The organism is Calorimonas adulescens (assembly GCF_008274215.1).
GTDB lineage: Bacteria > Bacillota > Thermoanaerobacteria > Thermoanaerobacterales > UBA4877 > Calorimonas > Calorimonas adulescens.
In genome coordinates, this window is the sequence record NZ_VTPS01000020.1 from 1 (window position 1) to 45,916 (window position 45,916).

Consider the following 45,916-nt stretch of genomic DNA (forward strand, 5'->3'; position numbering starts at 1 on the left):
ACACGATTTGCGGGTCCTTCGGGACCCGCAAATCGTATTTTAAGGTGAAAAAGGGCTGTGCAAAATTGAACTGGTTAGTTCATTTTGCAACAGCCCCTTATTTTGGTCTATTTGGGCCAGAAAAATTTTTTAAAATAGTTATTGACATATGCTAATAATGGTGGTATTCTATTTATAGAATTAATGGCATATGCCAATTATAAAAAGGAGGTGTGAACATGCCGAGAGGAGATGGAACAGGTCCTATGGGTCTTGGCCCAATGACAGGCAGGCGTATGGGTTTTTGCGCAGGGTATAACAGGCCTGGCTATATGGGATTTGGAAGATATCCCATGCGGTTCTGGAGAAATCCATATCATCCCTATTATGCACCCTGGTGGTATGATGAGGAGATAGAGAAAAATTATCTGCAGGCGGAAGCAAAATATTTAGAGAAAGAGCTTGAAGAGATTAAGAAAAGATTGGACCAGTTAAATAAAGGCGAATAAATTATTTTATTGAATCAGGGTATGGTGGTTTTAAACCATCATATCCTGATTTGTTTAATGCATCTGCTCGTCATTCATCATATTAGGTGTTAAATCCTTGTGATAAGCATATGTCAATATCATATTACATACGCCATCTATGATAATATGAATTGTAAACTCTTTATTTACAAATTCCTCATAAAATCATCACACATACATTACAGTTTCATCAAATGCCTCTGTTATCCTATAATTGAAAACAAAGATAAAAGCAGAAAGGGGTTATAAAAATGAAAAGTGTAAGTTTTAAAAGGTTAGTAGCATCATTGTTGGTTGGAGGTACATTAATAACAGGAGGGATAGCATTGGCTGCAAGCAATGACAGTATAACTGTCACAGACAATGCCACAACAACAGTGACAAGGCAATACCTGGGTTTGGGTTATCAGGCTATGAGAGATGGCGAAAGGCCTGGCCTTAGAATCGGTGGTGCTAAAGGTATGAATCAAGAGGTTGCAGACTTCCTCGGAGTTTCTATTGAAGACCTGATAGCAAAAAGACAGTCAGGAATGTCTCTGGCAGACATAGCAAAGGAAAAGGGAATCACAGAGGAGCAGCTTATAAACTTTATATCGGAGAATCGAAATGAAGCCTTGAAAAAGCTGGTAGATGAAGGCAAAATAACACAGGCGCAGTTAGAGCAGCATCAGACCTATATGGAACAAAGGATAAAGCAAAACATTGAAAGCACTTCAACTGGTCCAAAGGGCCTTGGAAATGGAATGGCACAGGGAAGAAGAGCCGGTAGATAATTTTTAACACTTATTAATTAGGGGGCAGCTAAGGCTGCCCCTAATTGTATTTTTTTTCATCAATGTTTATTCTTGTCCCCTCCTATGCCTCTTTCTTTTACAGCAGACATCGCCACAAAATTTGTCTTGAAAAACGCATTCTAAATCATGCCCTCCACAATTTGGGCATATGAGTCCCTCTTTTTTTATCCTTTCTAAATCCTCAAAGGTTTCATTCCACATAGCACCACATTCTTTGCACATTACCCTGCATACATTCCTTACATAGTTTCCACCTTTTACTCTGATGGCTTTACCATTGACCAGGCTATCTGCCACCTTTTTTCTTGCAGAGCTTAATATGTTCTGGAATGTAGCCCTGGATACATTCATAAGCTTTGCACATTCTTCCTGGTCTAACCCTATAAGGTCTTTTAGCCTGATAGCTTCCAGTTCCTCAACTGCAAGGATATTTTCATCATAAACCCCTTCTGGGACATTGTATGGTATATATTGACTTACTGAAGGCAAAGCTGATATTCTTCTTTGTTTTACAGGTCTTGGCACAAAAATACCTCCATAACTTTTCTTTTAACTACTACCTATATAATATCCCTAATTTGGCCAAATATCAATGCCATATGTTAGCTATACTTTTTCCAATTCAACTGTCGACTATTAGGGTGTGTATTCTCTTTGTTAAAAATATAAATGTGTAACATACTTCCTTTTATTTGTATCTTTGTAGATCGAATATATTGCTGATTCTTAATAACCACATTATCATCATTATTGTCAACATAGGCAATGATGATTTTTAAAGGGACTCTTATGATATAATACTGTACAGAAGGAGGGATATATGTAATGGATGAATTAATAAATGAAGCATTGAGCAAAAAGGTATGGGCGGTTGTTGGAGCAACGCAGAGAAAGGAGAAGTTTGGTTATAAGATCTATAAAGCATTAAAAGACCATGGATATGAAGTGTACCCTGTAAACTCACGCTATGATGAAATAGATGGCGAAAAATGCTATCCTGACCTTTCTTCATTGCCAAAGATACCTGAGGTAGTAGATCTTGTGATATCTCCAGGCAAATCTGAGGAATCTATAAGAAAAGCAGCTAAACTCGGTTGTGAATATGTTTGGTTCCAACCTGGGGCTGAAAGTGATGAGATGATAAATCTATCTAAGGATTTAGGCTTTAAGGTTATAAGTGGTGTCTGTGCAATGTTTGAAGCCGGACGAGTATAACAACAAAATTTCAAGGGCGGTAGATAAAATACTTATTTACCGTCCTTATTTCATAATTAAAAAGACGATGCCTGAACTGTTTGAGTTACTTATAGGAGCAGTTTAGTTGCCTCGTGGTTAATACACGTAATGCATAGAAATATTATTGACATATGTCAATAATAAAGCTAAAATATATTTAGCATATGCTAAATATAAGGAGGTGGAGAAGATGAGAGTTGCTATTTCATCTACAGGGACTGACATTGATTCAATAGTAGATGAAAGGTTTGGAAGGGCGAGGTATTTTATCATTGTAGACACTGAAACCGGTGAGCATGAAACTATAGATAACGAAGCATACCAATTGTCAGGCGGGGCAGGGGCCAAGACGGCTCAAATGATTATAGAAAAAGGGTCAGAAGCTGTCATATCAAGTAATATTGGACCGAATGCCATGGACGTAATGGAGAAAGCAGGGATAAAGGCATACCGTGCTTATAATATGTCAGTTAAAGAAGCAGTAGATTTATTTAATAAAGGGCTGCTTCAAGAGATATTGCAGCCAACATCAAAGGGGCACCATGGGGGAATTTGATAATTATGGCTAAAATTTCTATTTTGAGTGGTAAGGGCGGTACAGGTAAGACCTTTGTTGCGACAAATCTGGTTAGGGTATTGCCAAATGTCACCTATATAGATTGTGATATTGAAGAGCCTAACGGGAGGATTTTTTTAAACCCAATTATTACAGATATAAATGATGTATACACAAAAGTTCCTCTGATAGATGATAACAGGTGTGAGAGGTGCGGTATTTGCAGTAAAGCGTGTAGATTTGGCGCACTGATTAATCTTGGAAGGGAAATACTTATACTGGATCACTTATGCCATTCTTGTGAAGCATGTTATGAAATGTGCCCGATGAATGCAATAACTATGGCAAATAGAAAAATTGGCGAGATAAGTATCGGGGTATCCAGAGGTATAGATTTTATTGAAGGGAGATTGAATCCAGGTAAACCATCTGGAGTACCTGTTATAAAACAGATAAATATACTAATAAAAAGCATTGACATTGCCATTGTAGACAGTCCGCCCGGTACATCCTGCAGTGTAGTAAATACTATAGAAGATAGTGATCTATGTATACTTGTTACTGAGCCAACGCCATTTGGACTGCACGACCTCAAACTGGCAGTAGAGCTTGTAAAGGAAATGGATATACCAATGGCAGTGATAATAAATAAGTCAGGCAGTGATAATCAAATTATATATAATTACTGCATGAAAAATGACATTAAGGTATTAATGGAGATCCCCTATGACAAAAAAATAGCCGAGCTATATTCAAGAGGGACTTTAATAGCTGAGGTGGATTTGACATATGAAAAAATGTTTGTGGATCTGGCGGAAAAAATATTGGAGTTGATTGAAAATGAAGCAGCTGGCAATAGTGAGTGGTAAAGGTGGAACGGGTAAAACGACCATAGCAACGGCAATCTCTTCTATCCTGAATAATAAGGTCATGGCAGATTGTGATGTGGAGGCTGCAAACCTCAATATTCTATTAAAAGGGAAAAAGATAAAGGCTTCAAACTTTAAAGGGAAAGAGATTGCAGCAATTGATTATAGTGAATGCAACTATTGTGGCATATGTGAGGATGTATGCAGGTTTGATGCCATAAAAAACATCAAGGTTAATCCATATAAGTGTGAGGGATGTGGCCTATGCACATTAAAATGTCCTTTAGACGCTATAAAAATGAAGTGGGTGGAGACGGGAGAAATTGTTGTATCGGAGATTGAAAATGGACAATTATGCGAAGCCCAGTTGAGACCTGGTGCAGATGGTTCAGGAAAGCTTGTAACAGAGGTCCGTAAGATGGCAATATCAATAGGTGAGAAACCTGAGTGGGTAATAATAGACGGCCCTCCAGGCATAGGGTGTCCGGTGATAGCCTCAATTACAGGTGTTGATGCTGTCCTTGTGGTAGTTGAACCAACATTATCAGGGTTTGAGGACATGCAGAGGGTTATAGATGTCATAAGGGATATTGGTTGTAAAACTTTTGTCTGTATAAATAAGTGGAATATAAATTTCAGGGTATCACAAAACATCATGTCATTTTGTGAAAGTAGAGGTATTCCAGTTGCAGGTAAAATATATTATGATGAACAGGTGATAAATGCCTTAAAAGAAACAAAAGGTATATCAGAATTCAATGATAGCGAGACATATAAGGAAATAGCAAGAATGTGGGAATATATAGAAAAACATATATGAACAAATTTCAAAAATGGTTACACTGTAAAAACCCTTATGAAGAATGATATGCAACATCAAATGCAACCTTAAAGCGAGTCTATGATACTCTTGATAAGTGGCAAGTGTAGCCGGGGCATCTGGCATGGACGCCAGATGAGCCGACTTTGAGGCAAGGACGCCGAATGGAGGCGTACCCGGCGAAATGCAGCCACGAATTATTAGAGTATCAAGACGAACGATCAGGTGCATAGATGTTGCTATCATTCGTGGAATACTGTTTTGTACACTAAAATCAAAAATGGTTGCACTGTTTATATCAAACCAGGGAGGGATAGTAATTGTCAGAGTGTCAAAATTGTACGGTTGAGAAAACTTCAAAGAAAACAGGATTTGTAGATTGTAATCAGTACAGCTCAATAAAAAATGTTATAGGTGTGATGAGTGGTAAGGGCGGGGTTGGTAAATCTACAGTATCTGTTATGATAGCAAATAGGCTGAGCGAAATGGGCAATAAGGTTGGCATTTTGGATGCTGATATGACTGGCCCCAGTATTCCGAGGCTGTTAAAGGTTAACAATAGAAAAGCAGAGGGGAGTGAGTTGGGAATATTACCAGCAGTTTCAGATAATGGTATAAAGGTCATGTCGCTAAATCTGCTTTTGGAGGATGAAGAACAACCTGTAATATGGAGGGGCCCTTTGATTGCTGGTGCAGTAAAGCAGTTCTGGACCGACGTATTCTGGGGCGATCTTGATTATCTGATAATCGACATGCCACCGGGTACAGGGGATGTAGCACTCACTGTAATGCAATCTATCCCATTGGACGGAATAGTTGTGGTGTCAGTTCCACAGGACCTTGTCTCTATGATAGTGGCAAAAGCAGTTAATATGGCTAAATCTTTAAACATTGAAGTTATTGGACTTGTAGAAAACATGAGTTATTTAATCTGTCCCCATTGCAACGAAAAGATAAATATATTTGACTATGATGAGAGAGAAAGTTTTCTTAATTCTATGGAGATACCTCTGCTTGGGGAGTTACCCATGAGTAAAGGTATAGCGGATATTACTAAAGGGACTGCTCAGTTTGACGAAGAAATAAAAAAGGATATAGATGAAATAACCAATAAGTTGGTAAACTTTATTAATAATAAGGGAGGTAATGAGAAATGAAGGTTGCAATAGCAAGTGAAGGAAATTATGTAAGCAGGCATTTTGGACATTGTGAAGGCTATAAAATATATGAAATTGCAGAAAATAATATAATTAGTAGGGAATTTATTGAAAATCCAGGACACAGGCCGGGATATCTGCCATTATTTTTAAAAGAGAGGGGTATTGATGTAATAATTAGTGGTGGGATGGGTGAGAGTGCTAAAACACTGTTTAATGAACAAAATATTGAGGTTGTAACGGGGGCTGAGGGTGAATGCGATGATGTTATATCCGACTATTTAGCAGGACGTCTGATGTCAACAGGTAAAACATGTGAAGAACATCAATACAGGGGACAATGCAATGATGATTGATAAAATAGGGTATGATAAGATCTTATGGATGAGAGAATTCCTTTAATTAAGGATTTACTGAGAAAATCAGGATACAGGCTTACAAAGCAAAAAGAGGTTATCTTAAAAGCTATATTAAATGAAAATAGACATTTAACCGTAGAAGAAATATATGAAAAAATTAAGAGACATGGCATAGGCCTGGCCACTGTATACAGGGCAATTAATATGTTTCAGGATACTGGTATTGTTAAAAGGATAGATATAAATAACAAAAGATATTACGAACTAAAAATTTATAGCAAGAAACCACTGCATATACATTTTAAATGTATGAAATGCGGGAAGGTAATTGACGTGGATAATATGGAAATTATCATAGAATATTTAAAGATTAATAATAAAGCAGAAAAATTTTATGGATTTGAAATAGATGATGCAGATATAATATTAAACGGCATATGCAAAGAATGTAAAGATTGTAATACCAGCTAATACACATATACCTTCAAGGTTATATAAAAAAGGAAGTGACTAAACCACTTCCTTTTTTACTGTATCTACATATCTTGCTGCTGAGAGACCGGCTACCAGGCCTTCACCTACTGCCTTAGCCACCTGATATGGTGCACCGGTGCAGTCACCTGCAGCAAATACTCCGGGTATATTGGTAGACATCATCCTGTCGACCTTAATTGTGCCGCCATCCATTTCTAAACCAGGAATTAATTCCGTTATAGGTGTTACTTTTTTAATCAAAAAAATACCATCAATATCTATGGATTGATTTTTCAATTGCAGGGTTTGTACTTGAATATCATCGCCTGTTATTTTCACTGGTTTATCAGATATTATTTTTACATTGTTATTTAATGAGTATATTGATTTATACAAGGGTATATAATAGACCATTTCGGCAAGTTCTGAGAGGAAATTGGCTTCTTCTTCTCCCTCATTATCCTCACTGATAACTGCCACGGTTTTATTTTTATATAGAGGACCGTCGCATGTTGCGCAATAACTGACACCTTTTCCTAAATACTTTTTTTCACCTGGAATGTATCTATTCCTTGGTATACCGGTAGCTATTATTACTGATAATGCATCAATAAAGTTATTATTTGCGTTTATTACAAAATAGTCAGAGGTTTTGAATATATTAATAACCTTATCAGGATATTCCGGTATTCTCAATTTTAAAGCATGGTCCTTATATTTTTTCAATAATTCCTCTCCTGTTATTGAGGGACATCCAAGATAATTATCCACGCTTGGAGCTTTCAACAAAGGAGAGGTTGGATTTTTACCTGTAAATACAATAACATCTTTATTTCTAATCTTGACGTTTACTGCGGCGGAAAGCCCTGCCGGGCCTCCGCCTATTACAGCAATGTCATACATTGTCTTTGCTCTCCTTGATGTATCTTGACAATTTTTCTTCCAGTTTTTCGATAGGCATATAACCCACAACTCTATCTACCAGTGCACCATTTACAAATACGGCAAGTGTTGGTATGCTCATCACGTTGTATGTGGTGGCTATTAATGGGTTTTCGTCAACGTTTAGCTTGGTTACCTTTATTTTGTCTCCGTGTCTTCTATCAAATTCTTCAAGAACGGGGGCAGTTAATCTGCATGGTGCACACCATGGAGCCCAGAAATCTACAAGGACAGCCTTGTCTTTTATAAAGACCTCAGAAGAAAAGTTAGAATCGCTTACGGTTTTTATCATTAAATATTACCTCCTTAAATACCATCCCTGGGTATATGGGTTTTACAAAATAGATATTAGCATATGTTATTAACTTTGTCAATAGTCTTTTTGTTATGGCCAAGATAGCGCAAAATTTAAGTACGAGCTTGAAGAAGGTATACATGAGATTAAGAAGATTAGTGGAGAACGATATAGACTGAAAAATAAGCTTGTAGTAAGATAAAAAATTTTTAAAAACTTACCTACAAAATCTTGACATGGACTATAAGAGATCTTATATTGCGTTATTATATTGCACGGTGTAAGCTGATATTAACGGGGCAATAGATGTCTTATTATAATGGTAACTGAAAAGGGTGTATTGATCTTTGTTAAAATATAGGTTAAAATATATATGAAAATAAATGTTAAGATTAATGGAGGTGATAAAATGGAGAGGATAGTTGGAATAGACAAAATAAGACCCAAACTGGGCGAATATCTAGAAAAAGCAGAAAAGGGCGAAGTATTAATCATATCCTCCCGTTCAGAACCCAAAGGGGTTATAATTGGTTACTCTATGTACAACGAACTGAAAACCTTGGCCCAGAAGGCTAAACAATTAGAGGTTGCTCAAATCCTTGATAAATTCAGAGACAGAGCTGAGAAAGCCGGCCTTTCTGAAGCAGAAATACAAAAAGAGATAGAGGAAGCACGAAATGCTGGCAGTGATTGATACAAATGTTTTAATCTCCGGGTTTATCAGCAACAAAAGTTTTCCTGCAAAGGTGCTTGACTTCTGGGTTTTAGATAAATTTAAACCTGTAGTAAGCAGTGAAATTATCAAAGAGTATAGTGCCGTTTTAATAAGAAATAAATTTTCGGTTTTGGGTAGCATAGAAGAAAGACTGGATTTACTGGGCAGACTTTTATCTTTTGATCAGGTAATTCTGGTAAATCCACAGCAAAAAATAAATGCAATAAAGGACGACCCAAGAGATAATATTTTTTTGGAATGTGCTGTAGCAGGGGATTGCGAGCTTATTGTATCGGGTGATCAACATTTACTTCAATTAGAAGAATACAATGGCATTAAAATAATAACGGCCAGGGATTTTATAATCAGAGTAGAAATCATAGACCGCTGAAGTTAAAACTCTACGGCTTGTAGCCGCACTATGACCAGCCTGAGTGTCTGACCTGAAGGACAAAGGTATAAAGATGCCACGTTATCGATAAAAAGTCTCTTGTACCTCTCGGATGGTGATGTTTTTAAAAATCCAAAAGTACGTGACGCGATCATAAATATTAAATTTATTGACAACTAATTAACAATATTGTATACTATTTATGGCAGAAATATAAAAGATATTATGTTGATTTGTCAGGAATAAAGGTATCAAGAAGATGCCGAAACAAAGGCCATGAAGGTCTGGCGTAAATCGCCTGTGCTTTCGTGGCCTTTTTTGTGTGAATAATAAAATATATACATCAATTGACTCAGATGGGAGGAATCTAGGATGTATCAAAATCAAGCAGAGTGGGAAAAGGCAGTGGAATTTCACGGGCATGAGTGCCCGGGCCTTGCGATTGGTGTCAGGGCGGTGGAAGCTGCAAAAACAAAAATGGGCATTACTTTTTCTAAGGATGAGGAAATTGTATGCGTTACAGAAAACGATGCATGCGGTGTGGATGCAATCCAGGTGCTGACGGGGTGCAGCCTTGGTAAAGGCAATCTTATATACAGAGGCACCGGCAAACAGGCATTCACCTTTTTCAAGCGGAAGACTGGTGAAGGATTAAGAATAGTGTTAAAACCCTTTCGCATAGAAATGGACAGAGAGCAGCGCCAGGAGTTTATTTTGAATGCCAGCCTGGAAGAAATTTTTGATTTCAAAGCGCCTCATTTTAGTGTGCCGGAAAAAGCAAGGATATTTTCCAGCATAATATGCGAAATTTGCGGCGAAGCAGTTCCTGAACACAAGGCAAGGATTCAGGATGGAAAAAAGGTTTGCCTTGATTGTTTCAAGGAATACAGCAGGGGCTGGTAAGATGGATGTTTTATATTATGATGATTTATGGAGGCCGAAGAAAAGCGGTCAGAACACCAGCCAGCAGTTCTGGGACAGCAGGGCCGACCATTTTTGCACAAATGCCTACTGCAAAAGTGCGGCGGAGCGCGTAAGCAAACTCATAGCGATGCTGACTGAAAAAGGGATGCTCACAAAAAACAGCTCTGTGCTCGATATAGGCTGCGGTCCCGGTACATATGCTGTGGAAATAGCAAAGCGCGCAAAAGAAGTTGTGGGCATTGACATATCTCCCAAAATGCTGGAGTATGCAGAAAAAAACAGAAAAAATGAGAAATTGGAAAACCTGAAATTTATGAAGCTCGATTGGGAACAGGTTTTGCTGGAAGAATGGAATTGGGAGATGCGTTTTGATCTTGCTTTTGCATCCATGTGTCCCGCCATAAACAGCAAAAATGCGCTGGAGAAAATGATTCGTACCAGCAGAGGATATTGTTTCATGAGCACTTTTGCCAGAAGGGAGGAAAGTATCCGGGACAGGCTGGCGGAAGAACTGATACCGAACTGGGACTTAAAAAATCAGGGGAATGGTGTTTACTGCTGTTTTAATATTTTATGGCTCATGGGGTATTATCCCGAAATCACTTATGTGGATTCCTGCTGGGAAAATAAATTCAGTTTCCGAGAAGCGGTTGAATATTATTGTAATGCTTTGCCCATACCGGGTGGCCCCTCGAAAGCTCAAAGAGAATTTATTGAAAATTACTTAAAAACTCTGGACGAAGGTGGGTTAATAACAGAGAAAGTGAAAATGAAATTTGCGTGGATATACTGGAAAGTATAAACGCTTGATTCAGTGAATTATATAAAAAAGTAAAGGAATTGAGGAACGGTGAAACAGGAAGTGTCAGCCATCACAAATTTACGTCAAACAGGCTTATATCAACAATATACGGGCAGAAAGAAGTTTGTTATTTTACTTTTGGCATTGCTGACGGTAGCCCTGTCGGTTATTGCCGTTAATGCCGGTTCCATGGACGTAAGCCCGTACCAGATTTTTATGACACTGCTTGGGCGGGGAAGCGGCATTTCCGATGTGGTTATCTGGAATATCCGATTGCCCAGGGTTCTTGCGGGCATTATCGCAGGCTCTGGCCTTTCGGTAGCAGGATGCGTGATGCAGAACAACCTGAGAAACCCTCTGGCGTCTCCCTCAACTCTGGGCATATCCAACGCCGCTGCTTTTGGGGCAAATATTGCGATTATTGTATTTGGAGCAGGGAGCATTCAGAGTTCCAACACGGATGCGGTAATTATAAACAACCCTTACGCTGTAACAGCTTCGGCTTTTATGTGGGCTATGGTGGGTACCCTGGTTATTATACTTTTGGCCAGGCTGCGCGGCTTTTCGCCGGAGGCAATGGTGCTGGCAGGGGTTGCGATTGGCTCGCTTTTTTCTGCGGGCACAATACTGATTCAGTATTTTGCCCAGGATGTGCAGGTGGCGGCAATGGTGTTCTGGACCTTTGGAGATTTGGGAAGGGCTTCGTGGAAGGAAGTCGGTATTATGGCTTTCCTGGTGATTGTTTCCATTGTTTACTTTATGTTCAAGAGGTGGGACTACAACGCTCTAGACACCGGTGAAGAAACCGCCAAGGGACTAGGGGTAAATGTGGACAGAGTGCGGCTTGAGGGGATGTTTGTCGCTTCCCTGATAACTGCCGTTACCGTGTCTTTCCTTGGGATCATCGGATTCATAGGGTTGGTGGGGCCGCAAATAATCAGGAGGATAATAGGCGCAGACCATAGATTTCTAATTCCGGGATCCGCACTTATGGGGGCGCTCCTGCTCCTTTGCTCTGACACCCTGGCCAGGACAATTATTGCGCCGGTAGTGCTGCCCGTAGGGGCCATCACTTCCTTTCTGGGAGCGCCGCTGTTTTTGTATCTGCTGGCAAGGGGGTATCGAAAGCGATGATTTTATCGGTGAACGGATTGAAATTCAAATATCCAGGCCGCCGGGTGCTTCAGGATATTGATTTTTCCGTAGAAAAAGGGGATTGCCTTGCGATACTGGGCACCAACGGGGTCGGCAAATCCACCCTTTTAAAATGTATCAACCGAATCTTAAAACCGCAATCGGGGGCGGTATACATTCAGGAAGATGAGATATTTAAGCTCAGCCGCAATGAGCTGGCGCAGAAAGTGGGTTATGTGGCGCAGAAGCACGAAGGTGCAAGACTCACTGTATTCGATGCGGTGCTGCTAGGCAGGAAGCCATATATTAAATGGGATGCCAGCCCGAAAGACATGGAAGTAACCCGCAGGGTCTTGAAATTGATGGAGCTGGAGGATTATTCCCTCAGGTACTTGGATGAATTGAGCGGAGGAGAGCTGCAAAAGGTGGTAATAGCCCGGGCTCTGGCTCAGGAGCCGAATATTCTCCTGCTCGATGAGCCCACCAGCAACCTTGATTTGAAAAATCAGGTTGAAGTCATCGCTATCATAAAGAAAGTGGTGAAAGAGCAGCAGATTGCCGCAATTGTAACCATGCATGACATAAATCTTGCAATCCGCTTTGCGGACAAATTCATTTTCCTTAAAAACGGCACCATATTTGCAGCCGGCGGCGTAGAAATAATTACTCCTAAAAACATCGAGAGCGTATATTCCGTTCCGGTGGCAGTCGAAAAATTCAACAATATACCCGTGGTCTTACCGCTTTAAATTTCGGCTTCGATGTTCGAGGAAGCCTGAAATTCGGCATATGCCCTGTGTAACAATTTGAATTATGGGAGGTCGTGAATTATGCGAAAAAAAAATTTCTTTTTATTACTTGCAGCGTTGCTCATATCTGCCTTTTTATTGAGCGGCTGCGGCTCCGGCAATGTACAGAAGCGGCAGAATGCTTCAGAAAAGATTACTGTTACTGATATGGTGGGGAGAAAAGTTTCTGTAACATTGCCCGTAGAACGGGTAGTGGCTATTGGGCCGGGGGCCCTGAGACTTTACTGTTATGTAAACGGTGCGAGCAAGGTAGCGGGAGTGGAACAGCTTGAAAAGGATAACCCCATAGGCAGGCCGTATATCCTGGCGAATCCTTCGCTGGCAGATTTACCTGTCATCGGCCCAGGTGGCCCCAACAACGCTCCTGATCCGGAGAAAATACTAGCTGTGAAGCCTGACGTTATTTTCAGTATGTACACTTCAGATAAGGCTTCTGTGGATGCTCTGCAGGAAAAAACCGGCATACCGGTGGTGGCCCTCAGCTATGGAAAAGTGTCCACCTTTGATCCGGATGTTTATGCTTCTTTGAAACTGATAGGCAAAATAATGGGGCGAGATGATAGGGCAGAGGAATTAGTAGCCTATATGGAAAAATGCAGGCAAGACCTCAATGGCCGTACCAAAGATATTCCGGAAAATGAAAAGCCATCCGTTTATATAGGTGCCCTGGGCGCAAGAGGAACGCACGAAATCGAAAGTACCCAGGGGAAGTATTCTCTGTTCGAAGCCATAAACGCCAGGAATGTGGTGGATGAGACCGGTAAAACGGGTTCCATCATGATAGATAAGGAGAAATTGATTCAATGGGACCCCGACATAATTTTTATCGATAGAGGCGGATATGCAATGGTACAACAGGATTATCAAAAAAATCCGGAATTTTACGGAGCTTTGTCTGCTGTCAAAAAGGGCAAAGTGTATGCACAGCTGCCTTATAATTATTACCACACAAATATCGATACTGCCATGGCTGACGCATACTATCTGGGAAAAGTGATATATCCAGAGCAGTTTAAGGATGTGGCTCCGGAGGAGAAAGCCGATGAAATATATCAAATCCTTCTGGGAAAACCGCTCTACGCCCAAATGGCAAAGGATTTTGGAGGTTTTGGCAAGCTGACACTGCCGTGAATTCAAAATGGCCAAACAACAATTGACACACAACGGTTATTGATATATAATTCACATAGAAGGAATTTATTGGCCAGAAGGTCAAATATGTTCTTGCACATATAGATTATTATATCATTGTTGAAAAAAGCCATGAAGGTAGCTGTATGTAACAGCAAATTTCATGGCTTTTTATTTTGAATTTTTATTGAGGGAGGTAAAATGATGTACAACAGAGCAACAAGGAATATTGTTTTGAGTGCGTTGTTTATAGCACTTGGTATAATTATACCAATATTATTTCATGCCGTAGGCATGGGGTCCGTGTTTTTGCCAATGCATATTCCTGTAATTTTAGCAGGTTTTTTTCTCGACCCGTTATATTCTATATGCGTGGGGGCACTCACACCAATCCTGAGTTCTCTGATGACAGGAATGCCGCCATTGATTCCTACGCTGCCAATTATGGTATTTGAGTTAAGCACCTATAGTTTATTAGTAAGTATAATTTATAAAAAACTCAAGCAGAACGTTTTTACTTCACTGATCGTCTCTATGCTGGCTGGCAGAGTGGTTGCCGGTCTGGTAGCATGGGTTTTGGTTACTTTCTTCTCGGTGAAGATGCTGCCTCCATTGGTGTATATATATACCAGCATAGTCAATGGTATTCCTGGGATTATTATTCAGCTCATATTGATACCCATAATTGTAATGCTTGTTGAAAGGAGACTGAAGCATGGATAATTTAAAATATTTTGACGATATAGCGCAAAAATGGGATGAGATTGTCAAACATGATTATAGCAAAATTGATTTTGTCCTGGATATGCTTGATATGGCTGAAGGAGATAAGGTGTTAGACGTTGGTACTGGTACAGGAGTTCTTATACCACTTCTTTTGAAAAGGGTGGGAGACAAAGGTAGCATTACTGCTATTGATATATCAAAAGAGATGCTTAAGGTGGCAAAAAAGAAATATAATTATCCAAATGTCAGCTTTATAGAAGCCAATATAGAAAATTTTTCTGCTAAAGATAAGTCATATGATTACATATTTTTTTATTCTGTTTTTCCTCATATAGGGGATAAAGCAAAGGCTGTTGAGAATGCCCGTAGGCTTTTGAAAGATAATGGCTATATTATAATTTTTCACTCAGAAAGCCGTAGGGCTATAAATGAACTTCACAGTCAGATACCTGGTTTATCAGATCATTTTTTGCCACCTATAGATGAAATAATGGACATATTGGATAAGAACCATATGGAGTGTGTTGAAAGTATAGATAATGAGGATATGTTTTTGGTTATTGGGAGAAATAGGCTTGCTTAAAGAACTTTATGTTAGGGGTTTGAAACGGCACTACATTACTATTGAGAAAACTTCCGAGATGAGAGAAGTAAAACACTATTATCAAAAAGGGATTTTAGCCAGGAATAGTATAGACAAATAGATTTTAATGTCAATTCTAATTTAATATATCCCCCCCTTGTACAAGGGGGATATATATTATAAAATCAATTAGAGTGCTTTCTTTTTACGCTCATTTATACCTAATCGTTCCTTTAAAGCCTGCTGCAATAATTGAGAGAAGTTTATTTCAGCTTTCTCAGCCGCATCGTTTAACCATTTAGGCAATGTCAGGGTCTTTTTTACAGCTTTGTTTGCCATCTCGTCCCTAACAGGAGGCATGTAGACCTCAACAGGTACAACAAAAGAGCCTTCCGGAGCGTGTATTTTCTCGGGCGGGGTGGGCTGTGGTATGAAGTTACCATCCTCTTCCATACCATATAGGTGCAGTTCCAGAGCATCCTTGGCCATAGCAAGGGCATCTTCAAGGGTATCACCCTCGGTTATACAGCCAGGTAAGTCAGGGAATGTTATAACATAACCTTTTATATTGCCGGGCTCAAACACAGCGGAGAATATATATTTATCCATAACATTACCTCCTTGATATATTCACAAATTATTCTTACAAACATGATATCATTTTAAACCTGCCTGCTTAAAGATATTATTTAAAGTTTTCGGGTCAAGGTCTTTGTTGTGGTTAGGAATAGTGACCTTACCGGGTTTTATGGGATGGATAAGCTGGATATGTGAACCACGTTGGTTTTTTACAATCCAGCCGTCTTTATACAAAATTTTAAGGACTTCTTTAGGCTTCATTAATTTTTTCCTCCCAACAACAATATTTTAACACGTGTAAATAGCACGTGTCAAGAATACTTTATCTATTATTGCCTCTCAGATGAACAGTACACAATAAAAATATTTTTACTGATATTTATAAGTGCTTTTCATGTTTATATTTGAGAAAAGGAATATACTGGCATGACATTTCGGGGTATCCATTACAGATATCCTGAATGGCTTATCTATACCACTACCTTTACATTTAACACAATATAGCTTATATTTATAATAACATAATAAAAGTCGCACATCTATAGATTTAGTAAGGTGATGTGTTATGAAGAAACTAAATGAGATATACGAAGCGCTATTAGAGCTTGTCAAAGACTATAAAGATGGTGTCTGCGCCTTTGACATAAGTTCCAGGACAGGGATTGATAGGAGCACAGCCAGTAGATATTTAAATGAGCTATGCAAGATGGGAAAGGTTGAAAAGGTTAATGGGCGTCCTGTGCTTTACAAGCCTTGCGATGTAAAAAGTTCTGAGTCCATAGATAAAGCGGGAGAGAAGAATGTTGCGGGTTCGTTAGATATGCTTGTTGGTGCTGACATGAGCCTCAAGACGGCTGTGCAACTGGCAAAGGCTGCGGTACTTTACCCTCCTCATGGTCTCTATACACTTATTTTTGGAGAGACTGGAGTGGGAAAATCCATGTTTGCTGAGGCCATGTACAGGTTTGCTTTAGAGTCTGGTGTATTATCGCTGGATGCACCTTTTATTAGTTTTAACTGTGCAGATTATGCAGACAATCCACAGCTTTTGGTGGCACAGCTTTTTGGCGTAAAGAAGGGTACGTACACCGGGGCAAATACGGACAGGCCTGGCCTTTTTAAAAAGGCTGATGGTGGCATAATTTTTTTGGATGAGATACACCGCCTTCCACCGCAGGGGCAGGAAATACTCTTTACCTATATGGACAAGGGATATTACAGGCCGCTGGGTGAGACAGAAGAAATTGTAAAAGTGAGTGTAAGGATAATTGCTGCTACTACTGAAGAACCTGATTCTTTTTTGTTAAAAACGTTTACAAGAAGGATACCAGTCCTTATAAACCTTCCGCCGCTGCGTGACAGGAGTCTTTCGGAGAGGTTCAGCCTGGTAAGCAACTTTTTAAGAGAAGAAGCGAGAAGGGTAAACAGGGGTATCTATGTGGACAAAAACTCCTTTATATCTTTTCTCCTGTATGACTGCCCGGGAAATGTGGGGCAGTTAAAGAGCGACATTCAGATAGCATGTGCCAGGTCCTTTTTAAATTTTAAGTCGCAAAACAGAGATTATCTTTTTATCTCATCAGATGATGTTCCATCCTATGTGAAACGTGGTACTATGAAGGTCCATGAATACAGAGATGAGATTGATGCTGTTTTACCTGAGGCAGATGATATACTCTATTTTTCATCAGACGGTGATATGGACTATACAACTATTTCTGATGACGGAGATGAGTACTTTTATGATGCAATTGAGAAAAAACTTAATATATTGAAGGAAAGTGGTATCGGTGAAGAGGAGATAAACCAGATATTAAATGGTGAAATTGAGAAGCATTTTAAAAAATATATACAGAAGATGCCTGGTAGATACCGGAAAGACCAGATATCTAAGATTGTCGGTGAAAATGTGATAAATGCAACAGAGACTATACTCAATATGGCAGAGGAAAGGCTGGGAAGGTATATGGATGAGCGGATATTTTTTGGCCTGGCCCTTCACCTGCAAAAAACCATAAACCGCATAAAGTCTGGAAGCCGTATATATAACCCAAGGACAAACTTTATACGGGTAAATTACCCGGATGAGTTTATGACAGCCATGGAGGCAGCAAGGATAATCGACAGGACGTTTAATATTGAAACCCCGTTGGATGAAATAGGCTATCTTGCCATGTTTTTTGTCCAGGATTCCAATACAGCAGAATCAAAAGAAGATGGGAAAGTGGGCATACTGGTGGTAATGCATGGCAATTCAACAGCAAGCAGTATGGCCCAGGTTGCCAATGAACTTGTAGGAGTAGAACACGCAATAGGCCTTGATATGCCGCTGAGTTTAAACCCAGAAAAGATGTATGATATTGTGAAAGAAAACGTGATAAAAGCCGATGAAGGTAAAGGTGTTTTACTGCTTGTTGATATGGGGTCGTTGAAAAACTTTGGGGATATAATATCTGAGGAGACCAGTATAGACGTAAAAACTGTGGACATGGTAACAACAATAATGGTTATAGATGCGTGTCACAAGGCAGTACTTGGTAAGGACTTGAATGATATATACGAATCTGCTCTTAAGATAAACAACAGGAGTTTGCCAATTAAAAAACAGGAAAAGGACAGGATAGAAAATATAATCATAACTGCCTGCTTTACGGGTAAAGGTGCAGCAGAAGAATTAAAGAAAATACTTAAGGACGAGTACCTGAAAGATGTAGATAACATACGTATAATATCAATGGAATTCATTGACAAGATTCATTTCAAAAATTCTGTTGAAAAATATAGAGAAAGTTATAATATTTTAGCTATAGTAGGCACATTGGACTTTTCATTTGCAGGTATTCCATTCATACCGGCCGTAGACCTTCTTACCGGGAAAGCCAGGGATACCATCATGAGGATAAAGGATGAAGCCAATACCTTTGATGATATCAGGTCTTCGCTGAAAGGGTATTTTAATTCCATAGATGGAGAGGAATGTTTTAAGGTTGCCGGACGGACAGTGGATGATATTGAAGGTGCATTAAATATCAAGCTGATGCCCGATGTAAAGATAGGTATAATGCTACACCTGTGTTTTCTTGCGGAAAAACTCTCTTCCGGCGGTACAGAAAATACATTTGAGGGTATAGAGGATTATGTTGAGATACACAATAATCAGATGAAAATAATAAAGGCTAACTTAAAAGAAATTGAGGAATTATGTAGTGTAGATATTGGAATCCATGAGTGTGCATATCTCTGCCGCATGTTTCTTGAAAACGCTATTGAATCGGTATAAAATTTACAGTGTGTAAAGTGTGCATTTATAACTGCACACTTTTTTGATAGATATCCATTGAAGATCTCCCTTATAAACTGGACTTTTAAAGCATTTCAAGCTTATAACTTTCTGGCATGAAAATTGCTACTATAGTAGTGTGTGAAGGAGGTGAGAGTGTGAAAAAAATTATGCTGGTTTGCTCTTCAGGCTCATCAACAAGCCTTCTTGTAAAAAAGATGCAAGAAGCTGCTGCTAAGAAAGGGATAGATGATGTGGAGATTTTTGCTGCCTCTCAGGCTGATGCCAAGGCACACTATGATGACGTGGATGTTTTACTCCTCGGGCCGCAGGTAAGATACCTCTACAATGAACTCAAAAAGAGCCTGGAGGGCAAAAAACTAGCTATAGACGTAATTAATAGTAGAGATTACGGGATGATGAACGGTGAGGTTGTCCTGGATCGGGCCTTAAAACTGATTGAAGGGAAAAACTAATAACTTGAAAGGGGGATTTCAATGGATACATTTATAAATTTTATGGATGAGCATTTTGTACCTGTGGCAGCAAGGATTGGTTCACAGAGACACCTGTTAGCTATTCGTGATGGTTTTGCAGCCGTGATGCCTATTACACTTGCCGGTGCTTTTGCTGTACTTATCAATAACACATTATGTGTGTGGATTCCCGCACTGAAATTTTTGGTACCTATAAACAATGCTGTGTGGGCTGGTACATTTGCTATAATGACCATATTTGTGGTGTTTGCAACGGGGTATAATCTGGCAAAAAGTTACGACGAGGATGCTCTTGCCGCCGGCCTTATATCGTTAGCCTCATTTATTGTTACACTTCCACAGACAGATGGGGGACTAAAAGTAAACTATTTAGATGCCACTGCACTGTTTACAGGCCTGATAGTGGCAATCATATCGACAGAAATATTTGTAAGGCTTACAAAGGCACACATAGTTATCAACATGCCCGGAGACATACCACCTGCTGTTGGCAGGGCGTTTGCAGCTTTAATCCCTGGTTTAGGAAGTATATTTTTGTTTGGCATAGTCGCTGCTATAATCTCTGCATCTGGTGCTGGAAGCCTATATGACATAATATTAAAGACAATACAGACGCCACTCCAGAATATAGGTCAGGGTGTCGGATCTGCAATGCTCGCCACATTCCTTATAACACTCTTCTGGTTCTTTGGGCTTCACGGTGCAAACCTTTTAGACCCCGTGATGAATGTTGTTTATGTCCCTGCACTGCAAGCAAATGCTGCGGCAGTCCAAGCTGGCGCTCACCCTCAGTTCCTTATTACAAGGGTGTTCTTTGACGTATTCTGTCATCTTGGAGGTTCGGGAGCTACCCTGGGACTTCTTGTAGCTATAATACTTGTTGCTAAGAGGAGAAAGGATTTGAAAACGTTAGCAAGGTTGGCTCTACCAGCTGGCATATTTCAGATTAATGAACCAGTAATATTTGGACTACCTATAGTCTTGAACCCAATTTTATTTATACCCTTTATAATAGTTGAGCCTGTGCTTACTTTAATTGCATATATAGCTACAGCCATAGGACTTGTGCCACCGACATATGTGGCTATACCGTGGACATCACCTGTGGGTGTGGGCGCATTTCTTGCGACTGGCGGGAGCTGGACAGCAGCACTTGTAGCTATAATAAACCTGATAGTTGCGACCTTGATTTACATGCCATTTGTCATGCTCTTAGACAGGCAAAAGGTAGAAGAAAAGGAAGAAGCAGTATCAAAGTAACGGACAATGTGTCCGTTACTTTGACTTATTATATAATTTAAAAACTCTGACATTATATTTAAGGAGAGATTATGATGGACCTTGAAAGAGACATACTTAACCTCATAGCTTATAGTGGTGAAGCTCGAAGCCTTGCTATGGAAGCTATAGGATATGCTAAAAATGGAGAATATGAAAGGGCTGAAGAGAGTCTCAATGAAGCTGATGAAAAACTTGCAATGGTACATGATATGCAGACAAAACTTCTGCAGAGGGAGGCATCTGGAGAGAGCTTTTCCATGTCAATCCTTCTTGTACATGCGCAGGATCATCTTATGAATGCCATAACAATACACACACTGGCAAAGGAGTTTTTAGATGTATTTAAGAGGCTAAATGAACTGGAAAGGGAGAAAGAGCGGTGCAAATGAGAGAACTCGGAATATCTGTTTATCCAGAAAAAGCTGATATAGAAGACAACCTTAGGTATATAGATACAGCGTCAAGATATGGTTTTACACGGATATTTACCAATCTTATATCTATAGAAGAAAGTGGAGATATACTGGATAGATTCAAGAAGATATGTGCTTTTGCCAATGAAAAGGGTATGAACGTGATTGCAGATATAAACCCTGGTGTGCTTAAAACGCTAAATATTGGTGTTGGGGATATGAAGCTTTTTCATGATCTGAATCTATACGGTATAAGACTTGATACTGGCTTTAGTGGACTGGAAGAGAGTATGATGACTTTTAATCCATATGGTTTGAAGATAGAAATAAATATGAGTTCTGGGACCAAGTATCTTGAGACGATTATGGAATACAAGCCAAATGTTGAAAATCTGTTAGGATGTCACAACTTCTACCCACTTAAGTATACAGGGATTTCACGAGAACACTTTATGCGTTGTTCTGAGGTCTATAAAAGGTATGGTATAAAGACAGCTGCATTTGTGACATCGCCAAGTTCAACATTTGGGGCCTGGCCAGATAATGACGGGCTTTGCACATTGGAGGAACACAGGGGCCTTCCCATAGACACTCAGGCTAAAGACCTTTTTAATACCGGACTTATAGATACTGTAATTATAGGTGACTGCTTTGCATCTGACGAAGAACTAAAGATCCTCGGAGAGATGGACAAGAATATACTGACATTTAACGTTGAATTAAATGAAGGTATATCTGAAATAGAGAAAAAGATAGTCTTAGATGAACTTCACATCAACCGCGGAGACATATCGGAGTATGTAATAAGGTCTACGCAGAGCAGGGTTAAATACAGTGAATATGAATTTAAACTTTTTAATCCCAAAGAAATTATAAAAAAGGGGGACATACTCATACAAAGCTCCCTGTATCAAAGATATGCTGGTGAGCTGCAGATAGCCTTAAAAGACATGAAAAACAGTGGCAAGACAAATGTGGTTGGCAGAATAGCTAAAGAAGAGATATACCTTCTTGACTACCTCAGACCATGGCAAAAATTTAAATTAAAACTGAGATGACGGAGGCGTGATACGATGAAATACCAATTTCCAGAAGGTTTTTGGTGGGGCAGTGCCTCATCGGCAGCTCAGATGGAAGGAGCATCACAAGAAGGAGGGAAAGGTTCAAATGTATGGGACTACTGGTACACACAAGAACCCAATGTGTTCTATAATGGTGTAGGGCCTCAGACTGTAACAGACTTCTATCACAGATACGAAGAAGACATAAAGCTCATGAAAGAATTTGGCCACAACTCCTTCAGGACATCAATCTCATGGTCAAGACTCATACCTGAGGGGAAAGGTGAAATCAATCAAGAGGCAGTAAAATTCTATAACAACGTAATAGATCAACTCATAGCTAATGAAATAGAACCGTTTATGGCCCTCTTTCACTTTGACATGCCGTGGGAGATGCAGAAGATAGGAGGTTTTGAAAACAGAGATGTAGTAGAAGCATATAAAGACTATGCCGGTGCGTGCTTCAAACTGTTTGGAGACAGGGTAAAGTACTGGTTTACATTCAATGAACCCATAGTGCCGGTAGAGGGAGGCTATCTAAACCAGACCCACTACCCACGCAAGCAGGACTTTAAGGCAGCCGTGCAGGTAACCTACAATACAATGATAGCCCAGGCGAAAGCCATAGAAGAATATAAAAAGCAGCATCAAAGTGGTAAGATAGGTGTTATACTGAACCTGTCTCCAGTATATCCAAGGAGCGATAATCCTTTTGACGAAGAAGCGGCCTACATAGCAGACCTGTTTCACAATAGAAGCTTTTTAGACCCGTCGATAAAAGGGGAATACCCTGAAAAGCTCATAGAAATAATAAAAAGATACAACCTTATGCCTGACATCCAGCCGGGAGACAAAGAGCTTATAAGACAAAACACCATACAGATATTAGGTGTAAACTACTACTCACCGAGGAGAGTAAAGGCAAAAGAAACACTACCCAACCCATACTCCCCTATTACCCCTGAATGGTTCTATGACAACTACGAAATGCCGGGCAGGAAGATGAACCCGTATAGGGGGTGGGAGATATATGAAAAGGGAATATATGACATAATGATAAGGATAAGAGACGAATACGGCGACATAGAAAGATACGTATCAGAAAACGGTATGGGAGTAGAAAATGAAGACAGGTTTATAAAAGATGGAATGGTACAGGATGATTACCGCATAGAATTTGTAAAAGAGCACCTGAAATGGCTGTATAGATCCATTCAAGAGGGGTGTAACGTAAAGGGATATCATATGTGGACATTTATAGATAACTGGTCATGGCTCAATGCCTTTAAAAACAGGTATGGCTTTATATCCCTTGATTTAAAGACGCTTAAGAGAACGCCCAAAAAGAGTGCTTACTGGTTTAAAGAGATGACAAAAAATAACGGTTTTGAAGAATAGGTTTATTGCATAAATATTTTTATTTGAATAACTGCAATAAATTTAATTATACCATTTCTCCATTCATAACTTTTTTGCACCTTAAGTATAACAAAGGAATGTGAGTTAAAATTTCAATATAAGGAGGTATCCAGAATAGGATACCTCCTTATATATATGCAGGCATATTTTATGCTCAGATTACCCGGTATTAGCTGTTTCCGGTTTTGTTAGTTGGGGAATACTTTATTATTTCTACATCCTGGATAACTATCATCAATCCCTCTTGAATCATTTCATCTAGTACATCTATAATTTGCATTATTTTCTCTTCCTTATCTACTATTTCTATGACAATGGGAAGGTCTTCAGATAACCTGAGTATTCTTGAGGTATGTATTCTACTATTAGCACCATAACCCTCTATGCCCCTGATTATAGTGGCACCGGCCATATTGTTTTCCTTTATTTTCTTTAGTATAGCATGATAAAGAGGTTCCCCATGCCAGTGGTCTGATTCCCCTATAAATATTTTTAATAACTTACCCTTGCCCTCAATTTTCAAAATGTTCACCCCCATAAAGACCTATGCCAGTATTTGAGCACAAATCCTTCCAAGCCATACAGCCGTTATACCCAATCCTATGTTCAAGAGTATATTTATAAGTGCCAAAACATTACTACCATCACTGAGCATGATAGCTGTTTCATAACTAAGGGTGGAAAAAGTCGTAAAACCTCCCATAAAGCCAGTGGTCAAAAATATGCGGAGTTCGGCTGATAAAGGGAACACTGCCGTAGCAGCCTCCATAATAAAACCTATAAGGAAACACCCTGACACGTTTACCAGCAAAGTGCCCATTGGTATATTACTGCTAAAATAAGTCTCGGCCCATCCTGAAATTAAATACCTTAGTATGGAGCCAATGAAACCTCCAATACCTACTAAAAGTACTCTGCCCAAATCATATCCCCTTTCGCTTAAAAATAAATAAACTCCTATTATGGCTCTTGCCGTAATAGGAGTTATCATCTGTAAGAACAGCTATAGTGAACTCCATCACTTTTATGCCCATTATAATATAGATATGCCAATTTTTCAAGTTTGTTTTCATGTTATTCATGTCAATATTTTTTAAAATATGCTTGCACGTGCGGGGAGATTATGTTAAAATAATAGTACAAAATATTGTATATTGTATAGGTGATAGCTATGATAGATAAGCAGCTCCTGACCAAAAACGGAATAGCGGTATTGAGACTTGCGAGGGAGTTAATTTCACTGCGGCCTGGCCAGCGCATAGAGACAGTGGGGGACTATGCTGATAAGCTGGACCTGGGTAGGGGTACAATACAGTCAGCCTTAAAATACTTAGAGGATTCGGGAGCAGTGAAGCTGGATGCAAGAGGTCACCTGGGAACGTATATAGAAAGTATAGAATATAAGAAACTGTGGGAGGTGGCAGGTCTAAGGAGCATAACGGGTGTTATGCCGCTGCCCTATTCCAGGAGGTACGAGGGCCTGGCCACAGGCCTATACAAGACATTTGAAAAGGCCGATATCCCCTTTAATATGGCCTACATGAGGGGAGGATATAGAAGGGAAGAGGCATTAGAGCAGGACAAGTATGATTTTGCTGTAATGTCTATGCTTGCAGCAGAACTCAATATAGCCTCAGGGAAGGATATGGAGATAGCTATGGACTTTGGTCGATATTCTTACGTGGGAGGTCATAAGGTTCTTTTCTCAAATCCTAAAAACAATGAAATAATGGACGGTATGAAGGTTGCATTAGACAGTAGCTCTGTAGACCATTTCATACTTACATGTTATGAATGTGAAGGTAAACAGGTTGAGTATGTAGAATTGAGCTACAACCAGATTTTAAAGAGCCTTATGGATGGCAAGATTGATGCAGCAGTGTGGAATATAGATGAGGTGATAGACAGGGGATTGAATATACCGTATTATGACCTTAAAAATCCCAAGATATTTGAACTTAATGAGAAGGATACAGTGGCTGCTATAGTAGTAAAAAAGTCTAACTGGGGTATAGGCGGGATATTAAAGCATGTAATAGATAAGGACTTTGTGATGAATGTTCAGAATAAAGTGTTAGCAGGCGAGATACTTCCGGCATATTAAATATTTTATATAGTAATATACAAAGTTCTGTATATTGAATGGAGGTGCTGAGTTGAACGCTATAGACAGGGTAAACATACTCTATGAAAGTGAGGTTATCTCAGCCGATGTGAAAGACACGGTGCTTAGGGTCATAGAATGGCTTGGTGAGAGGAAGGTTGGCATAGACTCTGACAATGGGCAGATGTTTCTGACACACCTTGCCATGTCACTTGAAAGGGTTTGCAAAGGGGAAGAAGTGGATGCCCTGCCCGATGCAATGATGGATGAGGTCAAGTCCAGCAGGGGGTATATCCTTGCTTTAGAGTTTATTGAATATATGGAGGGTATACTAAACAGGAAGCTTCCGGAGAGTGAAAAAGGATATATACTTTTGCATCTTTCAATACTTCAAGAAAAGGAGGATCAGCATGATTAAGATTGCAGTAGGAGGGGCTATAGACAGACAGAAGGTGGCAGAGGCGATAAAGAAAGCAGGAGGTGATAGGGTAGAGGCAAAGGTTATGGCCGACATTGAGGCGGCCATGGCAGTCAAAAATGGCCAGGCCGAATACTACTTCGGTGCCTGTGCTACAGGTGGCGGCGGTGCCCTTGCTATGGCTATGGCACTTCTTGGGGCACAAAAGTGCGCCACTGTATCCATGCCGGGAAGGCCACCAAAGGAAGAAGAGGTTGTAAAGGTGGTAGAACAGGGCAAGGTAGCCTTTGGTTTTACCAATGACCACATCGATAGGGCAGTACCTATGATTTTAAGTGCCATATTTAAAAAGAAGGGGGAACAGTAAATGAATATTGTGGTAATTGCAGCTATAGGTGCACTGGCAGCTATACTGGCCCAGAAGGGTATAGCAGTGTTTAACGACGGGCTTCGTCCTATAATGCCTGAGTATCTTGAGGGAAGAATGACCAAGGCAGAGCTTGCTGCCACCAGTTTTGCCATGAGCTTTGGACTTGTAATAGGTTTTGGCATACCGGTCTCCATTGGTGCAGCAATACTTTTGGTTCACAGCATACTTCTGGGTACAGACATCATTGGCACATGGTCCCCGGAAGGCAACACAGGAAGCATCATAGCAGGAGTAATAGGGGCAGTATATGGTGTGGGGCTTTTGCTTGGACTTCAATGGATAGTAACCTTATTTAAATCGTTACCAGTAAACATATTTGATGCCATGGGTGCAGTGGGTACACCGGTAGTGCTTGCCTTTGCAGCGTTTCCAGCCCTGGCTGTTGCTCTTCAACATGGCATTTCAAATGGAATAATCACCCTTTCAATATCAGCGCTGGTCAGGATTCTGATTGTCAGATTCAGCCCGTTTGCAATTGGTGGAGCCAATATTTCATTAAATCCTGATGGGATGGCCATGTTAGCAGGTATGATTATGCTTATAATATATGGCGCTCAAGAGAAGGCCACAGATGATACTAACTTGGCTACACTTTTTACTGGCAGGGTGGCAAGAATAAAGAAGAATGTATGGATACTTGCTGTAATGGGAGCACTGGTTGCTGCAGCAACAGCTATGCATCTGCTTGCAGGTGACCCTATTTCATTGAACCTTGTAAAAGAAACAAAGTACTCTGATGCAGCCTTAACCGCCCTGGCGAGGGCCATAGGATTTGTGCCTCTGGTAGGTACAACAGCAATTTCTACAGGTGTATATGGCCCCGTCGGGATGACATTCATATATGCGGCAGCCCTGTTCTCAAATAATCCAATCATAGCTGCTGTGCTGGGATTTGTGATAATCTTTGTAGAGGTGTATCTGCTGGGAGGCATAGCCGGTTTCTTGGATAGATTTCCAGGTATAAGGAAATCGGCAGATAATATAAGGACATCCATGAGTCAGCTATTGGAGATTGCCCTTCTGGTCGGCGGTATTAATGCTGGCAATACTATGATGTCGGGTCTTGGTATGTTCCTTGTAATAGGTATTTACCTTTTAAATGAGATTGCAGGTAGACCAATAGTACGCATGGCTATAGGTCCTGTAGGTGCAATAATAGTTGGTATATTAGTAAATGTGCTGGCAGTAATTGGACTTTATATACCACCGGCTGCATAAGAAAGGTGATTTTATGAACTCAGTTACAGGTAAACTAGAAAAATTAGGTAGAACTCTTATGCATGAACACCTGACTATAGACCTATCGGCAAACAAGAATGAGGATGCAAGTCTCAATGATGAAGAGGCGATAGTAGAAGACCTCAAAGAGATAAGGAACGCAGGCATTGACACCATAGTGGATGTGACCAATAGAGGTATGGGCAGGGATATAAGAAAGATGGCCATATTGTCTAAAGCGTCCAACATCAATGTGATAGCCTCTACCGGCTACTACAAGACCCCTTACCTCCCTGATGAGGTGAGAAGCAAAAACTATAAGGAACTGGCCGGGATCATGATAAGTGAAATAAGAGAAGGTATAGATGGCACAGGTATTAAGGCAGGGTTGATAGGTGAAATAGGTACGAGTAATATCTTTACTGAGGAGGAAGAAAAGGTATTTATGGCTGCCTGCTATGCCCATAATGAGACAGGAACTCCAATATATACCCATACAACCATGGGTAAATTGGCCATTGAGCAGCTTCAGTTTTTAAAGAGGAATGGCGTAAATCTAAGTAAGGTTATAATAGGGCATATTGATTTAAACCCAGACATGGATTACTACAGTAGGATACTGGACTATGGATGCTTTGTGGGTTTTGATACCATTGGCAAGCTTAACTACCAGCCTGACAAACTGCGTGCAGAAAATATATTAAGACTGGTTGACATGGGCTATAGGGACAGGATAGTCCTGTCCCTCGATATTACTAGAAAGTCACACCTTAAGAGGTATGGCGGTTATGGACATGGGTATATAATGAATACGTTTATACCGATGCTGCTTAAAAATGGTTTAAAACAGGAAGATATAGATAATATGTTGATAGAAAATCCCGCCCGTATATTTTTGACTTAATGTTATAGTAACGAATTTTCAATCCACCAAATGCGTGTATGAAATTTTGACATACCATTGTGGTCTTAATGTACGGGAGTCAAAGATAATATGAGGTGAAACATGTGAAGACATTTCCATTAGAGTTTTTAACACTAAATGAGGCAAAAGAACTTCAGTTTAAACTGGTAGATACTATCACTCGCCACTTTACAGGTACTGATTTTTTAAGCATGGGTGACCTGGGAGTGGTGCCGGGCTATGGGAGGCCCACTGTCACGTCAAAGGTGGAAAGTGTCATAGCGGATTTCTTTGGTTCAGAGGATGCTGTACTGGTGAGGGGTGCAGGTACAGGTGCTATAAGGTTTGCTCTTCAGGCTTTGTTAAAGCCCGGGGATAGGGTGCTTATACACGATGCACCTGTTTATTCCACGACAGCTACTACGATGGAATACATGGGCCTTGAGCTTATAAGGGCGGACATGAACGATACAGAGGCAGTTTTGGAGGCATTGTCAGAAGATATAAAGGCGGTGTATATACAGCACTCCAGACAGAAGAGCTCCGATAGGTATGATATGTATGAGCTGATCGAAGCTATAAGAGATGCCTCTAATGTTCCAATAATTACCGATGAGAACTATACGGTATTAAAGACCAGATATATAGGCACACAGGTAGGGGCAAATGCTTCATGCTTTTCATGCTTTAAGCTCTTGGGGCCTGAGGGTATAGGCTGCATAGTATGTGATAAAAATGTCGCTGATAGAATCAGGGAGATGAACTACTCAGGAGGTGGCCAGGTACAGGGGCATGAGGCTATGGAGGCACTTAGGTCCATGATTTATGTCCCGGTGATGGTTGCTATACAGGCAGAAGAGATTAACAAGGTAGCTGATGCAATAAATTCGGGTATGATAGAGGGGGCAAAGGCGGCATATATCACCAATGCCCAGTCCAGGACTATCCTTGTGGAACTCTGCGAGCCTATCTCGGCTAAGGTTATAAAAGAGGCAGATAGACTTGGTGCAGCAACGCACCCTGTGGGTGCAGAGTCCAGGTACGAGGCTACTCCTATGTTTTACAGGGCATCAGGTACCTTTATAAAAGATAACCCTGAAATAAAAGACTATATGATAAGGGTAAATCCCATGAGAGCTGGAAGTGAGACTGTTTTAAGGATATTGAAAGAGGCCATTGAGAAAGCCAGGTGATGACATGTTTTTAGAGGCAGTATTAAAGAGCAATCCAGCATTGATAGACGCAGCATATAAACTATATAAGGATGGAGATATTGGCCCTAACACATACTGTGTGGACCTAAGCATGATTAAGAGGAATGCCTCTCTCATTGCTCGGGAAGGGAAAGAGTACGGTATAGAGCTATACTTTATGACAAAACAGTTTGGACGAAATCCGGTTATTTCCCAGGCTATAGTTGAAAGCGGTATTGAAAAGGCCGTGGCTGTGGATATGGATGAGGCAAGGGTCTTGCATAGAAACGGTATTAAGATAGGCCATATGGGCCACCTGGTACAGATAGCGAAGAGGGATATAAAAGAGGCACTGGATATGAGGCCTGAGGTCATAACCTGTTTTAGTGCAGAGAAGGCTGCAGAGATAAATGAGGTGGCTGCTGAAATGGGCCTCATCCAGGATATACTCCTCAGGGTAATAGATAATGGAGACTATATATATCCAGGACAGGAAGGTGGTATAAGGCTTGAATGCTTAGAGGAGACGGTAGATAGCATAAGTAAGCTTGGCAATGTGAGGATTGTTGGTGTGACATCTTTTCCGTGTTTTCTATATAGTGAAGATAGCAGGGCTATTGAACCCACAACGAATGTTTATACGATTAAAAGAGCAGCAGAAATTTTGAGAGGCATGGGTATTGAGGTCAAGCAGATAAACGGCCCCAGTGCCACATGTGTTTCGTCCATACCCATTTTAAAGAAGATGGGGATGACCCATGGGGAGCCTGGCCACGCTCTTACAGGTACTACGCCGCTCCATGCCCGTGGGGATGAACCTGAGGGCCAGGCCATAGTCTATATCACAGAGGTATCTCACAGGGATAGGGACAGGGCCTACGTATTTGGAGGTGGGTTTTATCCACGTTCCCGTATGAAAAAAGCATACAGCCCGCGGCTTAAGACAACATTTGACGTGGAGGAGATACCGGCCGAGTCCATTGACTATTATGGTACAGTTATTGATGATGAAGGACTTTTGAAAATAGGTGACACTCTCATATATGCTTTCAGGACACAGGTATTTGTCACAAGGGCAAAGGTAGCAGTGATAGATGGCATACGTGAGGGCAGGCCACGTCTTGTTGGCATTTTCACTTCTCTTGGAGATGAGATAAGATGAGGAGAGTAATATTGTTGGTTATAGACAGCCTTGGTGTGGGCGAGATGGACGATGTGGATGCGGTAAGACCGCATGACAAAGGGGCAAATACGCTGAAGCATGTGGCGGAGCAAAGCAACCTTAATATACCAAACCTGGAGAAGATGGGTGCAGGTTACGTAGTGGAATTAGATAAGATAAAGAGAGTAGAAGAACCTATAGCGAGTTTTGGCAGCAGCAATCTCGCTCATTTTGGAGCAGACACATACCAGGGCCATCAGGAGATAATGGGTACAAAGCCAAGGATGCCTGTGATGAAACCATTTATATATTATATAGACAAGGTAGAAAGAGCCCTCACGGATGCGGGGTATGATGTAGAAAGGCCAGACCCATCTCATCCCTATCTTCTGGTAAATGGTCTGGTAACAGTGGCAGATAACATTGAGGCCGACCCTGGGCAAAACTACAACCTCACAGCACCCTTAGACTATATATCCTTTGAAGAAGAGCTAAAGATTGGACGTATAGTAAGAGAAAATGTTGAGGTGGGCAGGGTAATAGTATTTGGTGGCAGAGGTGTAACCATAAAGGATATCCTCAATGCAGTAGAGGTAAAAGAAGGGGATATCACTGGCATTAATGCACCAAAGTCAGGTGTCTACAGGAATGGCTATATAGTAAGACACTTAGGATATGGTGTAAATCCGGATGTTCAGGTACCTACAATACTAAAGAGAGCTGGTTATGATGTATCCCTTATAGGAAAGATGGCAGATGTTATAGGGTGCGATGGAGCTGAGTATATGCCAATGGTCGAAACAGAGGGCGTGTTGGATCTTATACTGGAGAAGATAAAAGCACAGGATAGTGGCCTCATAGCAGCCAATGTGCAGGAGACAGACCTTGCTGGCCACTCCCAGGACCCTGTTAGGTATGGAGAAAAGTTGATGACAGTAGACAGATATCTTCCAAGGATTATGGATGGCATGAATGATGAAGATTTACTTATCATCACCGGTGACCACGGTAACGACCCAACCATAGGTCATAGCCATCACACCAGAGAAAGGGCCATACTTCTGGTATATGGGAGAAAATTAAAAACTGTGGACTTAGGTATAAGAAATACATTGTCTGATATAGGTGCAACCATAGCAGAATTTTTCAGGGTAGCAATGCCGGAAAATGGGGCCAGCTTTTTAAATTTGCTATAAAGGGAACCAATCTATAAATACAGGGTTTTGGTGTGCCGGTAGCAGTGCCGGCACACCAATTTTTTGTAAGATTAAGATTTAATCCGGTATTTACAGTTACTGCGTTTCTCATTTCCAGTGCTGATTTCAAAGATGGAGAGCCTTTGTGTACAGCGTGGCCTTGAATGAAAATGTGACAGATTATTCTCTTGAACCGAGCAGGAAAAGAGTAGGCTACGGGGGTATAGATGGTCTTGAAGGGAAGATAAAATCCGTGAACATAAAAAATTTCAAAAAATATTGAGGATAGATGGGCAAATGATATAATATATAATATAGTAGCGATAATCTTTTGCGTTTGGAGGCAATAAATGATAAACAAGGAGCTGCTAAAACCCATAAAGATTGATGATAGTTCCATAAGCGATAAGGTTTTTAATTTACTTAAAAATGCAATACTAAGTGGAGAATTAAAGCCTGGGGAGAGGCTGGTAGAACGGAAACTATCGGAAAAGCTGGGTATCTCCCGTACACCTGTGAGGGAGGCGATACAGAAACTAAAATCGCAAGGCCTGGCCGTGCAGCTTCCAAGGAAGGGGGCGGTGGTCTCCATGGTTACCCCCAGAGAGGTCATAGATGTATTTAACATCCGTGAGGTTTTGGAAGGCCTGGCCGCCCGTCTGGCGGCAGAAAATGCCAACAAGAGACAGATAAATCAGCTTAACAGGATACTAAACGAAATGGAAAAGTGCGTGGCGTTAAACAATGAGGAAGAACTGGAAGACCTGCACATAAAATTTCATGAAACCATATATAAGATTGCTGGCAATGAGAAACTCTATCAGATGCTTATAAATCTTCAGGAATATATCAGGACATATACCCGTGTGGGATACTCATTCCACGGAAGGATAGAAGAGGCTACCATGGAACACAGTCAGATAGTAAGGGAAATAGAATCCCATAATGCCAGCAGGGCCGAGTATTATGCCAAGAGACATATAGAAAATTCCAGAGATGCATATATAAGCAAACTGGAGGAAGAAAAGTCTAAATAGGGTTTACTGAAAATGCTGCTTTTTGAGCAGCATTTTTTATAATTTATAAGATATAGCACAAACGTCTGTATAACTTTATCTTGATAACATGCCAGTTTTGTGCTATATTTTCCCGAAAGGGGGAATCGCATATGGAATATCATATAGAAAAGGAAAAGTGTATTTATAATATGAGTGCTAATAATAGGCCTGTATTGATGGTGCCCTCAGGGAGTACAGTCAGGTTTGAGACCTGTGATTGTTTTGCGGACCGTGTCCAGGATGCGGATAGGGGTATAGAAAGCATTGACTGGGAACATATAAACCCGGTCACAGGGCCTTTATATGTGGAGGGGGCCAGGCCAGGCGATGTGCTGAGGGTGGAAATACTTGATATAATCATAAACGACCATGGTGTGATGGCGGCAATACCTGGCTCGGGACTTCTGGGAGAGGGTATAGAAAAAGCTGAGGTGAAGATTGTACCTATTGAGAATGGCCTGGCCGTGTTCAATAACTCGATAAAACTGCCAATTTCACCAATGATAGGTGTAATTGGTGTGGCACCGGAGTCCGGGTCTATCCCATGTGGCTGCCCGGGTTCTCACGGTGGCAATATGGACAATACAAGGATAAAAAAGGGTGCCATACTGTATCTACCAGTATTTACAGAAGGTGCTTTGCTCGCTATGGGTGACCTGCATGCCTGCATGGGCGATGGTGAGATAATGGTAACCGGGGTGGAGATATCAGGCAGTGTGGACGTAAAGGTTGATGTGTTAAACGGCATGGGCCTGAAAAATCCAATGCTTGAGGATGACGAGTATATCTATACCATTGCGTCCAGTGAAAATCTTTTCAAAGCAGTAAAAACTGCTACGAAAGATATGCATGAGTTGGTGATGAAATTATTGGGCCTTTCATTTAATGAAGCTGGTATGCTCTTGAGCGCCGCCGGAAATGTTCAGGTCTGTCAGGTGGTAGACCCCATGATGACCGTGAGGTTTGCCATGCCAAAGGTTTTATTAAAACAGATTGGGGAGTGAACGCTCTATGCCTGGTACTCTCTTACTCATTGCAAAAGCTGCAAATGCAAAAGAGATTTTAAGCAATCAGCTCCGAGAGATATTTCAAGGTAGTATTTTGGTTAAGGCTCGATGCCTTGATGAGCTTTGTCAGGAGGATATTGACGAGGCGTCACTTGTACTTTTTTCCAACAAGGCTGTATTCAATGAATATAAAAATTCTAAGAATATGCTCATACAGAACTTCTTGGTGGCAGAAAGATACATTTATTTAGACAATCTCAACGAGATTATTGCCCTTCCACAAGGGGAAAAAGCACTTGTTGTCAGCAATTTGAAGATTTCAGCCGAGGATACGATAAATGAAATTATTGATGTTGGCATAAATCACCTGAGGCTTATCCCATATTATCCAGGCTGTGGCCTTGACATAAACGGCATAGATGTAGCAATATCTCCTGCTGCGGGAGACATTGTTCCAGCAGGCATTAAGAAAGTTATTGATGTTGGGGTAAGGAGGATTGCCATATCAACTATCTTTAAGATAACAAATTTCTTTAACCTCCCGATAGAAATTGTGGATAAATATATAATAGAATACACAAGGGAGTTTATACTTCAAGCGGAAAAACTTAACCGTACGATCACGACTGAAAACAGACTTAACCATGAACTGGATGCCATTTTAAATTCCGTACATGATGCAATAGTTGCCACTGATGCAGATTGCAATATCACTGTATTTAATCCAAAGGCTGAAGAATTATTTGGCTATAAGAGGACAGAGGTTATGGGTAAAAATATATGTAAAATTATACCCCAAAACAACTTTAGAAAAATCATCGGGCAAAAAAAGGCCCTTTCAGACACTCTTGAAAGGATAGGCAATAGGCACCTTATCTCCAACAAGACGCCGCTCTTCATGGATGGTACAGTGACCGGTGTGGTTGCCACATACCAGGATGTTACGGAGATGCAGAGACTTGAGCAGGAGGTGAGGGGTAAGCTCTATGAAAGAGGGCATGTTGCAAGATTTAATTTTGACGACATAGTCAATAAAAGTGATTCAATGTATAGTGTAGTTAAAAAGGCAAAAAAATTTGCAGCGAGTGAAGAACCAGTACTCCTTAGGGGAGAAACAGGGGTCGGCAAGGAGATGTTTGCACAGGCAATACATAACCATTCCGACCGGAGAAACGGTCCGTTTATTGCAGTTAATTTTGGGGCACTTCCTGAGAACCTGGCTGAAAGTGAGCTTTTCGGATATGAGGAAGGGGCATTTACGGGCGCGAGGAAAGGAGGTAAGCCTGGCCTTTTTGAGCTTGCTCATAATGGGACAATATTTTTAGATGAGATAGGAGATGCTACGCTTTCTACGCAGGTAAAGATACTAAGGATTTTACAGGAAAAATGCGTCATACGTCTTGGTGCAACCAAGGTTATACCGGTAAACGTTAGAATAATAGCGGCTACAAATAGAGATCTAAAAGAGTTGATCCGTCAGGGGAAATTTAGGGAGGACCTCTATTACAGATTGAATGTGCTTAGTATTTCCATACCATCGCTCAGAGAGAGAAAAGAGGATATTGTGGCACTGGCGGAATACTTTATGTCCCAGTATTGCCCTGGTTTAGTACTGTCAGATGAGGTAAAAATGCTGTTCTACAATTACCCATGGCCAGGCAATGTGAGAGAACTGGAAAATGTTATTAGGTATATATCTGCTACGTGTGAAAATAAAGAAGTGAGATTGGATGATCTCCCACATGAAATAATTAATATGAATTTGAAAGATGAATTGTCAACCAACTCAGTGGGAGAAATTTTCCGTAGTAAGGACAGAAAAGCGGCGGAATATGAGTATATTTTGCGTATTCTTAAACATTATTATGATACTGGCAGAGTGTGCGGCAGAGGCACAATCTTACTGGAGCTTAACAATAGATACGGGCTGGGGTTAACTGAGGAAAAAGTGAGGTGGAGGCTTCAGACCCTGTCAAAGATGGGATATATAAATATAGGCAGGACGAAACAGGGCTGTAAGATCACAGAGAACGGCATGAGGGTACTGGAAATGTTAAACAGGAAAGCAATATGAGATAAGAAATTCTGGTTATATATAACCAGAATTTCTTATTTAACAACCAGATAACTAACCAAAATTATCTAAACATACCTATAATAGAAGGGATTTATGGTGTGGCATGATTCTTGCTAATTAATAAAGACAACACATAAAGCTATATAGTGGAGGGAGGGATACCTGAGCCGACAGAGACTGGTTCTCTATTTACTTTTATGAGTTAAAAGGTGATTATATTAAAAGAAAGGTGCAGTGACATGGATTTTGACTCATTAAGGTACAGCTATCCTTCAAGAAGAAATGTCATATATGGGAGCAGAGGCATGGTTGCGACATCCCAACCATTAGCAGCTCAAGCGGGTCTTGACATTTTAAAAAAAGGTGGTAATGCTGTAGATGCAGCTATAGCGACAGCGGCATGTTTGACGGTTGTTGAGCCGACCTCAAACGGCATTGGTGGCGATAATTTTGCTATTGTATGGACAAAGAATAGGCTTTACGGACTGAATTCCAGTGGACATGCTCCAAGAAATATCTCTATATCCATATTAAAGCAAAAAGGCTATACCGAAATACCAAAGTATGGCTTTATTCCAGTGACAGTACCTGGAGCGCCATCAGGATGGGCTGAGCTTTCAAAAAGATTTGGCAGACTGCCGCTAACTGAGGTTTTAAAACCTGCGATAGATTATGCTATGAATGGCTATCCGGTGGCCCCAACCACCTCTTTTCATTGGCAGCGTGCTTTTGACGTATATTCGAAGATCCTTAAAGATGAAGAGTTCACATATTGGTTTGAAACCTTTGCAAGAAATGGCAAGGCACCTCAGCCTGGAGAAATGGTGATTTTGAAGGACCATGGCAGGACATTACAGGAAATTGCAGAGACGAATGCAGAGAGTTTTTACAGGGGCAATCTTGCAGAAAAGATAGGTGCATTTTCTAAAAAATATGGCGGCTATCTTGATGAAAATGACCTGGCGGCATTTAAAAGCGAGTGGGTAGAGCCTATAAAGATAGATTACAGGGGCTATGATGTGTGGGAGTTACCCCCGAATGGACAGGGTATAGTTGCACTGATGGCACTGAATATATTACAAGGTTTTGAGTTTGCAGAAAGAGAAAGTGTTAAGACGTATCATCTGGTGATAGAAGCGCTGAAGTTAGCTTTTGCCGATGCGCAAAAATATGTGACTGATCCAAAGGAGATGAGGGTAACTGTAGATGAACTCCTTTCTGCTTCGTATGCCGCAGAAAGAAGAAAACTCATAGGCAAAACAGCTATTGTGCCAGAGGCCGGAAATCCTAAAAACGGCGGGACAGTCTACCTGTGTGCGGCAGACTCTGAGGGGAATATGGTTTCTATGATTCAAAGCAATTATATGGGTTTTGGTTCGGGGCTGGTAGTGCCGGGAACCGGCATAGCCCTTCAAAACAGGGGATATAATTTTTCTTTTGACGAATCCCATGACAACTGCTTGGCTCCAAATAAGAAGCCGTACCATACAATAATTCCTGGATTTATGACAAAAGATAATAAAGCCATAGGACCTTTTGGGGTAATGGGCGGATTTATGCAGCCTCAAGGGCACGTTCAGGTTGTTATGAATACGGTGGATTTTAATATGAATCCACAGGAGGCTCTTGACGCTCCAAGAGTCCAGTGGGTTGGAGGGAAAAAAGTACAAATAGAGCCTCATGCAGCATTATCCATAGTTCAGGGGCTGAGCAGATTAGGCCATGAGGTCACATTAATGCACGATGCAAGTGAGTTTGGCAGAGGGCAAATCATCTGGAAGAATGATGATGGGACGTTCTGCGGTGGTACTGAGCCGAGGACAGACGGATATATAGCGGTATGGTAGTGTACATGTATTTTATGAATTTGCTAATCCATAAACTTTCCTCAAAAATAGTCTATGATACTCTTGAATTCATTAATTTGCATTTGGTTAAAAAAGTTGAAGAGAAAACATTTCCCTATGAGAAATTTCTAATTTTGTAAGAAGGATATTTATATTTTACGTTGAATACATATACCTAAATATCAATATTTATATGGTGTGCCGAATACCATAAATTTGGAGGGGGAGGTTTTGACTGGATATATTGTAAAGAGGTTGTTGCAGCTTATACCTGTATTGATTGGTGTTTCAATTGTAGTCTTTTTGATGATTTACCTTATCCCGGGTGATGCTGCTGAAGTTATAGCAGGGCCTACTGCTACTGCGGAAGAGATAGCAAATATAAGGATAAAGTTGGGGCTGGATCAACCTGCCTATGTGCAGTATTTCAGGTATATGTCCGGGGTAGTCAGGGGAGACCTGGGGTATTCGTTTCAAACGGGCCAGGCCGTGTCAGAGGCTATTGCAACACGTTATGTAAATACATTCGGTCTGGCGCTGTTCAGTGCATTAATAGCGGTTATTATAGGTGTTACAGCAGGGATCATCTCTGCAGTAAAGCAGAATTCATGGTTTGATCACATCTGCATGTCCATATCTATACTTGGGATATCCGCACCCACATTCTGGATTGGACTTCTGCTAATTATAATATTTTGTGTTGAACTCAAGATACTGCCAATATCAGGGCTTAGCGGTCAGTTGTGGACATTAGATGGGATGAAACACATGATATTGCCGGCTGTCACATTGGGGTTTAACTCCTCAGCCATGATTGCCAGGATGACGAGGTCTTCCGTTTTAGAGATAATCCATCAGGACTATATTATGACGGCGAGGGCTAAAGGCCTCAGTGAGTTTATTGTCATTATGAAACATGCCTTTAAAAATGCCTTAATTCCAATTATTACAGTGGTAGGTATTGACTTTGGTAGCCTGCTCGGGGGTGCAGTTGTGGTAGAATCAGTATTTGCTATAAATGGCATAGGCAGGCTCATGGTGCAGAGCATAAACGCAAGAGACTTCCCTATGGTACAGGGTACAGTGCTTGTGGTGGCTACGACATTTGTGCTCATAAACCTGATGGTGGATATAATATATGCCGCTATCGACCCAAGGATATCGTATAAGTGAGGCGAAGATGATGACTGAGACAGGAGGAATAACAATACGCACTGATGAGAAGTACAGGAGGAAGAGTCCATTTGTGGATCTCTGGAAGCACCTCAAAAGGAACAAACTGGCTGTAACAGGCCTGGCCATTGTCACAGTGTTTATTATCGTTGCTATTTTTGCCCCGGTATTAGCACCATATGACCCATACAAGCAGGACCTGACTATAAGGCTTTTGCCTCCTGGCAGTCCAGGACACTTACTGGGTACTGACGAATATGGCAGGGATATGCTGAGCCGACTTATATATGGCGCAAGACTGTCGCTGCTTGTGGGTTTTAGTTCAGTGGGATTTGGCCTGGCCTTTGGTGTAATCCTTGGGCTCTTAGCTGGTTACTATTCGACTTTGGACAGCATAATAATGAGGATTGTAGACATCCTGCTGGCCTTCCCGGGGGTCCTGTTAGCTCTAGCTATTGTTTCAGCACTTGGGCCAGGCATAGCCAATGTGATAATTGCAGTAGGAGTATGGTCTATACCTACCATATCTCGCGTGGTTAGGGGCACAGTCCTTTATATAAAGGAAATGGACTACATTGCTGCTGCTAAAGCCCTCGGTGAGACGGACTTTATGATACTGTTTAAAGAGATACTACCAAATTGTGTGTCATCCATAGTTGTCTATGCAACAATGAGACTGGCTACAGCCATACTTTCAGCCGCCACATTAAGTTTCCTTGGGCTTGGCGCACAGCCACCTGCGGCTGAATGGGGAGCAATGGCATCTACGGGCAGAAACTATATCTTTCAGGCGCCATATCTTACACTTTTACCCGGGTTTGCCATTATACTTGTGGTTTTTGGCTTTAACTCTCTGGGTGATGGTCTCAGGGATGCATTGGATCCAAATTTGAAAAATGCACTTTAGACAATATCTTAAATTGTGATTGCGATGTAAGAAGTAGACTTGCTTTAAGGTTGCATTTGATGTTGCATACCATTCTTTGATAGGACTTTTTTACAGTATAATCAAATTGTTTTCTGAATTAATAAATTAAAGGGGGAAACTGAATTGAAAAAAAGTTTATTAATCATGCTCATCCTGGTACTGACATTAAGCTTTACTATGACAGCGTGTTCCTCAGGCAGCCAGACAAATAACCAGCAGGCACAGACAGGAGAAACAGAAAAGGCACAGGAGGTTCCTCAAGAGGTAACATATATATCCATGACCGACGCAGTAGGGCTTTCTCCTATCCTCACCAACGACTCTGCGTCCAGTAATATCATAAGGGAAATATATGAGACGCTGTTTATGAGAGACCCAAAGACAGGTGAGATAAAGCCGCTCTTGGCTGAGTCTTATGAAAATCCTGATGATAATACCTGGATTATAAAGCTGAAGCAAAATATTAAATTCCAGGATGGCACGCCGTTTACATCTGAAGCTGTAAAATATACCTTTGAAAAGATAATGGACCCGAAGACAGCTTCACCAAGGGCAAGTCTGTTAAAATCTGTAAGTTCAATTGAGACGCCTGACGACTATACAGTAGTTATCCACACCAAGAAACCATATGGTATTATGCTGACAGCTCTGGCCCATGACAACCTATCTATAGTAAACCCAAAGGCTGACCAGAATGGCGACATCAACAAAAATCCAGTAGGAGCGGGTACAGGCCCATATAAATTTGTGGAGTGGGTACCAGGCGACCACATCACCCTTGAGAAGAATCCTGATTACTGGCAGGGAGCACCAAAATTGGATAAGGTGACATTCAAGGTTGTTCCTGAGATGGCTACAGCAGTATCTATGCTGGAGACTGGTGAGGCCGATTTTCTGGTAGGTGTCCCACCCGAGCAGCTGGATCGTCTGAAGAATAACCCGGATATTGACGTTATAGAGATGCAGGGCAATCCAACCAGATACCTTGGTTTTAACTTTGAGAAAAAACCTTTTGACAACCTTAAGGTAAGGCAGGCTATATCCTATGCCATCAATAGAGATGCATATATAGCCACATTGAATGGACTTGGATATAAGTCGAGAGGTATAATTGGGCCAAAGCTGTTTGGATATAATGAAGAAATTGAACAGCACGGATACGATTATGATCCAGAGAAGGCAAAACAGCTTCTGGCTGAAGCAGGGTATCCCAATGGCTTTAAGACAACACTCACTGTAGGCAATACCGATGTATATATGAAGATGGCACCGTTTATACAGGCACAGCTAAAGGAGATAGGTATAGATGTGGAGCTAAATGTAATGGACTGGGCTTCTTTCCTATCATATTGCAAAGCCGGCAATCAAGAACTCTACCTGAATGGCTGGATGAATGTGACAGGGGACGGCGAAGAATTATTGTACCCACAATTCCACTCATCCAATATTGGGGCCTCCAACTACTCCAGATACAATAAGCCTGATATGGACGCAATGATAATGAAGACCAGGGTGACTGTGGACCAAAACCAGAGATATAACTATATAAGGGAAGCCAATATTGCATTGACTGATGATGTGGCATGGATACCCATGTTCAACGACGTGGTGACACTGGCCCATAGGAAGAATGTAAAGGGTATAACCTTTGAATCCAACGGAGAGTTCAGGCTAAACGATGCATATAAAGAATAGGTGATATAATTGGACACACTCTTAAAAGTAAATAGCTTAAAGACCTATTTCTATACCATAGATGGTGTAATGCCAGCAGTAGATGATGTCAGCTTTGAGGTTATGAGAGGAGAAACATTGGGGATTGTAGGGGAATCGGGCAGCGGCAAGAGTGTCACTGCCCTCTCCATAATGCGACTGGTTCCTCACCCGCCAGGTAAGATAGTAGGTGGCTCAATAAACTTTAAGGGGGATGAGCTACTTACTAAAAAAGAATATGAGATGAGAATGATACGAGGTAATAAGATAGCCATGATATTTCAAGACCCAATGACCTCATTAAACCCACTCTTTACTATTGGCGATCAGATCATTGAGGCCTTAGTTACGCATCAGGACTTGAGCAGAAGAGAAGCGAGGGATAGAGCGATAGAGATGCTGAAGTTAGTGGGCATACCATCTCCAGAAAAGAGGGTAGATGACTATCCCCATCAAATGAGCGGTGGCATGAGGCAGAGGGTAATGATTGCCATGGGCCTCTCATGCAGGCCAGACCTGCTCATAGCTGATGAGCCCACCACAGCACTGGATGTCACGATACAGGCACAGATACTGGAGCTTATTTCGGAAATGAAGCAGAAAATGAACATGTCGGTTATAATAATAACCCACGATCTAGGTGTAGTGGCTGAAGTGGCTGACAGAGTGGTAGTGATGTATGCAGGAAGGGTTATGGAGTACGGCAGTGTAAAGGATGTATTTTCTATGCCGCTGCATCCGTATACCCGTGGTTTGATGGACTCAATTCCCAAAATTGATGTTAACGAAGATAGGTTAAAGTCTATTGAAGGGACATTGCCTACACTTACTGAGAAGTTTAAAGGATGCAGGTTTAAAGACAGATGTGTCATGGCAGATAGAGTATGTCATGAGGAAGAGCCACCTATAGTAGAAATTGATAATAGGCAGGTTCGCTGTTTCAAATATATTTGAGGGGTGGGAAGATGGAACTTCTGGAGGTTAAGGGACTTAAAAAATATTTTCCTGTAAAAGGTGGCTTTCTTTCAAAGACAATCAATTACGTAAAGGCTGTGGACGGGGTCTCGTTCAATGTAAAACAGGGTAAGACCCTTGGACTGGTGGGCGAATCTGGCTGCGGCAAGTCTACTACTGGCAGGACCATCTTAAGGCTATATGAGCCTACAGAAGGGGCAATCTATTTTGAAGGCATAGATATTGTTACCCTTGATAAAGAAAAACTAAGGGCAAAGAGGAAGGATATGCAGATAATATTCCAAGACCCCTATGCATCGTTAAACCCCAGGCTTACAGCAGGAGAGATAATAGGCAGGGCCATAGACATACACAATATAGCAAGAGGGAAGGAAAGACAGAGGCGTATACTCCAGCTTCTGGATGTTGTTGGTCTAAAAAGGGAGCACTACAATAGATACCCCAATGAGTTTTCCGGAGGTCAGAGGCAGAGAATAGGAATAGCAAGGGCTCTGGCAGTAAATCCTAAACTGATAGTTTGCGACGAGCCCATATCTGCCCTGGATGTATCAATACAGGCCCAAATTATAAACCTATTGAAGGACATACAGGACCAGTTTAATCTCACCTATATCTTTATAGCTCACAACCTTGCCGTTGTAAAGCATATAAGCGACACCGTAGCTGTTATGTATCTCGGCAAGATTGTTGAGATGGCAGACAGGGATGAACTTTTCTTAAGGCCTCAGCATCCCTATACAGCGGCACTCTTCTCTGCCATACCTATACCTGATCCATCGAAGAGGCACTCAAGGATAAAACTGGAGGGAGATGTGCCAAGCCCAATAAACCTGCCACCAGGCTGCAGGTTTGCAACAAGATGTCCGGAAAGGACATCTATATGTGATGAGGTTGAACCAGACCTTATAGATATAGGAGGAGGGCATATGGTTGCCTGCCATCATAGGAGATGATAACTATTGAATACCGATGACATCATGAATATTGCGCTGGAAATGTCAGGTTTTAAGGAAATACCAGAGGACTCTGAGATTTATATTAAAGGGGATAATATAAAGAAGATTCCGTATAAATGCGTACAGGGTATATAAAGACCATGTAAAAATGATGATAAATACAGGGGTTCCGGAGTAGATTACTATACTTGCCGGGATAATTTAGTTTTGCCCTCTCCAATATAATCATAGACATAAGGACTGCCACTGCGGCAGTCCTTAAAAATTGTAGGGCTTTCAGTTATAATCATATAAAATGACAGTATAAAACTATTTGCATATATGATATAATATAAACCTGTGAGAATGATTAGGGGTGATTTGATGTTTGATAAGCTGGATGCGATAGAAGAAAAGTATGATGAGCTCACAAAAAAGATAGCTGATCCGAATGTCATTGCTGACAGGGAAGGATGGCAAAAATTAGTAAAAGAACATGCTTCCTTAGAAGAGATTGTAGTGAAATATAAGGAATATAAAGAGACTATAAATGAAATAGAGGAAAATAAAGCCCTTCTGAGAGAAAAACTTGACGACGATTTTAAAGAACTGGTCGAATCGGAAGTTGAGGAGCTGGAGGATAGGAAGGCTAAACTGGAAGAGGAGTTAAAAATACTACTCTTGCCCAAAGACCCCAACGATGAAAAAAACGTTATCGTAGAGATAAGGGCAGGGGCGGGTGGAGAAGAAGCAGCACTCTTTGCAGCAGACCTCTACCGCATGTACTCCATGTATGCTGAATCCAAGGGGTGGAAGGTAGAGGTATTGAGTTCAAATGCAACTGACCTGGGGGGATTTAAGGAAATAATATTCAGTGTAGAGGGAAAGGGTGCGTACAGCAGACTGAAATACGAGAGTGGTGTGCACAGGGTACAAAGGGTACCGGAGACAGAGGCTGGTGGTAGAATACATACATCCACAGCCACTGTTGCTGTTCTCCCAGAAGCAGAGGAAGTGGATGTCGAGATAAAGCCGGAGGATATAAAGATTGATGTTTTCCGTTCTGGCGGTCATGGTGGACAGAGTGTTAATACCACTGACTCAGCCGTGAGGGTAACCCACATACCAACGGGCATAGTAATATCATGCCAGGATGAAAGGTCACAGCTTAAGAATAAAGAGAGGGCTTTAAAATATCTGAGGGCCAGGCTTTATGAAATGGCTCTTGAGGAGCAGACAGCCAATATAGCTGAAAGCAGGAAATCACAGGTTGGAACAGGGGACAGAAGCGAAAGGATAAGGACATATAACTTCCCACAGGGTAGAGTATCAGACCACAGGATAAACCTGACCCTGTATAAACTCAATGCCATACTGGATGGAGATCTGGATGAGCTTATTGATGCACTTACCATAGCGGACCAGACAGAAAAATTAAAAGAAGAGGCTGTGTAAAAGAGTATAGTTAATGGAACAGCAAAGGCATTTAATAAATACAGTCCCATATATTGAGCTGGATGCAGATATAATTTTGCCGGCATATTAAAAAAATATCCGGTAGACCAGAAACTCCTGTAAATGTCGATGAGAGAATGATAGTTGACTTTTATTAATCAAAATATGGGAGTGTCGCAAAACACTATTTAAGTGTTAGCGGCACTCCCCTTTTTTGGATAAAAAATAAAAAACAGCTTCAAAATTTTAAAGGGAATATGGGCTTTCTCCCCGGTTAGCTGTTTTTGGGTATACTTAAATAAGCCCCCTATGGTAGGGCTTTTTTTGAATATATTAGGCTGTTTTTAGCTCGTGAAGCGGTTTTCCG

General features: G+C 41.0%; 51 protein-coding genes. 44 read left to right on the top strand and 7 right to left on the bottom strand.

Going from position 1 to position 45,916, the window contains the following annotated elements:
• Positions 1 to 218 precede the first annotated feature (218 nt).
• Positions 219 to 488 (top strand): DUF5320 domain-containing protein, encoded by a 270-nt coding sequence (locus FWJ32_RS11120; protein WP_149546031.1) that lies wholly within the window; start codon positions 219 to 221, stop codon positions 486 to 488.
• Positions 489 to 760: 272 nt separating this feature from the next.
• Entirely contained in the window at positions 761 to 1,282 is a 522-nt protein-coding gene (locus FWJ32_RS11125; RefSeq protein WP_149546032.1) for a type 2 periplasmic-binding domain-containing protein, read from the top strand.
• Positions 1,283 to 1,348: 66 nt separating this feature from the next.
• Here the strand turns inward: FWJ32_RS11125 and FWJ32_RS13930 are convergent, their stop codons facing one another.
• On the bottom strand, positions 1,349 to 1,792 hold the full coding sequence (locus FWJ32_RS13930) for a DUF134 domain-containing protein (RefSeq protein ID WP_476727229.1): 444 nt from the start codon (positions 1,790 to 1,792) through the stop codon (positions 1,349 to 1,351).
• A gap of 336 nt (positions 1,793 to 2,128) precedes the next feature.
• Between FWJ32_RS13930 and FWJ32_RS11135 the strand changes: the two genes are divergently transcribed.
• The 7 genes from FWJ32_RS11135 to FWJ32_RS11165 all read left to right on the top strand — a co-directional run bounded on the left by FWJ32_RS11135 (position 2,129) and on the right by FWJ32_RS11165 (position 6,771).
• On the top strand, positions 2,129 to 2,518 hold the full coding sequence (locus FWJ32_RS11135) for a CoA-binding protein (RefSeq protein WP_149546034.1): 390 nt from the start codon (positions 2,129 to 2,131) through the stop codon (positions 2,516 to 2,518).
• A gap of 211 nt (positions 2,519 to 2,729) precedes the next feature.
• Positions 2,730 to 3,095, top strand: coding sequence for a NifB/NifX family molybdenum-iron cluster-binding protein (locus tag FWJ32_RS11140; RefSeq protein WP_149546035.1), 366 nt, complete (start codon positions 2,730 to 2,732; stop codon positions 3,093 to 3,095).
• A 5-nt stretch (positions 3,096 to 3,100) separates the two neighbouring features.
• Positions 3,101 to 3,964, top strand: a complete 864-nt coding sequence (locus FWJ32_RS11145) for a nucleotide-binding protein (RefSeq protein WP_238988873.1) — start codon at positions 3,101 to 3,103, stop codon at positions 3,962 to 3,964.
• Positions 3,936 to 4,784, top strand: a complete 849-nt coding sequence (locus FWJ32_RS11150; protein ID WP_149546036.1) for an ATP-binding protein — start codon at positions 3,936 to 3,938, stop codon at positions 4,782 to 4,784. Before FWJ32_RS11145 ends, FWJ32_RS11150 begins: the two co-directional genes overlap by 29 nt.
• 320 nt (positions 4,785 to 5,104) lie before the next feature.
• The gene (locus FWJ32_RS11155) at positions 5,105 to 5,941 is read left to right on the top strand and encodes an Mrp/NBP35 family ATP-binding protein (RefSeq protein ID WP_149546037.1); all 837 of its coding nucleotides are present in this window, start codon (positions 5,105 to 5,107) and stop codon (positions 5,939 to 5,941) included.
• Positions 5,938 to 6,297, top strand: coding sequence for a NifB/NifX family molybdenum-iron cluster-binding protein (locus FWJ32_RS11160; RefSeq protein WP_149546038.1), 360 nt, complete (start codon positions 5,938 to 5,940; stop codon positions 6,295 to 6,297). Before FWJ32_RS11155 ends, FWJ32_RS11160 begins: the two co-directional genes overlap by 4 nt.
• Before the next feature lie 24 nt (positions 6,298 to 6,321).
• On the top strand, positions 6,322 to 6,771 hold the full coding sequence (locus FWJ32_RS11165; protein WP_149546039.1) for a Fur family transcriptional regulator: 450 nt from the start codon (positions 6,322 to 6,324) through the stop codon (positions 6,769 to 6,771).
• Between the two features lie 39 nt (positions 6,772 to 6,810).
• Here the strand turns inward: FWJ32_RS11165 and FWJ32_RS11170 are convergent, their stop codons facing one another.
• The gene (locus FWJ32_RS11170; RefSeq protein ID WP_149546040.1) at positions 6,811 to 7,677 is read right to left on the bottom strand and encodes an NAD(P)/FAD-dependent oxidoreductase; all 867 of its coding nucleotides are present in this window, start codon (positions 7,675 to 7,677) and stop codon (positions 6,811 to 6,813) included.
• Positions 7,670 to 8,008, bottom strand: coding sequence for a thioredoxin (gene trxA / locus FWJ32_RS11175; RefSeq protein ID WP_149546041.1), 339 nt, complete (start codon positions 8,006 to 8,008; stop codon positions 7,670 to 7,672). Before trxA ends, FWJ32_RS11170 begins: the two co-directional genes overlap by 8 nt.
• Positions 8,009 to 8,420: 412 nt before the next feature.
• On the opposite strand from trxA, the gene FWJ32_RS11180 reads away from it, so the two are divergent.
• The 9 genes from FWJ32_RS11180 to FWJ32_RS11220 all read left to right on the top strand — a co-directional run bounded on the left by FWJ32_RS11180 (position 8,421) and on the right by FWJ32_RS11220 (position 15,226).
• A complete protein-coding gene (locus FWJ32_RS11180; RefSeq protein WP_149546042.1) occupies positions 8,421 to 8,705 on the top strand; it encodes a type II toxin-antitoxin system prevent-host-death family antitoxin in 285 nt (94 codons plus the stop codon).
• A complete protein-coding gene (locus tag FWJ32_RS11185; protein ID WP_149546043.1) occupies positions 8,689 to 9,117 on the top strand; it encodes a putative toxin-antitoxin system toxin component, PIN family in 429 nt (142 codons plus the stop codon). The genes FWJ32_RS11180 and FWJ32_RS11185 overlap by 17 nt, the downstream gene beginning before the upstream one ends.
• A gap of 372 nt (positions 9,118 to 9,489) precedes the next feature.
• Positions 9,490 to 10,020 (top strand): FmdE family protein, encoded by a 531-nt coding sequence (locus FWJ32_RS11190; RefSeq protein WP_149546044.1) that lies wholly within the window; start codon positions 9,490 to 9,492, stop codon positions 10,018 to 10,020.
• Entirely contained in the window at positions 9,968 to 10,843 is an 876-nt protein-coding gene (locus FWJ32_RS11195) for a class I SAM-dependent methyltransferase (RefSeq protein WP_149546045.1), read from the top strand. The genes FWJ32_RS11190 and FWJ32_RS11195 overlap by 53 nt, the downstream gene beginning before the upstream one ends.
• A gap of 48 nt (positions 10,844 to 10,891) precedes the next feature.
• Positions 10,892 to 11,977: a FecCD family ABC transporter permease gene (locus FWJ32_RS11200; protein WP_238988874.1), complete on the top strand. Its 1,086-nt coding sequence runs from the start codon at positions 10,892 to 10,894 to the stop codon at positions 11,975 to 11,977.
• Positions 11,974 to 12,726 carry an ABC transporter ATP-binding protein gene (locus tag FWJ32_RS11205; protein WP_149546046.1) on the top strand — a complete coding sequence of 251 codons (753 nt, stop codon included), beginning with the start codon at positions 11,974 to 11,976 and terminating at the stop codon, positions 12,724 to 12,726. The genes FWJ32_RS11200 and FWJ32_RS11205 overlap by 4 nt, the downstream gene beginning before the upstream one ends.
• A gap of 81 nt (positions 12,727 to 12,807) precedes the next feature.
• Positions 12,808 to 13,917 carry an iron ABC transporter substrate-binding protein gene (locus FWJ32_RS11210; protein WP_149546047.1) on the top strand — a complete coding sequence of 370 codons (1,110 nt, stop codon included), beginning with the start codon at positions 12,808 to 12,810 and terminating at the stop codon, positions 13,915 to 13,917.
• Positions 13,918 to 14,121: 204 nt separating this feature from the next.
• The gene (locus FWJ32_RS11215; protein WP_149546048.1) at positions 14,122 to 14,640 is read left to right on the top strand and encodes an ECF transporter S component; all 519 of its coding nucleotides are present in this window, start codon (positions 14,122 to 14,124) and stop codon (positions 14,638 to 14,640) included.
• On the top strand, positions 14,633 to 15,226 hold the full coding sequence (locus tag FWJ32_RS11220; RefSeq protein WP_149546049.1) for a class I SAM-dependent methyltransferase: 594 nt from the start codon (positions 14,633 to 14,635) through the stop codon (positions 15,224 to 15,226). The genes FWJ32_RS11215 and FWJ32_RS11220 overlap by 8 nt, the downstream gene beginning before the upstream one ends.
• A 189-nt stretch (positions 15,227 to 15,415) precedes the next feature.
• On the opposite strand, the gene FWJ32_RS11225 is transcribed toward FWJ32_RS11220, so the two are convergent.
• Both FWJ32_RS11225 and FWJ32_RS11230 read right to left on the bottom strand, forming a co-directional pair.
• Positions 15,416 to 15,835, bottom strand: a complete 420-nt coding sequence (locus FWJ32_RS11225) for a type II toxin-antitoxin system HicB family antitoxin (protein ID WP_149546050.1) — start codon at positions 15,833 to 15,835, stop codon at positions 15,416 to 15,418.
• A gap of 48 nt (positions 15,836 to 15,883) precedes the next feature.
• On the bottom strand, positions 15,884 to 16,066 hold the full coding sequence (locus FWJ32_RS11230; protein WP_149546051.1) for a type II toxin-antitoxin system HicA family toxin: 183 nt from the start codon (positions 16,064 to 16,066) through the stop codon (positions 15,884 to 15,886).
• A 304-nt stretch (positions 16,067 to 16,370) separates the two neighbouring features.
• Between FWJ32_RS11230 and FWJ32_RS11235 the strand changes: the two genes are divergently transcribed.
• From FWJ32_RS11235 to FWJ32_RS11260, 6 genes are all read left to right on the top strand, one after another.
• The gene (locus FWJ32_RS11235) at positions 16,371 to 19,085 is read left to right on the top strand and encodes a sigma-54-dependent transcriptional regulator (protein WP_149546052.1); all 2,715 of its coding nucleotides are present in this window, start codon (positions 16,371 to 16,373) and stop codon (positions 19,083 to 19,085) included.
• Positions 19,086 to 19,243: 158 nt separating this feature from the next.
• Positions 19,244 to 19,561, top strand: coding sequence for a PTS sugar transporter subunit IIB (locus FWJ32_RS11240; RefSeq protein ID WP_338028706.1), 318 nt, complete (start codon positions 19,244 to 19,246; stop codon positions 19,559 to 19,561).
• 21 nt (positions 19,562 to 19,582) lie between these two features.
• Complete coding sequence (locus FWJ32_RS11245; protein ID WP_149546054.1) at positions 19,583 to 20,842, top strand: PTS sugar transporter subunit IIC; 1,260 nt, start codon at positions 19,583 to 19,585, stop codon at positions 20,840 to 20,842.
• 74 nt (positions 20,843 to 20,916) lie between these two features.
• A complete protein-coding gene (locus FWJ32_RS11250; RefSeq protein ID WP_149546055.1) occupies positions 20,917 to 21,252 on the top strand; it encodes a PTS lactose/cellobiose transporter subunit IIA in 336 nt (111 codons plus the stop codon).
• The gene (locus FWJ32_RS11255; RefSeq protein WP_149546056.1) at positions 21,249 to 22,334 is read left to right on the top strand and encodes a DUF871 domain-containing protein; all 1,086 of its coding nucleotides are present in this window, start codon (positions 21,249 to 21,251) and stop codon (positions 22,332 to 22,334) included. Before FWJ32_RS11250 ends, FWJ32_RS11255 begins: the two co-directional genes overlap by 4 nt.
• Positions 22,335 to 22,349: 15 nt before the next feature.
• Positions 22,350 to 23,735: a glycoside hydrolase family 1 protein gene (locus FWJ32_RS11260; RefSeq protein ID WP_149546057.1), complete on the top strand. Its 1,386-nt coding sequence runs from the start codon at positions 22,350 to 22,352 to the stop codon at positions 23,733 to 23,735.
• 190 nt (positions 23,736 to 23,925) lie between these two features.
• On the opposite strand, the gene FWJ32_RS11265 is transcribed toward FWJ32_RS11260, so the two are convergent.
• Complete coding sequence (locus FWJ32_RS11265; protein ID WP_238988875.1) at positions 23,926 to 24,279, bottom strand: DUF190 domain-containing protein; 354 nt, start codon at positions 24,277 to 24,279, stop codon at positions 23,926 to 23,928.
• Between the two features lie 21 nt (positions 24,280 to 24,300).
• The gene (crcB, locus tag FWJ32_RS11270; protein WP_203227753.1) at positions 24,301 to 24,678 is read right to left on the bottom strand and encodes a fluoride efflux transporter CrcB; all 378 of its coding nucleotides are present in this window, start codon (positions 24,676 to 24,678) and stop codon (positions 24,301 to 24,303) included.
• A 249-nt stretch (positions 24,679 to 24,927) separates the two neighbouring features.
• Here crcB and yhfZ point away from each other — a divergent pair, with 249 nt between their 5' ends.
• From yhfZ to prfA, 20 genes are all read left to right on the top strand, one after another.
• Positions 24,928 to 25,860, top strand: a complete 933-nt coding sequence (gene yhfZ / locus FWJ32_RS11275) for a GntR family transcriptional regulator YhfZ (RefSeq protein WP_238988876.1) — start codon at positions 24,928 to 24,930, stop codon at positions 25,858 to 25,860.
• A gap of 52 nt (positions 25,861 to 25,912) precedes the next feature.
• Positions 25,913 to 26,278, top strand: coding sequence for a PRD domain-containing protein (locus FWJ32_RS11280; RefSeq protein WP_149546059.1), 366 nt, complete (start codon positions 25,913 to 25,915; stop codon positions 26,276 to 26,278).
• Entirely contained in the window at positions 26,271 to 26,645 is a 375-nt protein-coding gene (locus FWJ32_RS11285; protein ID WP_149546060.1) for a DUF2620 family protein, read from the top strand. Before FWJ32_RS11280 ends, FWJ32_RS11285 begins: the two co-directional genes overlap by 8 nt.
• Positions 26,646 to 27,926: a YhfT family protein gene (locus FWJ32_RS11290; protein ID WP_149546061.1), complete on the top strand. Its 1,281-nt coding sequence runs from the start codon at positions 26,646 to 26,648 to the stop codon at positions 27,924 to 27,926. It begins immediately after the preceding gene.
• 13 nt (positions 27,927 to 27,939) lie between these two features.
• A complete protein-coding gene (locus tag FWJ32_RS11295) occupies positions 27,940 to 28,830 on the top strand; it encodes a phosphotriesterase family protein (RefSeq protein WP_149546062.1) in 891 nt (296 codons plus the stop codon).
• 104 nt (positions 28,831 to 28,934) lie between these two features.
• The gene (locus FWJ32_RS11300) at positions 28,935 to 30,023 is read left to right on the top strand and encodes an aminotransferase class V-fold PLP-dependent enzyme (RefSeq protein ID WP_149546063.1); all 1,089 of its coding nucleotides are present in this window, start codon (positions 28,935 to 28,937) and stop codon (positions 30,021 to 30,023) included.
• Positions 30,007 to 31,185: a YhfX family PLP-dependent enzyme gene (locus tag FWJ32_RS11305; protein ID WP_238988877.1), complete on the top strand. Its 1,179-nt coding sequence runs from the start codon at positions 30,007 to 30,009 to the stop codon at positions 31,183 to 31,185. Before FWJ32_RS11300 ends, FWJ32_RS11305 begins: the two co-directional genes overlap by 17 nt.
• On the top strand, positions 31,182 to 32,381 hold the full coding sequence (locus tag FWJ32_RS11310) for a phosphopentomutase (RefSeq protein WP_149546064.1): 1,200 nt from the start codon (positions 31,182 to 31,184) through the stop codon (positions 32,379 to 32,381). Before FWJ32_RS11305 ends, FWJ32_RS11310 begins: the two co-directional genes overlap by 4 nt.
• Positions 32,382 to 32,526: 145 nt before the next feature.
• Positions 32,527 to 32,664, top strand: a complete 138-nt coding sequence (locus FWJ32_RS13360) for a hypothetical protein (RefSeq protein WP_162523611.1) — start codon at positions 32,527 to 32,529, stop codon at positions 32,662 to 32,664.
• Between the two features lie 67 nt (positions 32,665 to 32,731).
• On the top strand, positions 32,732 to 33,418 hold the full coding sequence (locus tag FWJ32_RS11315) for a GntR family transcriptional regulator (RefSeq protein WP_149546065.1): 687 nt from the start codon (positions 32,732 to 32,734) through the stop codon (positions 33,416 to 33,418).
• 131 nt (positions 33,419 to 33,549) lie between these two features.
• Positions 33,550 to 34,443, top strand: coding sequence for an acetamidase/formamidase family protein (locus tag FWJ32_RS11320; protein ID WP_149546066.1), 894 nt, complete (start codon positions 33,550 to 33,552; stop codon positions 34,441 to 34,443).
• 7 nt (positions 34,444 to 34,450) lie between these two features.
• Entirely contained in the window at positions 34,451 to 36,520 is a 2,070-nt protein-coding gene (locus FWJ32_RS11325) for a sigma 54-interacting transcriptional regulator (protein ID WP_149546067.1), read from the top strand.
• Positions 36,521 to 36,732: 212 nt separating this feature from the next.
• Positions 36,733 to 38,370: a gamma-glutamyltransferase gene (ggt, locus tag FWJ32_RS11330; protein ID WP_238988878.1), complete on the top strand. Its 1,638-nt coding sequence runs from the start codon at positions 36,733 to 36,735 to the stop codon at positions 38,368 to 38,370.
• 231 nt (positions 38,371 to 38,601) lie between these two features.
• Positions 38,602 to 39,543 carry an ABC transporter permease gene (locus FWJ32_RS11335; protein WP_149546068.1) on the top strand — a complete coding sequence of 314 codons (942 nt, stop codon included), beginning with the start codon at positions 38,602 to 38,604 and terminating at the stop codon, positions 39,541 to 39,543.
• 10 nt (positions 39,544 to 39,553) lie between these two features.
• Positions 39,554 to 40,450, top strand: a complete 897-nt coding sequence (locus FWJ32_RS11340) for an ABC transporter permease (protein WP_203227755.1) — start codon at positions 39,554 to 39,556, stop codon at positions 40,448 to 40,450.
• A gap of 144 nt (positions 40,451 to 40,594) precedes the next feature.
• On the top strand, positions 40,595 to 42,166 hold the full coding sequence (locus FWJ32_RS11345) for a glutathione ABC transporter substrate-binding protein (protein ID WP_149546069.1): 1,572 nt from the start codon (positions 40,595 to 40,597) through the stop codon (positions 42,164 to 42,166).
• A gap of 9 nt (positions 42,167 to 42,175) precedes the next feature.
• A complete protein-coding gene (locus FWJ32_RS11350; RefSeq protein WP_275266300.1) occupies positions 42,176 to 43,138 on the top strand; it encodes an ABC transporter ATP-binding protein in 963 nt (320 codons plus the stop codon).
• An 11-nt stretch (positions 43,139 to 43,149) separates the two neighbouring features.
• A complete protein-coding gene (locus tag FWJ32_RS11355; protein ID WP_149546070.1) occupies positions 43,150 to 44,112 on the top strand; it encodes an ABC transporter ATP-binding protein in 963 nt (320 codons plus the stop codon).
• A 6-nt stretch (positions 44,113 to 44,118) separates the two neighbouring features.
• Positions 44,119 to 44,250, top strand: a complete 132-nt coding sequence (locus FWJ32_RS13745) for a hypothetical protein (RefSeq protein ID WP_275266301.1) — start codon at positions 44,119 to 44,121, stop codon at positions 44,248 to 44,250.
• A 228-nt stretch (positions 44,251 to 44,478) separates the two neighbouring features.
• The gene (gene prfA / locus FWJ32_RS11360; protein WP_149546071.1) at positions 44,479 to 45,549 is read left to right on the top strand and encodes a peptide chain release factor 1; all 1,071 of its coding nucleotides are present in this window, start codon (positions 44,479 to 44,481) and stop codon (positions 45,547 to 45,549) included.
• The last annotated feature ends 367 nt before the right edge of the window (positions 45,550 to 45,916 follow it).

Coding starts and splice junctions, on each gene's coding strand:
- FWJ32_RS11120 (WP_149546031.1), top strand. CDS start 219: ATGCCGAGAGGAGATGGAACAGGTCCTATGGGTCTTGGCCCAATGACA.
- FWJ32_RS11125 (WP_149546032.1), top strand. CDS start 761: ATGAAAAGTGTAAGTTTTAAAAGGTTAGTAGCATCATTGTTGGTTGGA.
- FWJ32_RS11135 (WP_149546034.1), top strand. CDS start 2,129: ATGGATGAATTAATAAATGAAGCATTGAGCAAAAAGGTATGGGCGGTT.
- FWJ32_RS11140 (WP_149546035.1), top strand. CDS start 2,730: ATGAGAGTTGCTATTTCATCTACAGGGACTGACATTGATTCAATAGTA.
- FWJ32_RS11145 (WP_238988873.1), top strand. CDS start 3,101: ATGGCTAAAATTTCTATTTTGAGTGGTAAGGGCGGTACAGGTAAGACC.
- FWJ32_RS11150 (WP_149546036.1), top strand. CDS start 3,936: ATGAAGCAGCTGGCAATAGTGAGTGGTAAAGGTGGAACGGGTAAAACG.
- FWJ32_RS11160 (WP_149546038.1), top strand. CDS start 5,938: ATGAAGGTTGCAATAGCAAGTGAAGGAAATTATGTAAGCAGGCATTTT.
- FWJ32_RS11165 (WP_149546039.1), top strand. CDS start 6,322: ATGGATGAGAGAATTCCTTTAATTAAGGATTTACTGAGAAAATCAGGA.
- FWJ32_RS11170 (WP_149546040.1), bottom strand. CDS start 7,677: ATGTATGACATTGCTGTAATAGGCGGAGGCCCGGCAGGGCTTTCCGCC.
- trxA (WP_149546041.1), bottom strand. CDS start 8,008: ATGATAAAAACCGTAAGCGATTCTAACTTTTCTTCTGAGGTCTTTATA.
- FWJ32_RS11180 (WP_149546042.1), top strand. CDS start 8,421: ATGGAGAGGATAGTTGGAATAGACAAAATAAGACCCAAACTGGGCGAA.
- FWJ32_RS11185 (WP_149546043.1), top strand. CDS start 8,689: ATGCTGGCAGTGATTGATACAAATGTTTTAATCTCCGGGTTTATCAGC.
- FWJ32_RS11190 (WP_149546044.1), top strand. CDS start 9,490: ATGTATCAAAATCAAGCAGAGTGGGAAAAGGCAGTGGAATTTCACGGG.
- FWJ32_RS11195 (WP_149546045.1), top strand. CDS start 9,968: ATGGAAAAAAGGTTTGCCTTGATTGTTTCAAGGAATACAGCAGGGGCT.
- FWJ32_RS11205 (WP_149546046.1), top strand. CDS start 11,974: ATGATTTTATCGGTGAACGGATTGAAATTCAAATATCCAGGCCGCCGG.
- FWJ32_RS11210 (WP_149546047.1), top strand. CDS start 12,808: ATGCGAAAAAAAAATTTCTTTTTATTACTTGCAGCGTTGCTCATATCT.
- FWJ32_RS11215 (WP_149546048.1), top strand. CDS start 14,122: ATGTACAACAGAGCAACAAGGAATATTGTTTTGAGTGCGTTGTTTATA.
- FWJ32_RS11220 (WP_149546049.1), top strand. CDS start 14,633: ATGGATAATTTAAAATATTTTGACGATATAGCGCAAAAATGGGATGAG.
- FWJ32_RS11225 (WP_149546050.1), bottom strand. CDS start 15,835: ATGGATAAATATATATTCTCCGCTGTGTTTGAGCCCGGCAATATAAAA.
- FWJ32_RS11230 (WP_149546051.1), bottom strand. CDS start 16,066: ATGAAGCCTAAAGAAGTCCTTAAAATTTTGTATAAAGACGGCTGGATT.
- FWJ32_RS11235 (WP_149546052.1), top strand. CDS start 16,371: ATGAAGAAACTAAATGAGATATACGAAGCGCTATTAGAGCTTGTCAAA.
- FWJ32_RS11245 (WP_149546054.1), top strand. CDS start 19,583: ATGGATACATTTATAAATTTTATGGATGAGCATTTTGTACCTGTGGCA.
- FWJ32_RS11250 (WP_149546055.1), top strand. CDS start 20,917: ATGGACCTTGAAAGAGACATACTTAACCTCATAGCTTATAGTGGTGAA.
- FWJ32_RS11255 (WP_149546056.1), top strand. CDS start 21,249: ATGAGAGAACTCGGAATATCTGTTTATCCAGAAAAAGCTGATATAGAA.
- FWJ32_RS11260 (WP_149546057.1), top strand. CDS start 22,350: ATGAAATACCAATTTCCAGAAGGTTTTTGGTGGGGCAGTGCCTCATCG.
- yhfZ (WP_238988876.1), top strand. CDS start 24,928: ATGATAGATAAGCAGCTCCTGACCAAAAACGGAATAGCGGTATTGAGA.
- FWJ32_RS11285 (WP_149546060.1), top strand. CDS start 26,271: ATGATTAAGATTGCAGTAGGAGGGGCTATAGACAGACAGAAGGTGGCA.
- FWJ32_RS11290 (WP_149546061.1), top strand. CDS start 26,646: ATGAATATTGTGGTAATTGCAGCTATAGGTGCACTGGCAGCTATACTG.
- FWJ32_RS11295 (WP_149546062.1), top strand. CDS start 27,940: ATGAACTCAGTTACAGGTAAACTAGAAAAATTAGGTAGAACTCTTATG.
- FWJ32_RS11310 (WP_149546064.1), top strand. CDS start 31,182: ATGAGGAGAGTAATATTGTTGGTTATAGACAGCCTTGGTGTGGGCGAG.
- FWJ32_RS11315 (WP_149546065.1), top strand. CDS start 32,732: ATGATAAACAAGGAGCTGCTAAAACCCATAAAGATTGATGATAGTTCC.
- FWJ32_RS11320 (WP_149546066.1), top strand. CDS start 33,550: ATGGAATATCATATAGAAAAGGAAAAGTGTATTTATAATATGAGTGCT.
- FWJ32_RS11325 (WP_149546067.1), top strand. CDS start 34,451: ATGCCTGGTACTCTCTTACTCATTGCAAAAGCTGCAAATGCAAAAGAG.
- FWJ32_RS11340 (WP_203227755.1), top strand. CDS start 39,554: ATGACTGAGACAGGAGGAATAACAATACGCACTGATGAGAAGTACAGG.
- FWJ32_RS11355 (WP_149546070.1), top strand. CDS start 43,150: ATGGAACTTCTGGAGGTTAAGGGACTTAAAAAATATTTTCCTGTAAAA.
- prfA (WP_149546071.1), top strand. CDS start 44,479: ATGTTTGATAAGCTGGATGCGATAGAAGAAAAGTATGATGAGCTCACA.